49 protein-coding genes, 5 tRNA genes and 1 pseudogene (1 of these 55 running past the window's edge) are annotated in these 56854 nt (G+C 70.6%); 35 read left to right on the top strand and 20 right to left on the bottom strand.

The genetic code is table 11. From position 1 onward, the window contains the following. Positions 1-27: 27 nt before the first annotated feature. The 4 genes from ACZ48Z_RS18945 to ACZ48Z_RS18930 all read right to left on the bottom strand — a co-directional run bounded on the left by ACZ48Z_RS18945 (position 28) and on the right by ACZ48Z_RS18930 (position 5324). Positions 28-603: a GTP-binding protein gene (locus ACZ48Z_RS18945; RefSeq protein WP_328750782.1), complete on the bottom strand. Its 576-nt coding sequence runs from the start codon at positions 601-603 to the stop codon at positions 28-30. Beyond that, positions 584-982 carry a DUF742 domain-containing protein gene (locus ACZ48Z_RS18940; protein ID WP_285513623.1) on the bottom strand — a complete coding sequence of 133 codons (399 nt, stop codon included), beginning with the start codon at positions 980-982 and terminating at the stop codon, positions 584-586. The genes ACZ48Z_RS18945 and ACZ48Z_RS18940 overlap by 20 nt, the downstream gene beginning before the upstream one ends. A 109-nt stretch (positions 983-1091) precedes the next feature. Next, a complete protein-coding gene (locus tag ACZ48Z_RS18935) occupies positions 1092-1505 on the bottom strand; it encodes a roadblock/LC7 domain-containing protein (RefSeq protein ID WP_030611534.1) in 414 nt (137 codons plus the stop codon). Positions 1506-1514: 9 nt separating this feature from the next. Continuing rightward, complete coding sequence (locus ACZ48Z_RS18930) at positions 1515-5324, bottom strand: sensor histidine kinase (protein WP_468736972.1); 3810 nt, start codon at positions 5322-5324, stop codon at positions 1515-1517. A 567-nt stretch (positions 5325-5891) separates the two neighbouring features. Between ACZ48Z_RS18930 and ACZ48Z_RS18925 the strand changes: the two genes are divergently transcribed. The 9 genes from ACZ48Z_RS18925 (at position 5892) to ACZ48Z_RS18885 (ending at position 10061) form a co-directional block, all read left to right on the top strand. Then, positions 5892-6077 (top strand): hypothetical protein, encoded by a 186-nt coding sequence (locus ACZ48Z_RS18925; protein WP_468736971.1) that lies wholly within the window; start codon positions 5892-5894, stop codon positions 6075-6077. Positions 6078-6317: 240 nt separating this feature from the next. Beyond that, positions 6318-7103: a fumarylacetoacetate hydrolase family protein gene (locus ACZ48Z_RS18920; protein ID WP_468736970.1), complete on the top strand. Its 786-nt coding sequence runs from the start codon at positions 6318-6320 to the stop codon at positions 7101-7103. Beyond that, the gene (gltX, locus tag ACZ48Z_RS18915) at positions 7096-8580 is read left to right on the top strand and encodes a glutamate--tRNA ligase (protein WP_468736969.1); all 1485 of its coding nucleotides are present in this window, start codon (positions 7096-7098) and stop codon (positions 8578-8580) included. Before ACZ48Z_RS18920 ends, gltX begins: the two co-directional genes overlap by 8 nt. Positions 8581-8704: 124 nt before the next feature. Then, complete coding sequence (locus ACZ48Z_RS18910) at positions 8705-9439, top strand: HAD family hydrolase (protein ID WP_468736968.1); 735 nt, start codon at positions 8705-8707, stop codon at positions 9437-9439. Between the two features lie 91 nt (positions 9440-9530). Next, positions 9531-9602 (top strand) — tRNA-Gln (locus tag ACZ48Z_RS18905). 42 nt (positions 9603-9644) lie between these two features. After that, positions 9645-9717: transfer RNA gene (locus ACZ48Z_RS18900), tRNA-Glu, on the top strand. Between the two features lie 61 nt (positions 9718-9778). Next, positions 9779-9851 (top strand) — tRNA-Glu (locus tag ACZ48Z_RS18895). Between the two features lie 20 nt (positions 9852-9871). Continuing rightward, a tRNA-Gln gene (locus tag ACZ48Z_RS18890) sits at positions 9872-9943 on the top strand. Positions 9944-9988: 45 nt separating this feature from the next. After that, a tRNA-Glu gene (locus ACZ48Z_RS18885) sits at positions 9989-10061 on the top strand. A gap of 52 nt (positions 10062-10113) precedes the next feature. Here the strand turns inward: ACZ48Z_RS18885 and ACZ48Z_RS18880 are convergent. Further along, the gene (locus ACZ48Z_RS18880; protein ID WP_468736967.1) at positions 10114-10758 is read right to left on the bottom strand and encodes a MerR family transcriptional regulator; all 645 of its coding nucleotides are present in this window, start codon (positions 10756-10758) and stop codon (positions 10114-10116) included. A 79-nt stretch (positions 10759-10837) separates the two neighbouring features. Between ACZ48Z_RS18880 and ACZ48Z_RS18875 the strand changes: the two genes are divergently transcribed. After that, positions 10838-11344, top strand: a complete 507-nt coding sequence (locus ACZ48Z_RS18875) for a DUF4188 domain-containing protein (RefSeq protein WP_468736966.1) — start codon at positions 10838-10840, stop codon at positions 11342-11344. 241 nt (positions 11345-11585) lie between these two features. Here the strand turns inward: ACZ48Z_RS18875 and ndgR are convergent, their stop codons facing one another. Beyond that, entirely contained in the window at positions 11586-12302 is a 717-nt protein-coding gene (gene ndgR, locus ACZ48Z_RS18870) for an IclR family transcriptional regulator NdgR (protein WP_286064918.1), read from the bottom strand. A 191-nt stretch (positions 12303-12493) separates the two neighbouring features. On the opposite strand from ndgR, the gene leuC reads away from it, so the two are divergent. From leuC to ACZ48Z_RS18850, 4 genes are all read left to right on the top strand, one after another. Next, positions 12494-13918, top strand: coding sequence for a 3-isopropylmalate dehydratase large subunit (gene leuC / locus ACZ48Z_RS18865; protein WP_468736965.1), 1425 nt, complete (start codon positions 12494-12496; stop codon positions 13916-13918). A gap of 5 nt (positions 13919-13923) precedes the next feature. After that, positions 13924-14517: a 3-isopropylmalate dehydratase small subunit gene (gene leuD / locus ACZ48Z_RS18860; RefSeq protein ID WP_468736964.1), complete on the top strand. Its 594-nt coding sequence runs from the start codon at positions 13924-13926 to the stop codon at positions 14515-14517. A gap of 275 nt (positions 14518-14792) precedes the next feature. Continuing rightward, positions 14793-15023, top strand: coding sequence for an SCO5555 family protein (locus tag ACZ48Z_RS18855; RefSeq protein WP_028809826.1), 231 nt, complete (start codon positions 14793-14795; stop codon positions 15021-15023). A gap of 137 nt (positions 15024-15160) precedes the next feature. After that, the gene (locus ACZ48Z_RS18850; protein ID WP_468736963.1) at positions 15161-15817 is read left to right on the top strand and encodes an HU family DNA-binding protein; all 657 of its coding nucleotides are present in this window, start codon (positions 15161-15163) and stop codon (positions 15815-15817) included. Positions 15818-15889: 72 nt separating this feature from the next. Here ACZ48Z_RS18850 and ACZ48Z_RS18845 read toward each other — a convergent pair whose 3' ends face one another. Further along, positions 15890-16081, bottom strand: a complete 192-nt coding sequence (locus ACZ48Z_RS18845) for a hypothetical protein (protein ID WP_328750796.1) — start codon at positions 16079-16081, stop codon at positions 15890-15892. 44 nt (positions 16082-16125) lie between these two features. Beyond that, positions 16126-16785: a 2-phospho-L-lactate guanylyltransferase gene (gene cofC / locus ACZ48Z_RS18840; protein WP_468736962.1), complete on the bottom strand. Its 660-nt coding sequence runs from the start codon at positions 16783-16785 to the stop codon at positions 16126-16128. Positions 16786-16940: 155 nt separating this feature from the next. Here cofC and ACZ48Z_RS18835 point away from each other — a divergent pair, with 155 nt between their 5' ends. From ACZ48Z_RS18835 to ACZ48Z_RS18825, 3 genes are read left to right on the top strand one after another with little or no spacing between them, the layout of a single operon-like run. After that, positions 16941-17705: a lysophospholipid acyltransferase family protein gene (locus ACZ48Z_RS18835; protein ID WP_468736961.1), complete on the top strand. Its 765-nt coding sequence runs from the start codon at positions 16941-16943 to the stop codon at positions 17703-17705. Then, complete coding sequence (locus tag ACZ48Z_RS18830) at positions 17702-18712, top strand: NAD(P)H-dependent glycerol-3-phosphate dehydrogenase (protein ID WP_468736960.1); 1011 nt, start codon at positions 17702-17704, stop codon at positions 18710-18712. Before ACZ48Z_RS18835 ends, ACZ48Z_RS18830 begins: the two co-directional genes overlap by 4 nt. Before the next feature lie 58 nt (positions 18713-18770). Then, the gene (locus ACZ48Z_RS18825) at positions 18771-19928 is read left to right on the top strand and encodes a D-alanine--D-alanine ligase family protein (RefSeq protein WP_468736959.1); all 1158 of its coding nucleotides are present in this window, start codon (positions 18771-18773) and stop codon (positions 19926-19928) included. Between the two features lie 61 nt (positions 19929-19989). On the opposite strand, the gene ACZ48Z_RS18820 is transcribed toward ACZ48Z_RS18825, so the two are convergent. Together ACZ48Z_RS18820 and ACZ48Z_RS18815 are read right to left on the bottom strand one after the other, a co-directional pair. Further along, positions 19990-20481, bottom strand: coding sequence for a DUF3515 domain-containing protein (locus ACZ48Z_RS18820; RefSeq protein ID WP_468736958.1), 492 nt, complete (start codon positions 20479-20481; stop codon positions 19990-19992). A 20-nt stretch (positions 20482-20501) separates the two neighbouring features. Continuing rightward, positions 20502-20735 carry an Lrp/AsnC family transcriptional regulator gene (locus ACZ48Z_RS18815; protein ID WP_020121007.1) on the bottom strand — a complete coding sequence of 78 codons (234 nt, stop codon included), beginning with the start codon at positions 20733-20735 and terminating at the stop codon, positions 20502-20504. 206 nt (positions 20736-20941) lie between these two features. Between ACZ48Z_RS18815 and ACZ48Z_RS18810 the strand changes: the two genes are divergently transcribed. Next, complete coding sequence (locus tag ACZ48Z_RS18810) at positions 20942-21907, top strand: thiamine-phosphate kinase (protein ID WP_468736957.1); 966 nt, start codon at positions 20942-20944, stop codon at positions 21905-21907. Continuing rightward, entirely contained in the window at positions 21904-22707 is an 804-nt protein-coding gene (gene thiD / locus ACZ48Z_RS18805; RefSeq protein ID WP_468736956.1) for a bifunctional hydroxymethylpyrimidine kinase/phosphomethylpyrimidine kinase, read from the top strand. Before ACZ48Z_RS18810 ends, thiD begins: the two co-directional genes overlap by 4 nt. Here the strand turns inward: thiD and ACZ48Z_RS18800 are convergent. The 3 genes from ACZ48Z_RS18800 to rpmB all read right to left on the bottom strand — a co-directional run bounded on the left by ACZ48Z_RS18800 (position 22679) and on the right by rpmB (position 27272). Further along, positions 22679-23905, bottom strand: coding sequence for an FAD-dependent monooxygenase (locus ACZ48Z_RS18800; protein ID WP_468736955.1), 1227 nt, complete (start codon positions 23903-23905; stop codon positions 22679-22681). The genes thiD and ACZ48Z_RS18800 overlap by 29 nt on opposite strands. Positions 23906-23940: 35 nt before the next feature. Continuing rightward, complete coding sequence (locus ACZ48Z_RS18795) at positions 23941-26961, bottom strand: AfsR/SARP family transcriptional regulator (RefSeq protein ID WP_468736954.1); 3021 nt, start codon at positions 26959-26961, stop codon at positions 23941-23943. 125 nt (positions 26962-27086) lie between these two features. Then, entirely contained in the window at positions 27087-27272 is a 186-nt protein-coding gene (rpmB, locus tag ACZ48Z_RS18790; RefSeq protein WP_360525973.1) for a 50S ribosomal protein L28, read from the bottom strand. Between the two features lie 257 nt (positions 27273-27529). On the opposite strand from rpmB, the gene ACZ48Z_RS18785 reads away from it, so the two are divergent. Continuing rightward, positions 27530-29245 carry a DAK2 domain-containing protein gene (locus ACZ48Z_RS18785; RefSeq protein ID WP_468737114.1) on the top strand — a complete coding sequence of 572 codons (1716 nt, stop codon included), beginning with the start codon at positions 27530-27532 and terminating at the stop codon, positions 29243-29245. A gap of 39 nt (positions 29246-29284) precedes the next feature. Here ACZ48Z_RS18785 and ACZ48Z_RS18780 read toward each other — a convergent pair whose 3' ends face one another. Further along, positions 29285-32218 (bottom strand): tetratricopeptide repeat protein, encoded by a 2934-nt coding sequence (locus ACZ48Z_RS18780; RefSeq protein WP_468736953.1) that lies wholly within the window; start codon positions 32216-32218, stop codon positions 29285-29287. Further along, positions 32218-34053 (bottom strand): HSP90 family protein, encoded by a 1836-nt coding sequence (locus tag ACZ48Z_RS18775; protein ID WP_468736952.1) that lies wholly within the window; start codon positions 34051-34053, stop codon positions 32218-32220. Before ACZ48Z_RS18775 ends, ACZ48Z_RS18780 begins: the two co-directional genes overlap by 1 nt. 167 nt (positions 34054-34220) lie before the next feature. On the opposite strand from ACZ48Z_RS18775, the gene recG reads away from it, so the two are divergent. From recG to mutM, 8 genes and pseudogenes are all read left to right on the top strand, one after another. Then, complete coding sequence (gene recG, locus ACZ48Z_RS18770) at positions 34221-36449, top strand: ATP-dependent DNA helicase RecG (protein ID WP_468736951.1); 2229 nt, start codon at positions 34221-34223, stop codon at positions 36447-36449. Between the two features lie 100 nt (positions 36450-36549). Continuing rightward, positions 36550-37143, top strand: a pseudogene (gene rsmD / locus ACZ48Z_RS18765) (16S rRNA (guanine(966)-N(2))-methyltransferase RsmD); the annotation flags it as partial. 26 nt (positions 37144-37169) lie between these two features. Continuing rightward, complete coding sequence (coaD, locus tag ACZ48Z_RS18760; RefSeq protein ID WP_468736950.1) at positions 37170-37649, top strand: pantetheine-phosphate adenylyltransferase; 480 nt, start codon at positions 37170-37172, stop codon at positions 37647-37649. Positions 37650-37706: 57 nt separating this feature from the next. Next, positions 37707-38789, top strand: a complete 1083-nt coding sequence (locus ACZ48Z_RS18755) for a DivIVA domain-containing protein (protein WP_468736949.1) — start codon at positions 37707-37709, stop codon at positions 38787-38789. A 132-nt stretch (positions 38790-38921) separates the two neighbouring features. Next, a complete protein-coding gene (locus tag ACZ48Z_RS18750) occupies positions 38922-39566 on the top strand; it encodes a YceD family protein (protein WP_468736948.1) in 645 nt (214 codons plus the stop codon). Between the two features lie 2 nt (positions 39567-39568). Further along, entirely contained in the window at positions 39569-39742 is a 174-nt protein-coding gene (gene rpmF / locus ACZ48Z_RS18745) for a 50S ribosomal protein L32 (RefSeq protein WP_033321093.1), read from the top strand. Between the two features lie 19 nt (positions 39743-39761). After that, complete coding sequence (gene rnc / locus ACZ48Z_RS18740; protein WP_468737113.1) at positions 39762-40571, top strand: ribonuclease III; 810 nt, start codon at positions 39762-39764, stop codon at positions 40569-40571. A 105-nt stretch (positions 40572-40676) separates the two neighbouring features. Continuing rightward, the gene (mutM, locus tag ACZ48Z_RS18735) at positions 40677-41537 is read left to right on the top strand and encodes a bifunctional DNA-formamidopyrimidine glycosylase/DNA-(apurinic or apyrimidinic site) lyase (RefSeq protein ID WP_468736947.1); all 861 of its coding nucleotides are present in this window, start codon (positions 40677-40679) and stop codon (positions 41535-41537) included. Here the strand turns inward: mutM and ACZ48Z_RS18730 are convergent. Both ACZ48Z_RS18730 and ACZ48Z_RS18725 read right to left on the bottom strand, forming a co-directional pair. Continuing rightward, a complete protein-coding gene (locus ACZ48Z_RS18730; RefSeq protein WP_468736946.1) occupies positions 41510-41911 on the bottom strand; it encodes a winged helix-turn-helix transcriptional regulator in 402 nt (133 codons plus the stop codon). The two genes, mutM and ACZ48Z_RS18730, sit on opposite strands and share 28 nt — an antisense overlap. Positions 41912-41989: 78 nt before the next feature. Further along, on the bottom strand, positions 41990-43069 hold the full coding sequence (locus ACZ48Z_RS18725; RefSeq protein WP_468736945.1) for a CAP domain-containing protein: 1080 nt from the start codon (positions 43067-43069) through the stop codon (positions 41990-41992). Between the two features lie 172 nt (positions 43070-43241). Between ACZ48Z_RS18725 and ACZ48Z_RS18720 the strand changes: the two genes are divergently transcribed. From ACZ48Z_RS18720 to ACZ48Z_RS18705, 4 genes are all read left to right on the top strand, one after another. Further along, a complete protein-coding gene (locus ACZ48Z_RS18720) occupies positions 43242-43523 on the top strand; it encodes an acylphosphatase (protein WP_468736944.1) in 282 nt (93 codons plus the stop codon). A 382-nt stretch (positions 43524-43905) separates the two neighbouring features. Beyond that, entirely contained in the window at positions 43906-44109 is a 204-nt protein-coding gene (locus ACZ48Z_RS18715; RefSeq protein ID WP_007384948.1) for a hypothetical protein, read from the top strand. Positions 44110-44332: 223 nt separating this feature from the next. Next, on the top strand, positions 44333-47905 hold the full coding sequence (gene smc / locus ACZ48Z_RS18710) for a chromosome segregation protein SMC (protein ID WP_468736943.1): 3573 nt from the start codon (positions 44333-44335) through the stop codon (positions 47903-47905). A gap of 180 nt (positions 47906-48085) precedes the next feature. After that, complete coding sequence (locus ACZ48Z_RS18705) at positions 48086-49504, top strand: sugar porter family MFS transporter (protein ID WP_468736942.1); 1419 nt, start codon at positions 48086-48088, stop codon at positions 49502-49504. Positions 49505-49622: 118 nt separating this feature from the next. Here the strand turns inward: ACZ48Z_RS18705 and ACZ48Z_RS18700 are convergent, their stop codons facing one another. Both ACZ48Z_RS18700 and ACZ48Z_RS18695 read right to left on the bottom strand, forming a co-directional pair. Continuing rightward, the gene (locus ACZ48Z_RS18700; protein ID WP_468736941.1) at positions 49623-49820 is read right to left on the bottom strand and encodes a hypothetical protein; all 198 of its coding nucleotides are present in this window, start codon (positions 49818-49820) and stop codon (positions 49623-49625) included. 231 nt (positions 49821-50051) lie between these two features. Next, positions 50052-51023: an LLM class flavin-dependent oxidoreductase gene (locus tag ACZ48Z_RS18695; RefSeq protein ID WP_468736940.1), complete on the bottom strand. Its 972-nt coding sequence runs from the start codon at positions 51021-51023 to the stop codon at positions 50052-50054. 221 nt (positions 51024-51244) lie between these two features. Here ACZ48Z_RS18695 and ftsY point away from each other — a divergent pair, with 221 nt between their 5' ends. Continuing rightward, positions 51245-52435 carry a signal recognition particle-docking protein FtsY gene (ftsY, locus tag ACZ48Z_RS18690; protein ID WP_468736939.1) on the top strand — a complete coding sequence of 397 codons (1191 nt, stop codon included), beginning with the start codon at positions 51245-51247 and terminating at the stop codon, positions 52433-52435. 248 nt (positions 52436-52683) lie between these two features. Here ftsY and ACZ48Z_RS18685 read toward each other — a convergent pair whose 3' ends face one another. Continuing rightward, positions 52684-53340 carry a bifunctional DNA primase/polymerase gene (locus ACZ48Z_RS18685; protein ID WP_468736938.1) on the bottom strand — a complete coding sequence of 219 codons (657 nt, stop codon included), beginning with the start codon at positions 53338-53340 and terminating at the stop codon, positions 52684-52686. A gap of 434 nt (positions 53341-53774) precedes the next feature. On the opposite strand from ACZ48Z_RS18685, the gene nsdA reads away from it, so the two are divergent. Together nsdA and ACZ48Z_RS18675 are read left to right on the top strand one after the other, a co-directional pair. Beyond that, positions 53775-55265 (top strand): transcriptional repressor NsdA, encoded by a 1491-nt coding sequence (gene nsdA, locus ACZ48Z_RS18680; protein WP_468736937.1) that lies wholly within the window; start codon positions 53775-53777, stop codon positions 55263-55265. A 313-nt stretch (positions 55266-55578) separates the two neighbouring features. After that, positions 55579-56854, top strand: partial view of an ammonium transporter gene (locus ACZ48Z_RS18675; RefSeq protein ID WP_468736936.1) — the 5' portion only. Its footprint extends 50 nt past the window's final position; the window shows 1276 of its 1326 coding nt (coding positions 1-1276); the start codon lies at positions 55579-55581; its stop codon lies off the right edge, out of view.

Here is a 56854-nt window from a genome sequence, read left to right as displayed (position 1 = left end):
GGAGCTGGTCGACACACCTTGGGGGCGTTACCGAAGACGTGCCATCAGGGCGTGCTCGACCAGGGTGATCAGGGCACTCTTGGCGTCCGACCGATGCCGGGCGTCCGTCGTGATGATCGGCGCGTCCGGTCCGATCTGCAGGGCCTCGCGCACCTCCTCGGGAGCGTACGGCTGGTGTCCCTCGAAGCCGTTGAGCGCGACGACGAACGGCAGGCCGCTGTTCTCGAAGTAGTCGACCGCGGGGAAGCAGTCGGCGAGACGGCGGGTGTCGACCAGGACGATGGCGCCGATGGCGCCGCGTACGAGGTCGTCCCACATGAACCAGAAGCGGTCCTGGCCGGGTGTACCGAAGAGGTACAGGATCAGGTCCTGGTCCAGGGTGATGCGGCCGAAGTCCATGGCGACCGTGGTGGTCGTCTTGCCTCCGGTGTGGGTGAGGTCGTCGATGCCCGCTGACGCGGACGTCATCACGGCCTCCGTGCGCAGCGGGTTGATCTCCGAGACGGCGCCCACGAACGTGGTCTTGCCCACGCCGAAGCCACCCGCCACCACGATCTTCGCGGAGGTGGTCGCCCGCCCCGCGTCAGAGCTTGCGAAGTCCACTGAGCACCCTTTCGAGCAGCGTCACATCGGGAGCGCCGCCGTTGTTCTCGTCGCCGCCCGGCTGGTGGATGGCCACCAGGCCGGCCTCGGCGAGGTCCGCGACGAGGATCCTGGCCACACCGAGCGGCATGGCGAGCAGCGCCGAGACCTCGGCGACCGACTTCACCTCGCGGCACAGGTGGCAGATGCGCTGGTGCTCGGGGAGGAGTCCCATCAGCGCCGCCGGGTCGGCCGTGGTGCTGATCAGAGCCTCGATGGCGAGCTGGTAGCGCGGCCGGGTCCGGCCGCCGGTCATCGCGTACGGACGTACCAGCGGCTGGTCGCCCTCATCCTCGTACGGCTCCGCGTACGGATCATGAGAGGCGTTGGGCGGGGTCATGAATCCTCCGGGCGGGACAGCAAGTCGGTTGGGCAAGCCGTCTGAGAGGCCGGTGGGGGGATTGTGGCGGCCGGACGGTGTTTTCGTGAGACGGGTGGATCCGGGCTGATCAGTGGAGCAGACTGCCTTGCAGCTCGGCTCGCAGATCCGGCGTGAGCACTGCCCCCGCACGGTCGACCAGCAGTGCCATCTCGTAACCGACGAGGCCGATGTCGCAGTCCGGGTGGGCCAGCACCGCGAGCGAAGAACCGTCCGAGACGGACATGAGGAAGAGGAATCCCCGCTCCATCTCCACGACGGTCTGGGCCACGCTGCCGCCCTCGAAGATCCGCGAGGCGCCCGCCGTCAGCGAGGTGAGCCCCGACGCGACGGCCGCCAGCTGATCGGCACGGTCACGCGGGAAACCCTCGGACATCGCCAGCAGGAGGCCGTCGGCGGACACGACGACGGTGTGGGACACCCCGGGGGTGTTGTCCACGAAGTTGGTGATCAACCAGTTGAGGTTCTGTGCCGCCTGGCTCATCGGGCTCAACTAACGCTCCTGCTGGTGAGTGGGGTTCGGGAAGCTGCCCGTCTGGCCGTTACCGCCGACCTGACGACCTTGTGCGATACCCCGACGGAGATTGGTCAGCCGGCCGCGAACGTCATCAGGCGAACGCGAGACCTGCGGACCGGTTTGGTGCTGTTGCTGCTGAGCCGTACCCGGGACGAGGTTCGCCCTGGGCACCCGGCGCGGCAGACCGGAGGTGGTGACACCGCCCGCGGCCGGCTGGCGCACACGCTCCGCCTGCCGGACGAGGTCGTCATTGGGTGAGCTGCGCCAGCCCGTGGAGGCCGCGGGCCGCTGCGGAGCGGCCGCGGGGCTCAGCGGGGCCGCCGGATCCTGGCGCGGGGCCCCGGCGGGGGAGGAGCCGTTGCCGTTGGACGGCGGCTCCTGTCCCTGCGGGCCGCCGTGGAACCAGTTGGTCTCCAGGGTGTCGTACAGCGGCGTACGTCCGTCGCCCGGGCCCGAGGCCGGCGGCAGCGCCTCCGGCTCCTGGCGCACGGGTCGCTGCTGCGGCCGCGGCGGCATGGGCGGCCGCGGGGCGCCGAAGTCGCCGCCGTTGGTCTGGGGACGGTCGAACTGGCCCGTGGACGAGGGGTCCTGACGACCCGGCAGCGAGTGCTGTCCGGTGGCGGAACCGTCGTAGCCCGGCGTCGGGAACTGGCCCGTCGAGCCGCTGTCGTACGCCTGCGGGGCACTGAAGATGTCCGTACGGACGAACTGACCCGTGTTCTGCGGGGCGTTCGTGCCGGGGCGGGGGAACTCGCCCGTGTCCTGCGGACCGTTCGTGCCCGGCCGCGGGAACTGGCCGGTGTTCTGGGGACCGTTCGCACCCGGTCGCGGGTACTGGCCGGTGTTCTGCGGGGCGTTGAAGTCCGGGCGCGGGAACTCCGACGTGGCGGCCGCGTTCGCCGGACTCTGGTGCTCGTCGATCCGCGGCATGCGGGACGTGGAGGCCGGGCCCTGCTCGTCGTGACCGCGCGGCACGTCGAGGGAGGCGCGCGGCACCGGAGGCTGCGCGTTCTCGTCGCTCCAACTGGGCGTGCGGGGCTGCGGGTTGTTGCCGCCCGGCAGCTCGGCACGAGGACCGCCGCGGCCCGGCAGCTGCGGCCGACGGCGCCGGCCCTGCTCGGGAGCCTTGCCGGTGTTCGGGGACTGCGACTGCGGGGGTACGGCACCCCGGCCGCCGAACGCGTCCTGGCCACCGCCGAAAGCGTCCTGACCGCTGAAGGCGTCCTGCGTGTTGAAGGCGTCCTGTCCCGGCCCACCGGTGCCCGCGGCCTGGAGGCCCTGCGGGGCGCCCGGAGCCTGGCCGCCGAACCCGGCACCCGCTCCGGCCGGAGCAGGCCGGCCCTGCGGAGGCATACCGGGACCCTGCGGTCCGCGCGGTCCGCCCGGCGCACCGGGACGACCGCCCTGACCACCGGTGCCGGGCAGCGCTGCGCGCGGCCCCTGACCGGCGTTGAGGCGACCGCCCGAGGGGGCGCCGGCGCCGAGAGCGCCACCGCCCGCACCACCGGGCACGCCGCCGCCCTGGCCGTTGCCACGGCGGGCCCCGGCGACACCGGCCGCGGCCTGAGCCGAGGCGGGACCACCGGGGACACCCTGACCGGGCTTCGGCTGGGGCTTCTTGCCGCCCTGGGCGACATCGACGGGCAGCATGACCAGCGCGGTCGTGCCACCGGAGTCGGACGGGCGCAGCTGGATGCGGATGCCATGGCGCTGCGACAGCCGGCCGACCACGAACAGACCCATGCGGCGGGAGACGGAGACGTCCACGGTGGGCGGCGACGCGAGCCGCTCGTTGATCGCGGCGAGGTCCTCGGGGGAGAGGCCGATGCCGGTGTCGTGGATCTCGATCAGGACGCGGCCGTCGGGCAGCGCGTGACCGGTGACCTTGACCTTGGTCTGCGGGGAGGAGAACGAGGTGGCGTTCTCCAGCAGCTCGGCGAGCAGGTGCACGAGGTCGTTGACGACCCGGCCGGCGACTTCGGTGGTCGGCACGGAGGCCAGCTCGATGCGCTCGTACTGCTCCACCTCGGAGGCCGCGGCGCGCAGCACGTCGACCAGCGGGACCGGGCGGGTCCAGCGGCGGCCGGGCTCCTCACCGGCGAGGACGAGGAGGTTCTCACCGTTACGGCGCATGCGGGTCGCGAGGTGGTCGAGCTTGAACAGCGAGGACAGCTGGTCCGGGTCGGCCTCGCGCGACTCCAGCTCGGAGATCAGCGAGAGCTGACGCTGGATGAGGCCCTGGGAGCGGCGCGAGAGGTTGGTGAACATCGCGTTGACGTTGCCCCGCAGCAGGGCCTGCTCGGCGGCGAGGCGGACGGCCTCGCGGTGCACGTCGTCGAAGGCCGCGGCCACGCGGCCGATCTCGTCCCGGGAGTGCACACCGACCGACTCCACGGACGTGTCGACGTCCTGCGGGTCGGACTCGGAGAGCTGCTTGACCAGCTCGGGCAGCCGGTCCTGGGCGACCTTGGTGGCGGTCTCCTGGAGGCGGCGCAGCGAACGGATCATGGACCGGGCGACGACGAAGGCGCCGACCAGGGAGACACCCAGCACGAGCAGGATCAGCGCACCGGAGATGATCGCCTCGCGCTCGGACTCGTTGCGCAGCTCGCGAGCCTTCTGCTCCATGTCCTCGAGCAGCGTGTGCTCGATGCGGCCCATCTCCTGGATCTTGGTCGAGCTGTCGTCGACCCAGTCCTTGTAGGAGCGCTTGTCCAGGTCGGCGAGGCCGTCCGACCGGCCGAAGGCACGACCCGCGTACTGGTCGGAGGCCTCGATGTTCGAGTTGCCGTCCTCGATGGGCTGCAGGAGCTGCTCGGCGTCGTTGTCGCCGTAGATGCTGCGGAAGGTGTTGAGGTCGGACGCCTCGCTGTCGAGCGCGCCCTGGCCGTACAGCCGGTCGGTCTCGGAGAGGCTGCCCACCGTCTTGTTGGACGCGGGCAGCGCCGCCGCGAGGATCGCGCGCTGGCTGGACGCGTACTCCTTGGCGGAGGAGAAGGCCGACAGGGCACGCGTGCGCTGGATCATCTCCGGGTTGCTGGTGGCCTCGGCCATGTCCTGGGAGAGGTCCAGCAGGTGGGTGATCAGACGGTGGTACGACTCCACCGTCTGCGTGGCGTTGCCCTTGCTCTCGAAGGCGTCGCTGCGGATGCTGCTCAGCGTGTCCAGGTCGCGGACGAGCCCGACGAGGCTGTCGCGGACGCCCTGGAGGTTGCCGTCCTTGCTCGAGGTGTCGATGTCCTCGGCGGTGTTGACGAAGTTGGTCGCGGCCCGGTCCGTCTTGTTCCGGTAGCCCTTGACCGTGATGTTGCTCGCCGTGGAGTTGTGCGCCAGCGGACCTGCCGACTGGTCGCGCTCGTCCTGGAGCGCGGCGGCCAGCTCGGTGGCCTGCTTCGTCATCTCCGTCAGCAGCTTCATGTTGTCGAGCTGCTGGATGTCGTCCATGGAGTCGTTGATGCGCAGCGCGCCCAGGGAGGTGGCCGCCACCACGGGGAGCGCGAGCAGCGACACCAGGCGCGTGGAGATGCGCCAGTTGCGCAGTGCCACACGCGATCCGGGGCCGCTCTGGCCCTTGGGGGGCTTCACCGGTGGTGGAGTGGCCGGGGCTGCCGGGCCCGTGGACACCGACGAGCCGAGGCGCCCGGGGCCGGAACCGCCGTCGCCGGACGCGGTCTGGCCCGGGTTCTGGGCGTGCTGGGGGGAGGGACCGCCGGCGTTGGGGCCGGTCCCGCTGTGCCGCTCCGGCTCGGCCGAAGCGCTGCCATCCCTCTTGAAACGTCCCTGCACTAGCGTCGCAACCTCTGGACCAGGCACCCCTCCGCAGGACGGAGAAGCACGGTGTCGGCGTTGTGGGGAGCGCCCTGAATTACGCACCCCGGTGGATCGTGAGTGACCGGCGCTGGCTCCCCCTTCTCACCGCCGCTCGGCGCTTCTCTGCGCCCCTTGTGCGCCGGCTCGATCCCGCGGCGGTCCGTGGAATTCCAGCACAGTGCCGGATCTCCAACAAGGTCCGTGGGTCAGACCGTGACCTACGTGACACCTCGTGAGGGCGGTGTCACCGGGTGTGGAAAGCGTTCTCGTCGATACCGGACATAACTCCGCGAGTCTCCCCGTGGTGGCAGGTGTCCCAGTCGCCATGATCAGGAGCGGAATGATAGCTTCAGGGGGGCAATGTCCGTTTCGTTGGGGTGAGTTGAGACTTGCAATTGTCCGGTTTGCCCACAGCTCAGTGAGCAAACTCACACGCCGATCATGAGGTCTCCACGACACCGACGGGGAATGGCATGTTTAGCCTGACGCTTTACAAGAAGGCTGCATCTGTCCAACCCCCGACATCCGAGGTCGAGTACAACCGTGAAGACGACGATGATGTTCCGCAACATTGCCAACCCGCGGCGCACGACGCTGGTGCACCTCAAGGACGCCGGTGAGCTGACGGTCCCGGAGCAGCCGGAGCACTCGCTCGACCTCCCGGCCCAGACCGCCAACCCCCGGCGCACCATTCTGATGGAGATCCCGGTCTCCGCCGCCGCGGAGTAGCCGCCACGGAACGGTTGACGAGGCTCCCCGGCCACCGGGGAGCCTTTTTTCATGATCACGGCAGGCTCTCTCCGGCCGACGGGCCGGCCGAGGTGCGACGGGCGCGCGCACCCCGGACCACCGGCCCGCCGACCGATGGTCGAGGGCCGGGACCGGTTAGCCTGGAGCGTCCAGAGTCGGCTGTCGAACCCAAGGTCGGCCGACGTACGCACAGTTCTCAGTGAGGGGCGCCAGGATCCCGTGCGCATCGCCAGATTCTCCATCGACGGGAACGTCGCCTTCGGCGCGGTCGAGGGCGACAGGCCGGACGAGCTCGTCCTCGACATCATCAAGGGCATCCCGTTCGCGGACTTCCAGCTCTCCGGCACGAAGGTCCCGCTGAACAAGGTCAGGCTGCTGCCCCCGGTGCTCCCCAACAAGGTCGTGGCCTTCGGCCGCAACTACGCGGAGCACGCGCGCGAGTTGGGCAACGAGGTTCCGGACGCGCCGTTCGCCTTCTTCAAGCCCTCCACCTCGGTGATCGGCTCCGGCGACGAGATCCAGTACCCCGCCTTCTCGGCAGAGGTCCACCACGAGGCCGAACTGGCCGTCGTCATCGGGCGCATGTGCCGCGAGGTCCCGCGCGAGCGCGTCAAGGACGTGATCTTCGGCTACACCTGCGCCAACGACGTCACCGCCCGTGACGTCCAGAAGCGCGAGAAGCAGTGGGCGCGGGCGAAGGGCTTCGACACCGCCTGCCCGCTGGGCCCCTGGGTGGAGACCGGCCTGGACGTCGAAACGGCCTCCGACCTGACGATCCAGCTCACCGTCAACGGCGAGCAACGCCAGCTCGGCCGCACCAGCGAGATGATCCACTCGATCGAGGATCTGATCGTCAACATCACCGAGGCCATGACGCTGCTCCCCGGCGACGTGATCCTCACGGGCACCCCGGCAGGCGTCGGGCCGCTCACCGTCGGCGACGAGGTCGCCGTCACCATCGAAGGCATCGGCACTCTCACCAACAAGGTTGTCAAGCGTGGCTAGCGCACCCGTCCCAGCCGTCCGAGTACGGTTCTGCCCGTCGCCCACCGGTAACCCCCATGTGGGCCTGGTCCGCACCGCCCTGTTCAACTGGGCGTTCGCCCGGCACCACCAGGGCACGCTCGTCTTCCGCATCGAGGACACCGACGCGGCCCGCGACTCCGAGGAGTCGTATGAGCAGCTCCTGGACTCGATGCGCTGGCTGGGCTTCGACTGGGACGAGGGCCCCGAGGTCGGCGGCCCGCACGCCCCGTACCGCCAGTCCCAGCGGATGGACCTCTACAAGGAGGTCGCGCAGAAGCTCCAGGACGCCGGCCGCGCCTACCACTGCTACTGCTCGACCGCGGAACTGGACGCCCGCCGCGACGCCGCCCGCGCCGCAGGCAAGCCGTCCGGCTACGACGGCCACTGCCGTGACCTGACCGACGAGCAGGTCTCCGCGTATGTCGCCGAGGGCCGTACGCCGATCGTCCGCTTCCGCATGCCCGACGAGACGATCACCTTCGCGGACCTGGTCCGCGGCGAGCTGACCTTCACCGCGGAGAACGTGCCGGACTACGGGATCGTACGAGCCAACGGGGCGCCCCTCTACACGCTCGTGAACCCGGTCGACGACGCGCTGATGGAGATCACGCACGTCCTGCGCGGCGAGGACCTGCTCTCCTCCACCCCCCGCCAGATCGCCCTGTACAAGGCGCTGATCGAGCTGGGCGTCGCGAAGTCGGTGCCCGCGTTCGGTCACCTGCCCTACGTCATGGGCGAGGGCAACAAGAAGCTCTCCAAGCGAGACCCGGAGTCCTCGCTCAACCTCTACCGTGAGCGCGGCTTCCTCCCCGAGGGCCTGCTCAACTACCTCTCCCTCCTCGGCTGGTCGCTCTCCGCCGACCAGGACATCTTCACGATGGACGAGATGGTCGCGGCCTTCGACATCTCCGACGTGAACCCCAACCCGGCACGCTTCGACCTGAAGAAGTGCGAGGCGATCAACGCCGACCACATCCGTCTCCTGGACGTGAAGGACTTCACGGAGCGCTGCGCCCCCTGGCTGCGGGCCCCCTTCGCCCCGTGGGCGCCGGAGGACTTCGACGAGTCGAAGTGGCAGGCCATCGCCCCGCACGCCCAGACCCGGCTCAAGGTTCTGTCGGAGATCACGGACAACGTCGACTTCCTCTTCCTCGACCGGCCGGTCTCCGACGAGGCGTCCTGGACGAAGGCGATGAAGGAGGGCTCCGACGCCCTGCTCCGCACGGCCCGCGAGAAGCTGGAGGCGGCCGACTGGACCTCCGCGGAGTCCCTGAAGGAGGCCGTCCTCGCCGCCGGTGAGATCCACGGCCTCAAGCTCGGCAAGGCCCAGGCCCCGGTCCGCGTCGCCGTCACCGGGCGCACGGTCGGCCTGCCCCTCTTCGAGTCCCTGGAGATCCTGGGCAAGGAGACGACGCTGGCCCGGATCGACGCCGCGCTGGAGAAGCTGGCCGCATAAGGCACACGCGTGTGAGGGGCGGCACCGGACCACCGGGGCCGCCCCTCCGGCGTTCCCAGGGGGCCGGTCGGTGACAACGGCCGACCGGCTGACGCGGCCCCGGCCTCGGAGCTACCGTCGGATCATGAGCATTCGGGCCGTGGTGTGGGACGTCGACGACACGCTCTTCGACTACTCGGGGGCCGACCGCATCGGCATGCGCCTGCACCTGACGGCCGAGGGACTCCTTGCGGCGTACGACACCGTCGAGCAGGCCATCGTCCGCTGGCGCGCGATCACCGACGCCCAGTGGGCCCGGTTCTCGGCGGGTGAGGTCGACTTCCAGGGGCAGCGGCGGGACCGCGTGCGGGTGTTCCTCGGCCAGGAGCTGACCGACGCGGAGGCGGACGCCTGGTTCCAGCGGTACATCGCGCACTACGAGACCGCCTGGGCCCTCTTCCCGGACGTCCTGCCCGTCCTCGACGCCCTCGCCGCGAGCCACCGGCACGCGGTGCTGTCCAACTCCAGCATCCGCGTCCAGGACCACAAACTGCGCGTGCTCGGCGTCTACGACCGCTTCGAGGTCATCCTGTGCGCCGCCGAACTGGGCGTCTCCAAACCCGAGGCCGGCGCCTTCCTCGCGGCCTGCGACGCCCTGGAGCTGGCCCCGCACGAGGTGGCGTACGTCGGCGACCACCCGGAGATCGACGGCCGGGGCGCCGCCGAGGCCGGGCTGCTGTCCGTCTGGATCGACCGGTACGGCGGTGTGCACACGGAAGCCACCGCGCCCAGCGGCCCGAAGCGGATCGCATCGCTGGCCGAACTCCCCGCGATCCTCGGCGCGGATACCCGTTTTGGAGCCCCGTCCACCTTCGGGTAATGTTCTTCCTGCGCCGCCGGGGAGCGGGCCGAAAGGCCGGAAGCCGGGGGAGCACACTAGAACAAGATCCCTTCAGGGGCTTGAGTTCCAGTGGCCTATGGTGTAATTGGCAGCACGACGGTTTCTGGTTCCGTTAGTCTTGGTTCGAGTCCAGGTAGGCCAGCTCGCAGAGCTCATCTGCACAAGCGGAGACCAGCTCCGCGAAGCCCCCGTTGTGTAGCGGCCTAGCACGCTGCCCTCTCACGGCAGTAGCGCCGGTTCGAATCCGGTCGGGGGTACAGATCCTTCCCGGAGGGTCAGCAGGGTCGCACCCGCTGATGCTCATGCAGGATCGCTAGGGCCCCCGTTGTGTAGCGGCCTAGCACGCCGCCCTCTCAAGGCGGTAGCGCCGGTTCGAATCCGGTCGGGGGTACGCATTTCGTTCAATCGCATTGGTCTATGGTGTAATTGGCAACACTACGGTTTCTGGTACCGTCATTCTTGGTTCGAGTCCAGGTAGACCAGCTTGGACCTGCGGCGTTGTAATTCAAACGCGTGCAGGTCGCTAGGGCCCCCGTTGTGTAGCGGCCTAGCACGCCGCCCTCTCAAGGCGGTAGCGCCGGTTCGAATCCGGTCGGGGGTACGTCGAGGAAGGCCCTCCACTTCGGTGGGGGGCCTTTTCCGTTCCCGCAGCCCTACTCGAAGCCGTACCGCCGCGTCGACTCCTCCTCCTGGGCCAGCCGGTGCAGCGCCTGCAGCAGCGGCTCGTTCAGGATCGCCCCCAGGATCGCGAACTCGATCCGCTCCGGCTCCGACGGATACGTCTCCAGGTTGTCCAGGTCGAGAACAGCCGTCCGGCGCATCAACTCGGCGTACGGCGCGAGCTGTTCGGCCCCCCAGTCGTAGCCGAGCCGGCGGAACGCGGCCACCGCCACCACCAGCGAACGGTACGCGGGGGAGATGGTCGTGAGCCGTTTGGTGTTCTCCCAGCCGAGGCGGTCCAGGAGGGCGCCGACCTCCTGGTGAGCGGCCCGGACGTACTCGTCGTCCTCGCCCGGCTCCGGCACCTGCGGCAGCGCCCACAGCGCGGCGCCGAGGCGGATCGAGCGGCCCAGGGAGTCGTCGTCCACATGTCCGAGCACCTCGCGCACCTTCGCCACCGGAATCCGGCCCACCTGGATCATCGCGCGCACCAGCCGCAGCCGGCGCAGATGCTCCTCGTCGTACTCGGAGGTCGTCGCGTTGATCTGGCGGCCCGGGGCCAACAGGCCTTCGCGCAGGTAGTACTTGATCGTCGCGGTGGACACCCCGCTGCGTTCGCTGAGTTCGGCCAGTCGCACCTCTTGCCCCACCTCTCGGATACCGGCACTATCCAAGCATGCGCACTCGGATAGTGCCGCTCACCAATCAGGGGGTCCCATGTTCGGGAAGAAGGTCACCGCAGGCCGCACCACCGCGTCCGTGGACGGGGACGCGGTGGTTCTGCTGATCGGTATGCGCATCAACCACTTCTGGGCCGTGCACCACTGGTTCCCGGTCCTGTCGGCGATGCCGCGCATGCTGCGGGAACTGTCGCGGGCGCCCGAACGGGGGCTGCTCGGCCATGTCCTGCTGACGGCGTCACCGCGGACGTACTACGTGGTCCAGTACTGGGAGTCGAAGGAGAAGCTGTACGCGTACGCGCACGCCCCGGACATGTTCCACCGCCGGGCCTGGGCGATCATCAACCGCAAGGAGAAAGCGGGAAAGGCTCGGCAGCACGTGGGGCTGTGGCACGAGACGTATGTGGTGCCCGAGGGCTCGCACGAGTCGATCTACGCCGACATGCCCGCCTTCGGGCTGGCGGCCGCGCATGGGCAGGTGGCGGTCGCTGCGCGCGGGCGGTATGCGAAGGAGAGGTTTGCCTATCGGGCCGGGAGCATGTGACCTGCTCAGGGGCGCGGGGAACTGCGCGACCAGCCACGATGGTGGGTCGGACGGCGTGCTGCCGGTGGTGGCGGATTCTGCGCCGTGGGGGCCCGGGTGCGGGGTGGGTGCACGCTCGCCGTGGGTTGCTCGCGCCCACGCGGCGGAGCCGCAGATCGATACAGCCCCGCGCCCCCAGGTGGGGCATCTGGACGTCGGTTCAAGACCTGCCGCGGCGTTGGGGCGGGTCTCCTCCCGACGGTCAGCCCGTGCGGCGCAGCGCCTCGGAGAGGCGGGCGGCGGCGTCGATGACCGCCTGGGCGTGCATACGGCCCGGGTGGCGCGACAGGCGCTCGATGGGGCCGGAGACCGATACGGCGGCCACCACACGGTTGGACGGGCCGCGCACGGGCGCCGAGACGGAGGCGACGCCCGGCTCGCGCTCGCCGATGGACTGGGCCCAGCCGCGGCGCCGTACGCCCGACAGGGCCGTCGCCGTGAAGCGGGCGCCCTGCAGGCCCCGGTGCAGACGCTCGGGCTCCTCCCAGGCCATCAGGATCTGGGCCGAGGAGCCCGCCTTCATGGTGAGCGTCGAACCGACCGGGACGGTGTCCCTGAGGCCGGACAGACGCTCCGCCGCGGCCACGCAGATACGCATGTCGCCCTGGCGGCGGTAGAGCTGGGCGCTCTCACCCGTGATGTCACGGAGGTGGGTGAGCACCGGCCCCGCCGTGGCGAGGAGGCGGTCCTCGCCGGCGGCCGCGGCCAGCTCGGCGAGGCGCGGGCCCAGAATGAAACGGCCCTGCATGTCGCGTGCCACCATGCGGTGGTGTTCCAGAGCCACGGCCAGCCGGTGGGCCGTGGGTCGTGCCAGTCCGGTCGCCGCGACCAAGCCCGCGAGGGTGGCCGGACCGGACTCCAGAGCGCTGAGGACAAGGGCTGCCTTGTCCAGAACGCCGACGCCGCTACTGTTGTCCATGAAACGATACTCACGTCTCACTCTGTGAAACGCAAGTTCCTTTTTTCGTGAGACGCGCAACCCTTGTAGGCACAGCGGCCCGCAGACCAACGGGCCTGGCGGCGGGTGCCCGGGAACAGGGGCCGTGGGCGTCGCCTCCACAAGAGCTTCTAGTTGGGTCGGCGCAGCTCTGGCCGACCGGAGGGAAAGCGATGGGTAGGACACTCGCGGAGAAGGTCTGGGACGACCACGTCGTCCGGCGCGCCGAGGGCGAGCCCGACCTCCTCTTCATCGATCTGCACCTGCTGCACGAGGTGACCAGCCCGCAGGCCTTCGACGGACTGCGCAAGAGCGGTCGCCAGGTGCGGCGTCTCGACCTGACCATCGCGACCGAGGACCACAACACCCCGACCGTCGACATCGACAAGCCCATCGCCGACCCGGTCTCCCGGGTCCAGCTGGAGACGCTGCGCAAGAACTGCGCCGACTTCGGGGTGCGGCTGCACCCGCTGGGCGACGTCGAGCAGGGTGTCGTGCACGTCGTCGGCCCGCAGCTGGGTCTGACCCAGCCGGGCATGACGGTGGTCTGCGGTGACTCCCACACCTCCACGCACGGCGCCTTCGGCGGTCTGGCGTTCGGCATCGGCACCTCCCAGGTGGAGCATGTGCTGGCCACCCAGACGCTGCCGCTGGTCCGTCCGAAGACCATGGCCATCACGGTCGACGGCGACCTGCCCGACGGCGTCACCGCCAAGGACCTGATCCTCGCGATCATCGCCAGGATCGGCACCGGCGGCGGCCAGGGCTACGTCCTGGAGTACCGCGGCTCCGCCATCGAGAAGCTCTCGATGGAGGCCCGGATGACCATCTGCAACATGTCGATCGAGGCCGGTGCCCGCGCGGGCATGATCGCCCCCGACCAGACCACGTTCGACTACCTCGAGGGCCGTCCGCACGCCCCCAAGGGCGAGGACTGGGACGCGGCCGTCGCATACTGGAAGACCCTGAAGACGGACGAGGACGCCGAGTTCGACGCCGAGGTCGTCATCAAGGCCGACGAGCTGTCGCCGTTCGTCACCTGGGGCACCAACCCGGGCCAGGGCGCGCCGCTTTCGGCGGACGTCCCCGACCCTGCTTCGTACGAAGACGCTTCGGAGCGCTTCGCCGCCGAAAAGGCCCTGGAATACATGGGGTTGGAGGCCGGACAGCCGCTGCGCTCCATCAAGGTGGACACCGTCTTCGTAGGTTCGTGCACCAACGGCCGTATCGAGGACCTGCGCGCCGCCGCCGAGCTCGTCAAGGGCCGCAAAGTCGCCGACGGCGTACGGATGCTGGTCGTGCCCGGCTCCGCGCGGGTCGGTCTGCAGGCCGTTTCCGAGGGCCTGGACGTCGTCTTCAAGGAGGCCGGCGCCGAATGGCGGCACGCGGGCTGCTCGATGTGTCTGGGCATGAACCCGGACCAGCTGGCCCCCGGTGAGCGCTCCGCGTCCACCTCCAACCGCAACTTCGAGGGCCGACAGGGCAAGGGCGGTCGTACGCACCTGGTGTCGCCGCAGGTGGCGGCCGCGACCGCCGTACTCGGCCACCTGGCCTCGCCCGCCGACCTGTCCGACGCCCCTGTCGCCGCTGGAGTCTGAGAGTCATGGAAGCATTCACCACGCACACCGGCCGGGCCGTCCCGCTGCGCCGTTCCAACGTCGACACCGACCAGATCATCCCTGCTCACTGGCTCAAGAAGGTGACGCGGGACGGGTTCGAGGACGGACTGTTCGAGGCCTGGCGCAAGGACGGGAAATTCATCCTCAACCAGCCCGAGCGCAAGGGTGCGACCGTTCTGGTCGCAGGCCCCGACTTCGGCACCGGCTCCTCCCGTGAGCACGCCGTGTGGGCGCTGCAGAACTACGGCTTCAAGGCCGTCATCTCCTCCCGCTTCGCGGACATCTTCCGCGGCAACTCGCTCAAGAACGGCCTGCTCACGGTGGTTCTGGAGCAGAAGACCGTGGACGCGCTCCAGGAGCTCTCGGAGAACGACCCCGAGGCCGAGATCACGGTCGACCTGGAGAACCGCCAGGTCCGCGCCGAGGGCATCACCGCGAGCTTCGAGCTGGACGAGAACTCCCGCTGGCGGCTGCTGAACGGGCTGGACGACATCTCCATCACCCTCAAGAACGAGGCCGACATCGCCGCGTACGAGGCCAAGCGCCCCTCGTACAAGCCGCGCACGCTGCAGGCGTGACGGCGCCCCTCCTTCGGAGCAACTGAACAGGTCGAGTTTCGGCCACCCAACACCCCGCCGTACCCCCGATCAGCCCGATCGGGGGTACGGCCGTGTCTGCACCCGTACGGCCCCGCGCGGCGCGACACGCCCGCTCAACTTCCCACGTTAAGAAGGGTGTTGTCGGGGTACGCGTGCCTTGTAGCCGTGGCTTCCGCATGTGCCCGGAAGGCCGTTTGAGGCAGCAGTTGCACCCCTAGCAGGCGACAACTCGCCCCAGATGGCACAATCTGTGCATGGAACACGACGGCCAACTCGAGCTCTATGCGGCAGTCGCGGACCAACTCAAGGAAGCGCACGCAAGAGTGCGCGCACTGCAAGTCCCGGAGGGCGTACGGATGGCGCTGACCCGGAAGCTGCTGGTCATTACGGCCGCGGCCAAGCACGACGTCGTCGAAGCGACAAGGCGTCTGGAGCGGTTCACCGCTGACCTCGACGCGGGGCGAATCCCGGAAGAGGAACGCTGAACAAGTCCAGAGCAGCCGAGTTCGTTGCGGCACAAGGGTGATAAGCCCGTTTCGTGTTTGATTTGCGGTATATATCTGCCTAACGTGCGAAAAAGCTTGAACACTTTCGTTCTGGCAATGTCTCCGAAGGGGAAGACGTGAACAAGGCGCAGCTCGTAGAAGCGATTGCCGACAAGGTCGGCGGCCGCCAGCAGGCCGCCGACGCGGTCGACGCGGTCCTGGACGCCATCGTCCGCGCGACGGTGGCGGGCGACCGGGTCTCGGTCACCGGCTTCGGTTCGTTCGAGAAGGTCGACCGCCCCGCCCGTTACGCCCGCAACCCCCAGACGGGCGAGCGGGTGCGGGTCAAGAAGACCTCCGTTCCGCGCTTCCGTGCGGGCCAGGGCTTCAAGGACCTGGTGAGCGGCACGAAGAAGCTCCCCAAGAACGACGTCGCGGTCAAGAAGGCGCCCAAGGGCAGCCTGACCGGCGGGGCTTCGGCCACGGTCAAGAAGGCCGCCGCGAAGAAGGCCACGGCCACCAAGGCGGCAGCGGCCAGGAAGACCACGGCCACCGCGAAGAAGGCGACGGCCAAGAAGACCACGGCCACCGCGAAGAAGACGACGGCCAAGAAGGCGCCCGCCAAGAAGACGACCACGGGCACCGCCAAGACCGCCGCCGCGAAGAAGACGACGGCCAAGAGCGCCACCGCCAAGAAGGCCCCGGCGAAGAAGGCGACCGCCACGAAGGCGCCCGCCAAGAAGTCGGCGGCTCGCACCACCACCGCCAAGAAGGCCACCGCCCGCAAGAGGTAAGGGCACAGGGGCACTCACGCGCCGGGCCGGACTCCGTGACGGAGTCCGGCCCGCGGCGTGTGAACGGGGGTGTCAGAAGGTCTGCAGGGTCACCAGGGTGATCGTGGAGTCCTCGACCTCGATGCGCACCCGCTGGCCCGGGCGCAGGAGCCTGAGTTCCCCCGCGTCGAAGGCGGGAGCACCGAAGGGCATCGGGGTGCCGTCGTCCAGGAGCACCTGGCCGCTGCGGGTCTCTGGGTCGTAGGTGAACGCGGTTGCCTGCATGGCGGTCAGCGTAGTGTCCGCTGATCCGTCGTGGGAGGCCGCGCTCACGTGGCGGAGCCGCGTGCCCCCGGCCGGGTTTCCAGCAGTCCTTCCGACGCGGCAGCCGTGTACCGGCCGACCCCCAGCGCCAGCGCCGCCCGCAGGTCCTCGCCGGTGTCCACGTCCTGGCGCACCGAGTCCACGTCGGAAAGGCGCAGTTCCACGGCGCCCGACGTGCGGTGGCGGAAGCGGGAATCGACACCGAACGCGGGCCGCAATTCCCTGCCCTCCGCGGCGGCCAGCAAGGTGGTCCCCACGCCCGCCGCGTCCGCGAGGAAAGCGCGGGGGAATTCCGCGGCCGCGTCAAGTACATGGGCCAATTCCCGGGGGCGCAGAGCCGGCAGATCGGCGTTCAGGGCCGCGAGGGCCCTTTCGGGGTGCAAAGACCGCATGACGGCCGCCGCGTGCGCCAGGGCCGCGTTCAGGCCGCCCGTGGGCTCGTCGGGGACGATGCGGGCGCCCAGCGCCGCCAGTTCGCGGCCGGCCAGGGCGTCGTCCGTGACGACCGCCACATCCCGCACTGCCGGGCAGGCCAGCGCCGCTGCCACGGTGTCCTGGGCGAAGGCGAGGGCCAGACCCGGGCGCACCCCGTCGGAGGCGGTGTCCGAGAGCCTGCTCTTGGCCCGCTCCAAGGGTTTCACCGGGATGACCAACGTCCACTGCACGCGCGTTCCGTCCTTCTCTTGTCGCGGCCATTGTCACTCAGTCGTCACGCGCCCCATCTGGCGGTGTCAGTGGCGGGGCGTACGGTGTTCTCGACAGACCGGCGGCCTGGGGCGACACTTGTGCGGCCCCCCAGGCCCAAGAGGAAGGTGTCCGCGTGCCCCGCCGCCGAATCGGCTTCTGGTACCGCCTCGCAGCGGTGATCGCCAAACCACCGCTCGTGCTTCTGATCAAGCGGGACTGGCGTGGAATGGAGCACATTCCGGCAGACGGCGGATTTATCACCGTGGTGAACCACAATTCGCACATCGATCCCTTCGCGTACGCGCACTTTCAGTACAACACCGGCCGCGTTCCGCGATTCCTCGCGAAGAGCGGTCTTTTCAACAAGGGATTCGTCGGCGTCATGATGCGCGGCACCGGTCAGATCCCGGTCTACCGCGAGACCACCGACGCGCTGAGCGCTTTCCGGGCCGCGATCGAGGCCGTGGAGCGGGGCGAATGCGTCGCGTTCTACCCCGAGGGCACCATCACCCGGGACCCCGGCCAGTGGCCGATGACCGGCAAGACCGGCGCCGCGCGCGTGGCCCTGCAGACCAAGTGCCCGGTCATCCCGGTCGCGCAGTGGGGCGCCAACGAACTGCTGCCGCCGTACGCCAAGAAGTTGCACGTCCTGCCCCGCAAGACCTCGCGCGTCCTCGCGGGCCCGCCCGTGGACCTGTCGCCCTTCTACGACCAGGAGATGACCCCGGACCTGCTGCGGGAGGCCACCGTGGTCATCATGGCCGCCGTCACCGCCCAGCTGGAGCTGATCCGCGGCGAGAAGGCACCCGACCTGGCGTACGACCCGCGCCGTGAGCGGATCGAGCAGCGCCGCCGGACCCAGGCCCAGAACGGCCACGAGGGGGAGAAGAGCAAGTGAGCAAGCCCGTCAAGGCGGCCGTCTTCGGCACCGGTTCATGGGGTACCGCCTTCGGCATGGTGCTCGCCGACGCGGGGTGCGAGGTCACCCTGTGGGCGAGGCGCGCCGACCTCGCGGAAGCGGTCAACTCCACGCGTACGAACCCGGACTACCTCCCCGGCGTCGAACTCCCGGAGAACCTGAGGGCGACGGCGGACGCCGCTGAGGCCGCGCGCGACGCCGACCTCACCGTCCTCGCGATCCCCTCGCAGACACTGCGCGCCAACCTCGCCGACTGGACCCCGCTGCTCGCGCCGGACACCGTCCTCGTCTCCCTCATGAAGGGTGTCGAACTCGGCTCCGCCATGCGGATGAGCGAGGTCGTCGGGGACGTCGCCAAGGTCGGTGCCGACCGTATCGCCGTGGTCACCGGACCCAACCTCGCGCGGGAGATCGCCGCGCGGATGCCGGCCGCCGCTGTGGTCGCCTGCACCGACGAGGCGGTGGCCCAGCGGCTCCAGGCCGCCTGCCACACGCCGTACTTCCGCCCCTACACCAATACGGACGTGGTGGGTTGCGAACTCGGCGGTGCCGTGAAGAACGTCATCGGGCTCGCCGTCGGCATCGCGGACGGCATGGGTCTCGGCGACAACGCGAAGGGTTCGCTCATCACGCGCGGTCTCGCCGAGACGACCCGGCTCGGACTCGCCATGGGCGCCGATCCGCTGACGTTCTCCGGACTCGCCGGTCTCGGCGACCTGGTGGCGACCTGTTCCTCGCCGCTGTCGCGCAACCACACCTTCGGCACCAACCTCGGCAAGGGCATGACCCTGCAGGAGACCATCGCGGTCACCAAGCAGACCGCCGAGGGCGTCAAGTCCTGTGAGTCCGTGCTGGATCTGGCCCGCAGGCACGGCGTCGACATGCCCATCACCGAGACCGTCGTCGGCATCGTGCACGAGGGCAAGTCCCCGGTGGTCGCCGTCAAGGAGCTGATGTCGCGCAGCGCGAAGCCCGAACGACGCTGAGCGACCCGGCTCGGGCGCGCTGTATCAGGGCACTACCACCGGGTACGCTCAACGCGATATGAGCACCGAGAACCTCCCCCAGAGCCCTGAGCAGCCGTCCCGCAAGCCGCGCGTGGCCGTCGTGTTCGGCGGGCGCAGCTCCGAACACGGGATCTCCGTGGTCACCGCCGGCGCCGTACTGCGGGCCATCGACCGGACGAAGTACGACGTCCTGCCGATCGGCATCACGCGGGAGGGCCGCTGGTACCTCACCGCCGACGCCCCGGAGCGGATGGCGATCACCGACCGCCGTACCCCGGACGTCGAGGAGTTGGCCGAGTCGAGGGACGGCGGCGTGGTGCTCCCCGTCGACCCCGCGAACCGCGAAGTCGTCTACAGCGAGCCCGGATCGGTGCCCAAGGCGCTCGGTGAGGTCGACGTCGTCTTCCCCGTCCTGCACGGCCCCTACGGCGAGGACGGCACCCTCCAGGGCCTCCTGGAGCTCTCCGGTGTCCCGTACGTCGGCTCGGGTGTGCTCGCCTCGGCCGTCGGCCAGGACAAGGAGTACATGAAGCGGGTGTTCACCTCCTTCGGGCTCAAGGTCGGCCCGTACGTGGTGATCCGGCCGCGCGAGTGGGAGCGGGACGAGTCCGCCGCCCGCAAGAAGATCGTCGACTTCGCGGGCGAGCACGGCTGGCCGCTCTTCGTGAAGCCCGCGCGCGCGGGTTCGTCGATCGGCATCACCAAGGTCGACGACCTCTCCGGCCTGGACGAGGCGATCGCGGAGGCGCAGCGCCACGACCCGAAGATCCTGGTCGAGGCGGCGCTGCGGGGCCGTGAGATCGAGTGCGGCGTCCTGGAGTTCGAGGACGGTCCGCGCGCGTCGGTCCCCGCGGAGATCCCGCCGCCGCAGGAGCACGCGTACTACGACTTCGAGGCGAAGTACATCGACTCGACCCCGGGCATCGTGCCGGCGCCGCTCACGCCCGAGGAGACGGCCGAGGTCCAGAGGCTCGCGGTCGACGCCTTCGACGCGGCCTCCTGCGAGGGCCTGGTCCGCGCGGACTTCTTCCTCACCGAGGACGGCGAGTTCGTGATCAACGAGATCAACACGCTGCCGGGCTTCACCCCGATCTCGATGTACCCGCAGATGTGGGAGAAGAGCGGTATCGCCTACCCGGAGCTGGTCAGCAGGCTGATCGACGCGGCGCTGCGCAGGCCGACGGGCTTGCGTTGACCCACCCAGGGGCACGGGGAACCGCGCGACCAGCCCCCATGGTCCGCAGGCGAACGACGGCCTAGTCGGCGATCCCCTCGGGCACGGCTTTCCTGATGGCAGGCGCCAAGTCCACCAACGGCGCCATGCCATCCTCCGTGCGCGCCTTGGGGATGGACACCTCGACGTACGCCTTCCTCAAGGTGGTCGTGAACCGGAACGACCCGTCGTCCCGCTTCTCCAGCAACCACCCCACCCCGTCGACCTCGACCCCGTCGGCCTCCGGGTCGTCCATCTTCGAGGGCCGCACGACACCGCACCGCAGTATGATCGCCGGGTCACCCCAGCCCGCGGTCAGCGTGGATACGGGCTCGGGATCCCGACGGTCCTGGCCGTCGGCCTTGGACGGCAGTACCCGGTCCAGCTCTCGGCACAGCTTCGCGACGCCCGCCCCGGGCGAGGGAACCACCACCGACGCGTTGTCGTCTGCGGAGGAGCAGCCCGCGACCGTGATCAGCAGTGCGAGCGCGGGCAGCCCGAGGACAGTGCGGCGCCGGTGACGGAAGAATTTCACCGGCCAAGGGTAGACGGGGGCTACAGATGGACGACCGGGCAGGTCAGGGTGCGGGTGATGCCGTCCACCTGCTGGACCTTCGCGACCACCAACCGGCCCAGGTCGTCTACGGTGTCGGCTTGTGCGCGGACGATCACGTCATACGGTCCTGTCACGTCCTCGGCCTGGATGACCCCAGGAATCTTGCTGATCGTCTCGGCGACGGTCGACGCTTTGCCGACCTCCGTCTGGATCAGGATGTACGCCTGTACCACGGAACCTCCAGGGCGGCCACGAGGATCATGTGGGGAAAAGGAACGCCACGGTATCGCGTCGTCGCTCGTCGCGGGGAGACCCGCGGGGGCGTGGACGCCCGCGCCGGGGTGCGGACACGACAGAAGTTCACGGTCCCCTCGACCGTATCGAGGACACTGATGACGCGCGACCGGGCACGGCACGGCACAGAAGGGGCGTAAGGGCCATGAAGGGCACTGTTGGTGAGCTCGGTGAGTTCGGGCTCATCAGGGAGCTCACCTCCCGTCTCACCACCACCCCGGCGGTCCGGGTGGGTCCCGGCGACGACGCCGCGGTGGTCGCCGCACCCGACCGCAGGGTCGTGGCGAGCACCGACATCCTTCTGGAGGGCCGGCACTTCCGCCGCGACTGGTCCACGGCCTACGACGTGGGCCGCAAGGCCGCCGCGCAGAACCTCGCGGACATCGCCGCCATGGGCGCCGTACCGACCGCCCTGCTGCTCGGCCTGGTCGTGCCCGCCGAACTCCCCGTGACCTGGCCCTCGGAGCTCATGGACGGCCTGCGCGACGAGTGCCAGGTCGCCGGTGCGTCGGTGGTGGGCGGAGACGTCGTACGCGGGGACACGATCATGGTCTCCATCACCGCCCTCGGCGATCTGCGGGGCCAGGAGCCCGTCACCCGGGGCGGAGCGCAGCCCGGCGACCTCGTCGCGGTGACGGGCTGGCTGGGCTGGTCCGCGGCCGGGTACGCGGTGCTCGCCCGCGGCTTCCGCTCGCCCCGCGCGTTCGTGGAGGCGCACCGGCGCCCGGAGCCGCCGTACCACGCGGGACCGGCCGCCGCGGCGCTCGGCGCGACCGCCATGTGCGACGTGAGCGACGGGCTGATCGCCGACCTCGGGCACATCGCCGAGGCCAGCAAGGTCCGTATCGACGTCCGTTCCGGCGCGATCGACATCCCGACCCAGATGAACGACATCGGGCAGGCCGTCGGCGTGGACCCCATGCAGTGGGTGCTGACCGGGGGAGAGGACCACGCGATCGTGGCGACCTTCCCGCCGGACGTGAAACTCCCGGCCCGCTGGAAGGTGATCGGCGAGGTCCTCAACCCGTCGGCGCTGCCCCAGATCACCGTCGACGGGGCGCCCTGGACCAGCAAGGGCGGCTGGGACCACTTCGGGGACATCGAGTCGTGAGGCCGTCGGTGCTCACGGTGGCCGGATCCGACTCCGGTGGCGGCGCCGGCATCCAGGCGGACCTGAAGACCATGCTCGCGCTCGGCGTGCACGGCATGAGTGTCGTCACAGCGGTCACCGCGCAGAACTCCCTCGGCGTGCAGGGGATTTGGGAGCTGCCGGTGGAGGCCGTGCGGGCCCAGTACCGCAGTGTCGTGGACGACATCGGTGTCCGGGCAGTGAAGACCGGGATGCTCGCCTCCGCCGAACTCGTCGAGACAGTCGCAGAGTTGATCGGCGGCACGGACGTCCCGGCCGTGATCGACCCGGTCGGCGTCTCCAAGCACGGGGACTCCCTGCTGGCTCCGCAGGCGCTGGACTCGGTACGCCAGCGGCTGCTCCCGGTCGCCACCGTCGCCACCCCGAACCTCGACGAGGTCGCCCAACTCACCGGCGTCAGGGTCGAGTCGGAGTCCCACCTGAAGGAGGCCGCCGAGGCGGTCCTCGCGTACGGACCGCGGTGGGTGCTCATCAAGGGCGGCCATCTCGCAGGCGACGCCGTGGACCTGCTCACCGACGGCACCGAGGAGCACTGGCTGCGCGCACCGCGCCACGACAACCGGCACACCCACGGCACGGGCTGCACCCTCGCGTCCGCGATCGCCTCGCAGCTCGCGAAGGGGCAGCCGGTGCCGGAGGCGGTGGCGGCCGCCAAGGAGTACGTCACCGGGGCGATCGCCGCCGGCTTCGCGCTCGGCGGCGGGATCGGCCCCGTGGACCACGGCTGGGCTCTCACGCGGCCGGGTACTCCGGCAGCTTGATGTTCGTCGCCGACTTCTCGGTGAGCCGCTTGAAGAAGGCCGCCAGGGGGCGGGAGGCGAGCAGCCGGTACATCCGGTCCCGGCTGCGGATCCGCCGCTCGGTGGCCGGCGCGAAGAACGGGCCCGCGTTGCCCGAGGTCTTCTGGCAGCCCTTGGCGAAGTCCGAGATCCGCGCCTCGTAGGCCGCGAACGCCTTGCGGTGGTCCCCGCCGGCCAGGGCGAGTTCACCGGCCAGGACATACGCGCCGACGATCGCCACCCCGGTGCCCATCCCGCCCATCGTGGCCCCGTATCCCGCGTCGCCCAGCAGCGCCACCCGTCCCTCCGTGAGCCGGTCGACGTGGATCTGGGCGATCGCGTCGAAGTACAGGTCCTCGGCCGCCTCCAGGGCCTTGAGGACCTGCGGCCCCTCCCACCCCGTCCCCGCGAACCGTTCGGCGAGGATCCTCTTCTGCGCGGCTAGGTCCCGGCGGTCGTACGACAGCCGCTCGGACCGGAAGACCAGCAGTGCGCCCGCGCGGTCCGGGTCGCCGTCGTAGTTGCCGAGGGCGATCGCGCGGCCGGGCTCGCTGTAGACCCGGCCGGTGCGGTCCAGGCCCAGGTCGTTGGGGACCTCGAAGCCGGCCACGTAGTGGTCGAAGAACCGCAGGTAGCGGGACTCGTCGCCGAAGACGAGCGACCGGGTGTGCGAGTGCAGGCCGTCCGCGCCGACCACCAGGTCGAAGCGGCGGGGCTCGCCGCGGTCGAAGGTGACGTCGACGCCGTGCGGGGTGTCGGTGAGCGTGGCGACGGAGTCACCGAAGACGTACTCGACGTGGTCCCTGGTGCGTTCGTACATGAGGTGCGCAAGCTCACCGCGGAAGATCTCCACGTCGCCGCTCATCATGTCCGACGGCAGGTCCACCTTCGGGGCGCCGTCCGCGTCGACGACGATCTGGCGGCCCATGCGGGTCTGACGGGCGTGGATCTCGTCCCAGATGCCCATCTCGGTGAGCACCCTGCGGTGGACGTGCCCCCGGAAGTCGACGGCGAAGCCGCCGCGGCGCAGCTCCGGCGTCTTCTCGACGACGGTGACGCGGGCGCCGTACCGCAGGAGGTTCAGCGCGAGCGCGGGCCCGGCGACGCTGGCGCCGGAGATCAGGACGGTCAGGTGACTGAGGTCGTGCGTCGTGTTCGTCATGTGCGTCGTGTTCGTCATGCACGGCAGCCTCGCCGGGAGCGCTGACCGTCCTCCTACCGTTCGCTGACCGCCGCTGACCGAAGGGCGCGTCCCCGCTCGAACGCCCTGTCATAATCCTCGGCCGACAGACTGCGCCGTACGTCCTTCTTCGTCCGTACGACATCGGGGACGCCGTCGGCCGACGCGCCCCGCAGGCCCTCGGCGGCGCCCAGGAGTTCGGCCGCCCGCTCGGGACGTGGGGCGACGGAGGCCAGGGCCTCGGCGACGGCCGCGAGGGCGTTGACATCAGGGGTGTCCAGGGTGTGGGTGCGGGCCTGCTCGAACCAGTCGCGGGCCTCGTCGAGGTCGCCCTCGGCGGCGGCCGTGCGGCCGAGCCCGATGAGGATCAGGACGGTCTCGCCGACGCTGAACCAGTTCGCCGCGCAGGCCTCCAGGGCGCTTTCGTAGCGCACGCGCGCGTGAGCGGTGTTCCCGCTCGGGGACGAGTGCCCTGAGAGCCGGGCCGCGTCGCCGAGACCGCGCCGGGCGGCCGCCACCTTGTCCGGGGCACCGGCCGCGCGGGCCAGGTCGGCGGCGCGCGTGAAGTGCGCCACCGCCTCCTCGGTGTCGCCGCGGTACAGCAGTGCGGTGGCCCGGGAGCGCAGCAGGTCGGACGTCTCCTCGGGTGCGTCCAGTTCCCGGACGTACTCCAGGCCTTCGTCGAACAGTTCCAGGGCACGGTCGTACGCGCCGCGCCGGACCGCGAAACCGCCCAGCGGGTCAAGGCAGTTGGCCATGCCCCAGCGGTCGCCGGTCGTACGGAAGCCGGCCAGGGAGCGTTCGAAGGCGGCCTCGGAGGCCTCGGGATCGCCCATGAACTGCCTCTGGTAGGCGAGCCCCAGGTCCAGCAGCGCGCGGCCCCACGGCTCGTCGCCGACCTGGACGGCGCGCAGGCCGTCGGCCACCGCGTACTGCGGGCCGCTCGTCAGCGACCACAGCACCATGGTGAACGGCAGCCGCAGCGGCTCGTCCAGGGCGTGCATGAGGACGGACACGCGCGTGATGCGGTCGGGTTCGCCGGGGTCGTCGCCGCGGCCCGTGACGGTGTTCATCAGGCACAGGGCGTACTCCTCGGCCAGCCCCGGGGGAGGGGCGTCACCGACCGCGGCGAGCAGGGCGCGGGCCAGGGGCACCTGCTCGCCGTGCGGGGCGCGCAGCCGCCAGAACCAGGACAGGGCGGCCATCAGCCGCAGGCCGTCCTCGGGTGCCGTGGCGACGAGGTGGCGCAGGGCCGCGTCCAGGTAGTCCCGTTCGGCGTCCAGCCGGGCCAGCCAGGGGAGTTGTCCGCCGCCGCGCAGCGCCGGTTCGGCACGCTCGGCCAGCCCGAGGAAGTACATGGCGTGGGCGTCCCGCAGGGGCCGCTCCCGGGAACGCCGCTCGGCGGCGAAGGCGCGGATCGTCTCCAGCATCCGGTAGCGGCCCTCGGTCACCTCCAGGAACGACTTCTCCACCAGTGAGGCCAGCAGATCCTCCGGACGCGGTGTGGCGCACACCGCCTCGACGGCCTCCAGACCCGCCCCGCCGGGGAAGACCGTCAACCGGGTCGCGAGTTCCCGTTCCTCGTCGTCCAGGAGGTCCCAGCTCCACTCCACGACGCCACGCAGGGTGCGGTGCCGGGGCGCCTTGGAGCGGTCCCCGCGCGACAGCAGCCGGAACCGGTCGTCGAGGCGGTCCGCCAGCTCGTCCGGGGTGAGGGTGCGCAGCCGGGCCGCCGCGAGCTCGATCGCCAGGGGCAGCCCGTCCAGGGCCGCGCAGATGTCGGCCACACGAGTGTGGCCCTCGAAGCCCGGACGGACGGCCCGGGCGCGGTCCAGGAAGAGCCGGACCGCGGGCTCCTGCGGCAGCGGCGGCACGGGCAGCACGGCCTCGCCGGTGAGGCCGAGGGACTCCCGGCTGGTGGCGAGCACGCGCACACCCGGACAGGACGCGAGGAGCCGCGCGGTGAGCAGGGCGGCCTCCTCGACGAGGTGCTCGCAGTTGTCGAGCACGAGGAGCGGCTCGCGATCCTCCAGCGCGGCGAGCAGCCGGTCCGTGCCGTCGGTCGCCGGGGTGCGGAACCCGTCGCGGACCCCGAGGGCGGTCAGGACGGCGTACGGGATCTGGGTGCCGTCGGTGAGCGGCGCGAGTTCGACGAAGCACACGTCCGCGTGGGCCCGCGTGGCCTCGATCACCAGCCGGGTCTTGCCCGCGCCGCCGGGTCCGGTGAGCGTGACCAGCCGGGACTCGGACAGGGCCCGGTCGATCCGGCCGAGTTCGCTCTCGCGGCCGACGAAACGGGTGAGCTGAGCGGGGACGCCTTTCCGGCGCTCGGAACGCCGTCCCTGCAACAGCTCCAGATGCAGCGCCGACAGCTCGGCCGAGGGGTCGGCGCCCAGTTCGTCGGCGAGGATTCGCCGGGCCTCCTCGAACACCGTGAGCGCCTCCGCCGGCCGCCCGTCCGCGTGCAGGGCCCGCATCAACTGCCCGTACAGCCGCTCGCTCAACGGCCGGTCCGACAGCAGCGCCCGCAGCTCCGGTACGAGTTCCGGGCCGCCCCCGAGCGCCAGATCCGCGTCGATCCGGTCCTGCACGGCGGCGAGCCGGAGCTCCGCCAGCCGGGTCCGTTCGGCGTGCGCGTCCGGGAGGTCGGGGAGGGCGGGGCCGCGCCACAGGGCGAGCGCGTCCCGCAGGGCGGCCGCGGCCTGCCGGTGTTCTCCGGCGGCGAGAGCGGCACGGCCGATCGCGGACAGCTGTTCGAAGTGGTGAACGTCGACCCGGTCGGGCGGGACGGCGAGCCGGTAGCCGGCCGGTGTCGCCTCGATCACCGTGTGCGGGGCCAGGCGCCTGCGGAGGCGGGAGATCTGGGACGGGAGGGCGTTGGCGGCTCCGGCGGGCGGCTCGGCGCCGTAGAGACCGTCGGTGAGGCGCTCGGCGGAGACCGTGCGGCCCGCGTCGAGGAGCAGGAGCGTGAGCAGGGCGCGGGGGCGGGGACCGCCGGGGTCGACGGAGGCGTCTCCGGTGCGTACCTCCAGGGGACCCAGGATGCCGAAGCGCATGGCGGCGATTGTCGCAGGCCGCCGGGCGCCCCGGGTTTCCTTCGGGCACAACAGAATGCCGGCCCACCCTCGGGTGGACCGGCTCTGTAGCGAAACCAGCAGAGACCGCGCGCTTCAGCTGTGCGTCAGCGCGAGACCTTGCCGGCCTTGATGCACGAGGTGCAAGCGTTCAGGCGCTTCGGCGTCCCGCCGACCACGGTACGGACGCGCTGGATGTTCGGGTTCCAGCGACGGGACGTACGGCGGTGCGAAAACGAGATGCTGTTGCCGAAGCCCGGCCCCTTGCCACAGACGTCGCAGTTGGCAGCCACGGGTCACTCCAAAGACTTCAGATGCACTTACGGTGGGATCCCGGCGGGCCGGGATCGAGATCGTAGGATCAGAGATCTGAGTGGCGCTGCCAGGGGGATTGGCCCGATCTGCATCGGGCAACCGGAGCAGCATACAACGACTGCGCCAGTAGAACGAAACTACCATGGCTGATCAGGCACTCACTCCCGGCCCTCTTCCGGCGGACACCCGCCCGAGGTCTACGCTGCGTCCAGTCCAGCAGCCCGAGGAGGCGCAGGTGGCACAGGTGCCGCAGACATTCTTCGATGCTCTCGCGGTACGCACCTGGTGCGGCCTCGCACTGCGGGCCCTGGGGCTGGCGCGCGAGGAGATCGACGCGATCAACGTCTACCCCGTCGCCGACGGGGACACCGGCACCAACCTCTATCTGACGGCGGAATCGGCGGCCGCGGCCGTGGAGGCCGTGTTCGAGGCGCACGACACCCATGACTCGGGCGAACCGACTCTCGCCGACGCCGTGCGCGCGATGGCCCACGGGGCCCTCATAGGCGCCCGCGGCAACTCGGGCACGATCCTCGCCCAGCTGCTGCGGGGCATGTCCCAGGTACTGGCCGCCGACAGTGGGACGCCTCACACGGACGGCGACGGGCTCCGGCTCGCACTGCGGCACGCGGCCGACTCCGCCCGCCAGGCCGTCGCCCACCCCGTCGAGGGCACGGTCCTCACCGTCGCCTCGGCCGCCGCCGACGCGGCCGACGGAGCGGAGGGGGACTGCGGGACGGTCGCCCGGGCCGCCTACGACGGGGCGCGCGCCGCCCTCGCCGCGACACCCGGCCAGCTGGCCGTCCTGGAGCGCGCCGGAGTGGTGGACGCCGGCGGACGGGGACTGGTGGCGGTGCTGGGGGCACTGGTGGAGACGTTCACGGGGGAGGCGCCCAGGGCGGTCCCGGTGGTGGCGGCCGTGACCTCCCCGCAGGCACTCACGCTCTCCGCCGAAGCCGCCGCGACCTCGACCTCGACCTCGACCTCGACCTCGGCCGAGGAGTGCGCCGACGCTCCCGGGACCGGTGGCCCCGCCTTCGAGGTGATCTACCTCCTGGAGGCCGACGACACTGCCGTGGCACGGCTGCGGGACCGGCTCGACGGCCTCGGTGACTCGCTCGTGGTGGTCGGCGGCGACGGGCTGTGGAACGTCCATGTGCACGTCGACGACGCGGGCGCCGCCGTGGAGGCGGGCGTCGAGGCCGGACGGCCGTACCGGATCCGGATCACGCACTTCGCCCTCGGCGACGTGCACACCACCGGTGCCGAACGGCCGCCCCGCGAGCGCGCCCAGCGCGCTGTCGTCGCCGTCGTGCCCGGCGAGGGCCTGGCCGGGCTGTACGCCGAGGCAGGCGCCACCACCGTGCTCGCGCGCCCCGGGGAGCCGCCCGCGAGCGGGGAGCTCGTGGAAGCCGTACGACGGGCCCACGCGCGCGAGGTCGTGCTGCTGCCCAACGACGCCGACCTGCGCCACACCGCGGCCGCCGCTGCCGAGCAGGCCCGCGCGGAGGGCATCCGGGTCGCACTGATCCCGACGCGCTCCGCGGTCCAGGGCATCGCGGCACTCGCCGTGCACGAGCCGGAACGCCGGTTCGACGAGGACGTCGTCCAGATGACCTCGGCGGCCGGCGCGACCCGCTATGCCGAGGTCGCGATGGCGGAACGCCAGTCCTGGACCATGGCCGGCATCTGCCAGGCCGGTGACGTCCTCGGCCTCATCGACGGGGACGTGGCCGTGATCGGCTCCGATGTCATCGCCGCCGCCGAGACGGTCCTTGACCGCATGCTCTCGGCGGGCGGCGAACTGGTCACCCTCGTCCTCGGCGACGAGGCCCCCGAGTCCGTCGCCGACCACCTGGAGGCGCGGGTGCGGGAGTCGTACCTCGCCGTGGACACGGTGGTGTACCGGGGCGGACGGCAAGGGGCCGTACTGCTCATCGGGGTCGAGTAGGTCGGGGTCGAGCAGGTCCCCCGCCCCCGGCTCGGGCCCTCAGCCCTCCTGCTCCGCCATGAGCCCGAGCATCTGTTCGGCCTCGGCCCGCCGGGCCTGTGCCGTCCCGTCGTCACGGACGTCTCCGCGGTCGTAGGCCGCCAGCACCGCACGCGCGCGTGCCGCCGCCTCCGCCGGGCGGCTCAGGTCGGCCGCCAGCCAGCCCGCCGCGAGTTCGGCGCCGGTGCGGGCGTCCAGGGCGTCGTCACCGGTCGAGGCGAACACCACGACGGCCTCCACCACCTGCGCCAGTGCCTCCTCCAGCACCGCCCGGATCGCGTCGTCCTCGGCGTCCTCGGCCACGGAACGGGCCAGCAGGTCCCCGAACTGCCGGTGGGTGTGCCCGAGTTCGGTGACGAGCCGCTGCCGCTCCTCCTCGTCGGCCCGCTCGTCGGCGAGCGCGGCCTCGCACTCCCGGACCGCGTCCGCCATCCGCTCCCGTGCCGTGTCCGCCCCATCCTCGGAGCGCAGCGCGAGCCACGCGCGTGCGCGCAGGGAGCGGATGAGGCCGTGGACGTTGCCGAGGTCGCGCCACAGATCACCGGCGCGCGCGTACGCGCTGTCCGCCTCGGCGGGCAGACCCGCGGCACCCAGCGACTCGGCCGCGAGATGGGCGAGGGTCGCGTGGTCGTGCTGCTCGGGCCAGTGCCGGGCGATCTCGGCGGCCTGAAGACGCCGCTCGGCCGACTCCCGGTGCTCGCCCAGCTCGCCCAGACAGTCGCCGAGCCACCACAGCGTCTGGACGACGGCCCCGTCGCCGTGCGTCTCGGCGTTCAGGTCCGGCAGTGCCGACTCCAGCACCTCCGCGGCCTCGGCCCACCGGCCCAGCCGCAGCAGGGACCCGCCCAGCTGCTGCCGGGCCCAGGCGCCCAGCATCGGGCCCTCGCCGGCCTCGTCGGCCCAGTGAGCGGCCTCCAGGGCGTGCTCGGCGGCCTCCTCGGCCAGTCCCCGGCCGCCGACGACCTCGGCGAGCTGGAGGTGCAGCTGGGCCCGCCCGATCGCCTCCAGGTGCGGCCCGCCGTGCTCCAGGGCCGCCCGCAGTGCCCGCTCGGTCCCGGCCGGGTCGCCCAGGTGGTGCCTGAGCCCGGCCAGCCGCGCCTCGTACTCCACCGCGAACCACGGCAGACCCGCCTCGACGAACCCGGTCGCGGCACCCGCGAACAGCTCCGCGGCCACCTCCACGTCCCCGGCCCGCGCGGCCAGCTCCGCCAGCATCGCCTGCGCCTCGGCGACCCGCGCGGCCAGCCGCACATCGTCCCCGGTGCGCCCCTCGACGAGGGCCAGCACCTCCCGTACGGCCTGCTCCGCCTCGGGCAGGACCCCCTCGTCCTCCGTCTCGTGCACCTGCCGCAGCAGGATCCGCGCGCGGGACATCAGCACCGAGGCGGTCTGCCCCACGCCCGTGTCGTCCGCGGCGTACAGGGCGAGGATCTCGTCGTACGGTCCTGCGATCGCCGTGAGCGCCTCGTCCACCTCACCGGCCAGCGCGCGTACGTACGCCGCACGCGCGCGTGCCGCCAGTGCCTCGCCAGGGTCGCCCGCCTGCGCGTACAACTCTGCGGCCTGCTCGAACAGTTCGACGCCCTCGGGGCCACGGTCCATCGCCTCGTGGTCGGCGATCTCCGCCCGGTCGCGCGGATCCAGGTCCGCCTCCCTGCCCTGCGCGGCCCGCGCAACCGCCGCCCAGGCCTCCACGGCGTTCGGCTGGAGGGTGTCCGACAGCCGCCGCGCCTCAGTGACCAGCTCGGGCAGACCGGGCTCCTGGGCAGCAGCCGGGACCGGTGGCACGACCACGGGTGCGGGCGCTGTGCGGACCGCCCGCACCCCCAGCGGCAGCCGTTCCACCAGCGGCCCCTGAGCCATGCGCGCGCGTGCCCGCTCGCTGACGTGGGCCGTGCCGTTGCGCTCGTCGAAGCGGGCGGCCAGCGCGAGAGCCTCCCCGCGTGCGTGGACGGCGAGTTCGGCCGCGGTCCAGGAACGGCCCGAGGGGCCCGGCACCGGCCGGTCGCCCAGGCCCAGTCCGGTGAGCCGGTCCATCAGCAGGGCCGCCACCGCCATGAAGTCCAGCCTGCTGCGCGGATGACCGTCGTCCGTGAAGTACGCGGGACGCTCCGCGAGCAGTTCGAGACCGCGGGCCTCGTTGCCGCTCAGCGCGCAGAACTCCACATGGTCCGCGTACGCGCCGCGCATGCTCTCCATGGACCGCACGAGCCGGAAGCCCCGCAGATGGTTGGCGCGCGCCTCGTCGAGCCGCCCCAGCCGCAGCAGCGGCATCAGCGAGGACGCCAGGGCCGCGTGCGGCTCGTGGGCGCAGGTGAACTCGCCCTCCAGGACGGGCCCCCACAGCTCGAGCGCCTCGGCGTCCCGGCCGCGCTGCGCCTGCCACCAGCCCTGTTCGTGCAGTTCACAGGCGTGGCAGTCGGCCATCGTGTCCCGGTCGGCGGCCAGCCATGCGGTGTACGCCCGCTCGGCCCGCGCCAGGTCCCCGACGTGCGCGGCCACGCTGTACTCGGCGCTGCGCACGGCCCGTTCGGAGTGCCCGGCCAGCCGGTAGCGGTACTCCATCTCGCCGAGCCACTTCTCCATGGCGGCCAGCGGGACGTGCGGCTGGTCGAGCATGCCGGTCGTCATCCACTTGAAGACCCAGTGCAGCGCGTGCGTCTCGTACTCGTCGAAGTCCTCGGGGTGTTCGTCCCACATGCGCAGCAGACGCGCGAAGGGGACGAACATCTTGGCCTTCTCGGAGCTGTAGTTGTAGACCTTCAGCTGGTGGCCGAGCGCCTCGATCACCGCGAGCGGGATGTTCAGCTTCTCGGCCTCGGCGAGCAGCTGCTCCGCGCGCGCGTTGCGGGCGGGACCCTCCGGCTCCTCGGAGTTCTCCGCCATGGCCCGGCGCAGCGCGTCGAAGCCCGGACTCGCGTCGGGTCCGCTCATCAGGGGGCCTCCTCGCCGTTCGTGGCCCACTCCAGGAGGCCTATGAAGGCCCGGTTCAGCAGCGCGGAGTCCGCGGGCCTGAGCGGGCGCTGGGCCATCAGCAGCGCCTGCCCGTACAGGGACTCGGTGGCGGTGCCGATCAGTTCCGGATCTCCGAGCGAACCGATCCGCCGTACGAGCGGGTTGAGCTGGTTCAGCACGAGACGCGCGCGTGGAGCGCTCCCGCGCAGCGAGCCGAGGATGCCGGCCCACAGGTCGTCGGCCTCCCCCTCGGCCTCCGCCCGCGCCTGCTCGTGCCGGGCGTCCCGGTCGTCCAGGTGCAGCGCGGGCACGGACAGCGGCCGGAAGGCACGCAGGACGACGTCACAGCCCAGCGGATCGAGTCTGGCCCGCGCGGCCGCCAGGAAGCCGGACAGCGCCAGCTCCTCGGTCGGATCGACCAGGTTCAGATGGGCGGTCACGGTCTCCGCGTCGAGCTCGGCGACGACGGTGCCCGGCCGCACCGAGGGCAGCGCCTGGACCAGGTCGCTGTCGTACGTGTAACCGCCGTTGACCACCCCGACGCCCTGCGCCGACGCGATCGGCGCGACCTGCCGGTACTCCTCCACGGTCCGCGTGAAGTGCACCACCGCGTGCCGCTGCGCGAACTCCTCCAGGGACAGCCGCCCGTCGGTCGTCTCGAACGGCAGCCACGGCAGCATCGTGCGCAGCATCTCCCGGTCGTGCCGCGCGAGCGACTTCACACCGAGGTGGTGCACGGACAGGAAGGCCGCGAGCCGTTCGGGATCACCGGCGGCCAGCCCCGTCAGCCAGGACCGGATCCGCTCCCCGAGCGCCTCCCGTACGGCGGCCAGCGTCTCGTCCTCGTACAGAGACTCGCGCGAGGCCGTGGGCCGCAGGCTGTCCGTGTCCAGGACGCACCGCACGAAGAACGCCCAGTCCGGCAGCAGCTGATCGGCCCGCTCGGTGAGCAGCATGCCCTTGAGGTGCACGCGGTGGGTCGCCCGCTGGGCGGGACTGACCGCCGTGGGAAGGACGTACGCCATGCCCCGGATGCCGGCCAGCGGCACGTTCAGCTCGATCGAGTCCAGCGGTGTGAAGCCGAACAGGTCGTGACAGTGCCGGGCCAGGGCCACCCTGCGGGTGGCGGGGGAGGGGTACGGCCGGTCCCAGGGCGCCGGCAGATCGGTGACCGCCTCGTCGCCGACCCGGACGTCGTACGGCAGCAGCGAACCGAAGTCCCGCGCGAGCTGCAGGACCCGCGCCGGCGCCAGCCACTCGGCGGCGCCCGCCCGCGCGACCAGATGCACCGTGGTCCCCGGTTCCGGACGGGCGTCGTGGGGCAGCGTCCGCACGCGGTACGAACCGTCGTCGCTCGCCGTCCACTCCACCGGCGGCGCGTCGGGCGTACGGGCGCTGCGGCTGACCACCCGGATCCGCTCGGCGACCACGAAGCACGCGAGCAGACCGATGCCGAACTGCCCGAGGAAGTCGGAGCGCACCTCCTGAAGTCCCTCGGCCCGCTTGGAGCTGCGTCCGATGGTGGCCAGCAGGTTGTGCACATCCGCCTCGGTGAGGCCCACCCCGGAGTCCTCGACCCGGAGCGCGCCCTCCTCGGCGTACAACCGCACCCGGGCCGGGGCGTCGGGCTGCTCGGCCCGCCGTGCCGTGATCGCGTCCACCGCGTTCTGGAGCAGCTCGCGGAGATAGACCTTGGGGCTGGAGTAGAGGTGATGGGAGAGGAGGTCCACCAGACCGCGCAGGTCGACCTGGAACGTATGAGGTTGCTGAGGTACCTGGGGTGTCTGTGATGACTGTGAGGTCTGGGAATCCATCGTCGCAGCGCCGGTGGGGGGACGTTCGCACAGCGCGGGGTCGGGCGGTCCCGGGTGGGGCGGTGACCGCGGGGGATGGCCGGAGCGCGCCATCCTAAGTCCCCAACCAGCCGTCTGACCAGGGGTTTCCCAGGATGTATACGGCAATGTCAGTGGCGTGGTGTGCAATGGATCTCGTGCCCGCACTGGAAGAACCGCTGAAACAGCCACTGAAGTCAGTGCTCGGCCCAGCCACCGCGAAGGTGATGGCCGAGCACCTCGGCCTGCACACCGTCGGCGACCTCCTGCACCACTACCCGCGCAGATACGAGGAGCGGGGGCAGCTGACCCACCTCGCCGACCTGCCCATGGACGAGCACGTCACCGTGGTCGCCCAGGTCGCCGACGCCCGCCTGCACACCTTCGCCTCCGCCAAGGCGCCGCGCGGCAAGGGCCAGCGACTGGAGGTCACCATCACGGACGGCAGCGGCCGCCTCCAACTGGTCTTCTTCGGCAGCGGCGTTCACAAGCCCCACAAGGAACTCCTGCCGGGCACCCGTGCGATGTTCGCCGGCAAGGTCTCCCTCTTCAACCGCCGCCTCCAACTGGCCCATCCGGCATACGAGTTGCTGCGCTCGGACGCGGAGGAGGCGGTCGAGACCTGGGCGGGCGCCCTGATCCCCCTCTACCCCGCCACCGCCAAACTGGAGTCCTGGAAGATCGGCAAGGCGATCCAGACTGTCCTGCCCACCGCCCAGGAGGCGATCGACCCCCTCCCGGAGTCCCTTCGCGAGGGCCGCGGGCTGGTCACCCTCCCCGAAGCCCTCCTCAAGATCCACCGCCCGCACACCAAGGCCGACATCGCCGACGCCCACGCCCGCCTCAAGTGGGACGAGGCCTTCGTCCTCCAGGTCGCCCTCGCCCGTCGCCGCCACGCGGACGCCCAACTCCCGGCGGTCCCGCGCGAACCGTCCCCCGACGGCCTCCTGAGCGCCTTCGACGACCGCCTCCCCTTCACCCTCACCGACGGCCAGCAGAAGGTCTCCAAGGAGATCTTCGACGACCTGGCAACCGACCATCCGATGCACCGACTGCTCCAGGGGGAGGTTGGATCGGGAAAAACGATGGTGGCCCTGCGCGCCATGCTCGCCGTCGTCGACGCCGGCGGACAGGCCGCCATGCTGGCGCCCACCGAGGTGCTGGCCCAGCAGCACCACCGTTCGATCGTGGAGATGATGGGCGACCTGGCCGAGGGCGGCATGCTCGGCGGTACCGAGCACGCCACCAAGGTCGTCCTGCTCACCGGTTCGATGGGGACGGCCGCGCGCCGGCAGGCCATGCTCGATCTGGTCACCGGTGAGGCCGGGATCGTGATCGGCACGCACGCGCTGATCGAGGACAAGGTGCAGTTCCACGACCTGGGCCTGGTCGTGGTCGACGAACAGCACCGCTTCGGCGTGGAGCAGCGGGACGCCCTGCGCGGCAAGGGAAAGCAACCGCCCCACCTCCTCGTCATGACGGCCACCCCCATCCCGCGCACGGTCGCGATGACGGTCTTCGGCGACCTGGAGACCTCCGTCCTGGACCAGCTCCCGGCCGGCCGCTCCCCGATCGCCAGCCATGTGGTCCCCGCCGCCGACAAGCCCCACTTCCTCGCCCGCGCCTGGGAGCGGGTCCGCGAGGAGGTGGAGAACGGCCACCAGGCCTACGTCGTCTGCCCCCGCATCGGCGACGACATCGACGAACCCGCCGACCCCAAGAAGTCCGCCAAGAAGAGGTCTGCCGAGGACGAGGCCGAGAAGCGCCCGCCGCTCGCCGTCCTGGACATCGCCGACCAGCTCACCAAGGGCCCGCTGAGCGGCCTCCGCGTCGAGGTCCTGCACGGCCGCATGCACCCCGACGACAAGGACGCGGTCATGCGCCGCTTCGCCGCCGGCGAGACCCACGTCCTGGTCGCCACGACGGTCATCGAGGTCGGCGTCAACGTCCCGAACGCCACGGCGATGGTCATCATGGACGCCGACCGCTTCGGCGTCTCGCAGCTCCACCAGCTGCGCGGCCGAGTCGGACGTGGCTCGGCGGCGGGCTTGTGCCTCCTGGTCTCGGAGATGCCCGAGGCGAGCCCGGCCCGCCAGCGCCTGAACGCGGTCGCGTCGACCCTGGACGGCTTCGAGCTCTCCCGCATCGACCTGGAGCAGCGCCGGGAGGGCGACGTCCTCGGCCAGGCCCAGTCGGGCGCCAGGACCTCACTGAAGGTCCTCGCCGTGATCGAGGACGAGGAGATCATCGCGGAGGCGAGGGAGGAGGCGACAGCGGTGGTGGAGGCAGACCCGGAGCTGACACGACTCCCCGGCCTGCGCACAGCCCTGGACGCGCTCCTGGACGAGGAGCGAGAGCAGTACCTGGACAAGGGCTGAGGGAGGGCTCCCCGGGGACGCGGGGCCGCGTCGGACACGCGGCTACCACCGGGCGAGCGCGACCGGCCACAATGAACCTGAAGCCCCCCACGACCAAGGATCCGAGATGACCCGCGTGATCGCCGGCAAAGCCGGCGGACGCCGCCTGGCAGTCCCGCCGGGCAACGGCACCCGCCCCACCTCCGACCGCGCACGCGAAGGCCTCTTCTCCACCTGGCAGTCCCTGCTCGGCGGCCCGCTCCGGGGCGAACGCGTCCTGGACCTGTACGCCGGTTCCGGAGCTGTCGGCCTGGAAGCCCTGTCCCGGGGCGCCGGCCACACCCTCCTCGTCGAGGCCGACGCCAGAGCGGCCCGCACCATCCGTGAGAACGTCAAGAACCTGGGCCTCCCCGGCGCCGAGGTCCGCGCAGGCAAAGCCGAACAGATCATCCGGACGCCGGCGCCGACCGAGCCGTACGACCTCGTCTTCCTCGACCCCCCGTACGCCGTCACCGACGACGATCTTCGGGAGATTCTCCTCACACTCCGCACCGAACACTGGCTCGCGCCGGACGCACTGGTCACCGTGGAGCGCAGCACCAGAGGCGGTGAATTCGCCTGGCCGGCCGGTTTCGACGCGGTCAAGGCCCGTCGCTACGGCGAGGGAACGTTTTGGTACGGTCGCGCCGCCGCTACGTGCGAAGACGCACGATGACCGGACCGGAGAGCGAGGGATCTCAAGTGCGCCGCGCCGTCTGTCCCGGGTCGTTCGACCCGATCACCAACGGACACCTCGACATCATCTCCCGCGCCTCCAGACTGTATGACGAGGTCTACGTCGCGGTGATGATCAACAAGTCCAAGAAGGGCCTCTTCGAGATCGACGAGCGGATCGAGCTGATCCGCGAGGTCACCGCCGAGTACGGCAACGTGATCGTGGAGGCCTTCCACGGCCTCCTCGTCGACTACTGCAAGGAGCGCGACATCCCCGCCATCGTCAAGGGGCTGCGCGCGGTCAGCGACTTCGACTACGAGCTCCAGATGGCCCAGATGAACAACGGCCTCTCGGGCGTCGAGACCCTTTTCGTCCCGACCAACCCCACCTACAGCTTCCTGTCCTCCTCGCTCGTCAAGGAGGTCGCGACCTGGGGCGGAGACGTCTCCCACCTGGTGCCGCCGCTGGTCCTCGAAGCTCTGAACGAACGCCTCCGCAAAGGCTGATGGGGCTACAGTCGTCCCGTCCGTCTCCAACACAGCTGTAGAGAGTGGCGAGCACAGGTGGACGTGCAGAAGAAGCTCGACGAGATCGTGGCCTCGGTCTCCGGTGCACGGTCGATGCCGATGTCGGCCTCGTGCGTGGTCAACCGCGCCGAACTGCTCGCGCTGCTGGCGGAGGTGCGCGAAGCCCTGCCCGGTTCCCTCGCGCAGGCCCAGGAGCTGATCGGCGGCCGTGAGCAGATGGTCGAGCAGGCCCGCCAGGAGGCCGACCGGATCATCTCCACGGCGCACGCCGAGCGCGGCTCCCTGATCTCCGACACGGAGATCGCCCGCCGCTCCCAGGCCGAGGCCGACCGGATCGTGAACGAGGCCCGCCAGGAGGCCGAGGAGGTCCGCGCGGAGGCCGACGACTACGTCGACTCCAAGCTCGCCAACTTCGAGGTCGTGCTCACCAAGACCCTCGGCTCGGTGGGCCGCGGCCGCGAGAAGCTCCTCGGCACCGGTCCCGGCACCGACGAGAACGGCTACGAGGACGAGGACGCCCCCGAGCGCAGCCACGACCCCGAGACCCTGCGCCGCGACGCCGACGCCTACGTCGACTCCAAGCTCGGCGCCTTCGAAGCGGTGCTCGCCAAGACCCTGGAGGCCGTCGGCCGCGGCCGCCAGAAGCTGCACGGCCGGATCGCCACGGACGACCTCGGCGCCCTCGCCGACGACACCTCCACCGTCCAGCACTCCAGCGACGCCGACTACCTGGCCGATCTCACCGCCCTCGCCGAGCAGGACAACCGGGCCGCGGCCCGGGTCCCGGCCGAGCAGCAGGAGTACGCCCAGCAGCCGGCGTACGGCTACCAGCAGCAGACCGACGCCTACGCCGGCTACCAGCAGCAGCACGATCCCTACGCCCAGCAGGACCAGTACGGCTACCAGCAGGCCGATCCGTACTCCCCCACCTCCGGCTACGCTCCGGCGGGAGATGCCCCCTACCAGGGCTATGAGCAGCAGGCCGCCTACGACCCGAACCAGGCGCAGCAGCCTCAGCAGGCCCAGCAGAGCTACGCCCTCGACGAGACCAGCCTCTTCGACACCGGCATGATCACGCCGGAGCAGCTGAGGGCGTACGAGCAGGGTCGCGGCCAGTAAGGGACCACCGGATTGGGCCGTGAGCGAAAGGTCCAGTATCCTGGCTCTTCGGTCGCGCGTACGTCCGCGATCAATGCTGCCCGGTAGCACCGACGGGCAGCATCCCTCTGAGCTCGAAGATCGAAAGCAGGAATGGCCCTGAACGCCCGCCTCGACCACCGCAACCCTCTCGTGTTCGACACACACGAGCTGGGTCGGCGTCCTGGCGCGCTCCAGCGCCTGACCCGTGAGATCGACGCCCCCAAGGATTTCGGCATCCAGGGAGTGATCGGAGTGCCGGAAGGCGCCCCGGTCGAGCTCGGACTCCGCCTGGAGTCGGTCATGGAAGGGGTGCTTGTCACAGGCACCGCCCGTGCACAGGCCAAGGGGGAGTGCGTAAGGTGTCTGGAGCCGCTGGAGCTGGAGCTCGAAGCGGACTTCCAGGAGATGTTCTCGTACCCTGACGCCGACGACCGTGGCCGTGTGAAAACGGAACCGGTCGACGACGCCGAGGAAGACGAGGACAGGCTCTTCATCGAGGACGGTCTTTTCGACCTCGAACCCGTGCTGCGTGATGCGGTGGTGCTCGCACTGCCGATGCAGCCGGTGTGCCAGGACGACTGCCCCGGCCTGTGCTCCCAGTGCGGAGCCCGGCTGGCGGACGCCCCGGACCACCACCACGATGCCGTCGACATCCGTTGGGCGGCACTGCAGGGACTCGCCGGTTCACTCGAAGATGGCGAGAAGGACGAGATCAGCGGCGCTGAAGCAGGCGCCGACGAGAAGCAGGAGAAGTAGCCGTGGCTGTTCCGAAGCGGAAGATGTCGCGCAGCAACACGCGCCACCGCCGGTCGCAGTGGAAGGCTGCGGTCCCCAACCTGGTTGCGTGCGAGCGCTGCCACGAGCCCAAGCTGCAGCACATCGCGTGCCCCGCTTGTGGCACCTACAACAAGCGCCAGGTCCTCGAGGTCTGAGCGGCTGGTGAGAGGCACTGTGTCCACGCCGAAGAAGAACTCGGGCGACAACCAGGCCTCGTCCCACACGCTGTTGGAAGGGCGGCTCGGGTACACACTCGAGTCCGCCCTTCTGGTGCGTGCGCTGACCCACCGTTCGTACGCATACGAGAACGGCGGTCTGCCGACCAACGAACGGCTGGAGTTCCTCGGGGACTCCGTGCTGGGCCTCGTGGTCACGGACACGCTGTACACCACCCACCCCGACCTGCCCGAAGGCCAGCTGGCCAAGTTGCGGGCCGCGGTGGTCAACTCGCGTGCACTGGCGGAGGTCGGCCGCGGGCTCGACCTGGGCTCCTTCATCCGGCTCGGCCGTGGTGAAGAGGGCACGGGCGGCCGGGACAAGGCGTCCATCCTCGCCGACACCCTGGAAGCGGTGATCGGTGCGGTCTATCTCGATCAGGGCCTCGAAGCGGCCTCCGAACTGGTGCACCGCCTGTTCGACCCGCTGATCGAGAAGTCCTCCAACCTCGGTGCCGGCCTGGACTGGAAGACCAGTCTCCAGGAGCTCACCGCGACCGAAAGTCTCGGCGTGCCCGAGTACCTGGTCACGGAGACCGGCCCCGACCACGAGAAGACCTTCACTGCTGCCGCCCGCGTCGGAGGCGTCTCGTACGGCACCGGCACCGGCCGCAGCAAGAAGGAGGCGGAGCAGCAGGCCGCGGAGTCCGCCTGGAGGTCCATCCGGGCCGCCGCGGACGAGCGCGCCAAAGCGGCGGCAGAGAAGGCTGTTGAAGTCATCGAAGCCGCCGAGGACGACGAAGAAGGTCCGTCGTCCGTCTCCGCCTGACGCCCTGAAGCACGGGGCGTCCGAAGAGCAGCGCAGCCGAGCGCCTGTCCCTGAACACCGGGGCGGGCGCTCGGTTCATACACCGGTCCGTGACGGGGGAGCCCCATGCCCGAGTTGCCCGAGGTCGAGGTCGTACGGCGGGGTCTTGCGCGGTGGGTCGCCCACCGGACGGTCGCCGAGGCCGAGGTGCTGCACCCGCGCGCGGTCCGGCGTCACCTCGCCGGCGCCGACGACTTCGCGCACCGGCTCAAGGGCCATCGCGTCGGCACCCCGAGCCGTCGCGGAAAGTACCTCTGGCTGCCCCTGGAGGACACCGGCCAGTCGGTCCTGGCGCATCTGGGGATGAGCGGCCAGCTGCTGGTCCAGCCGCACGCCGCGCCCGACGAGAAGCACCTCAGGATCCGGGTGAGGTTCGCGGACGAGGTCGACACCGAGCTGCGCTTCGTCGACCAACGCACCTTCGGCGGGCTGTCGTTGCACGACAACACCCCCGACGGACTGCCCGACGTCATCGCACACATCGCGCGCGACCCCCTCGACCCGCTCTTCGACGACGAGGCCTTCCACCAGGCCCTGCGCCGCAAGCGCAGCACCGTCAAACGGGCCCTGCTGGACCAGTCGTTGATCAGCGGAGTCGGCAACATCTACGCGGACGAGGCCCTTTGGCGTTCCCGCATCCACTACGAGCGCCCCACCGCGAGCTTCACCCGCCCGCGTACGGCCGAACTCCTGGGCCACGTCCGGGACGTGATGAACGCGGCCCTCGCGGTCGGCGGCACCAGCTTCGACAGCCTGTACGTCAACGTGAACGGGGAGTCCGGGTACTTCGACCGGTCCCTGGACGCGTACGGCCGTGAGGGGCTGCCGTGCAAGCGGTGCGGTACGCCGATGCGCCGGCGGCCCTGGATGAACCGGTCCAGCTACTTCTGCCCGAGGTGTCAGCGGGCGCCGCGCGTCACGTCGTAGCGCTCGCGGGCGGCCAGGACGTCGCCCATGCTGCCCTCCAGGAAGTGGATGAGGCCCAGCAGCCGCTCGGCGATCCCGCGGCCCAGCGGGGTCAGTTCGTAGTCGACCCGGGGCGGGTTGGTGGGCTGGGCCTCGCGGTGCACCAGGCCGTCGCGCTCCAGTCCCTGGAGCGTCTGGGAGAGCATCTTCTCGCTGACGCCGTCGACCCGGCGGCGCAGCTCGTTGAAGCGCAGCGAGCCCTCGTGCAGGGCGCCGAGCGTGAGGGCGCCCCAGCGGCCCGTCACGTGCTCCAGCGTGCCGCGCGAGGGGCATGCCTTGGCGAACACGTCGAACGGGAGGTCCGGCGCCTCCAGGGGCTGCTGCGTGGTGTCCATATCACGAGCGTACTGGAAGAGAGTACTAACCGACAGGTTGCACTAACCAGAAGTTAGCGCAACCGTCGTCGGTGTCTGCTAGTAGCCGAAGTCCTGCGTCCACCACGGGCCACCGGACCCGAACTGCACACCCACGCCCAGCGTCGTGAAGTCGCAGTTAAGGATGTTGGCCTTGTGGCCGGGGCTGTTCATCCAGGCTTCCATGACCGCGGCCGGGTCGGCCTGGCCCCGGGCGATGTTCTCGCCGCCGAGGCTGGTGATCCCGGCCTTCGCGGCGCGGTCCCACGGCGTCGCGCCGCTCGGGTCGGTGTGGTCGAAGAAGCCCTCGTCGGCCATGGCCTTGCTGAAGGCGGTGGCCAGGTCGGCCAGCGCGCTGTTGGCGGCGACCGGGCTGCACCCGACCTTCGCCCGCTCGACGTTGACGAGCCGGAGCACCTCGGCCTCGGCGGCGGCCTCCGTGGAGACCTCCACCGGCGCGGTGGTCTCCTGCTTCGCCGGCTCCCTCTCCTTCTGCGAAGGAGTCGCCTCGGGCTTCTTGCTCGGCGTGGCCGCCGGCTTCTTCGTCGGCTTCTCGGTCGGCGTGGCCGTCGAGGTCGAGGGGGACGGCGCGGGCGAGGCGGACCGGTCGGCGTCGCGGCTCGTCGAACTGCCGTCCTCGCGCCTGTCGGCGCTGCCGGAGGTGCCGCCCTGCTCGGCCGGGGAGTTCGTCGGCGAGCCCGCCGCCTGCACGTCGCCGCCGGTGCTGCTGCTGTTGCCGCCGCCGAGCTTGTAGTTGTCCAGGCCGGGCACCACGCCCGTGGCCACCGCGACCGTGCCGATCGCGACGGCCGCCGAAACCCCGAGCAGACCGGTCTTGACCGGCGTCACGAGGTTCCGCTTGCGCCTGCGGTGCGAGCCGCCGCGCCGGGAGCCGTCGGCCGGCGTGTAGCCGTCGCCCCGGAAGAGCGCGTACTCCTCCTCCGACGCGAACAGGTAGGCATCACTGCGCGCGTAGGGGTCGGAGTCGGTGTGGGCCGGGCGGGGCGTGGTGACCGCCGAGGCGAAGTTGTACGAGTCCTGTGGGTCGAATGCGCTCCCGTGGGAGCCGTGCATATCCGTGACCCCCGTGGCGCGGCCCGTGGCGGCGCGGCCGGCGGCGGAGCGTCGGTGGCGTCCCATGTCCTTGCCTTCCTCGTCTGTTCTTGAGGTCGACGCGTCCCCCCGGTCGCCCAAAGTCACGAAACCCACACGATCGAGTGAGTTTCGTATGAGATTCATTGGCAGCGGACAGTACCGCATGGCGCCAGAGGAAGGAGTGCCCAGAGAGACTTTGGCCCGTTAGGTTGCACCCATGAGCGAGGATGTACGACTGGTCGCCTGGGTGCGAGGACGCGTCCAAGGTGTGGGTTTTCGCTGGTTCACGCGGGCCAAGGCCCTCGAGATCGGCGGCCTGAGTGGTTTTGCTCTCAATCTGGACGACGGACGCGTCCAGGTGGTCGCGGAGGGACCGCGGAAGGGATGCCAGGGACTCCTCGACTGGCTCCTGGGAGACGACACGCCCGGCAGCGTGGACGGCGTCACCGAGATCTGGGACACACCCCGCGGGGGTTACGACAGCTTCGCCATCCGATGAGCCGTTTCTGTAAAACGGCCCAGGCGGAAGCGGAGGGACTTGCCACCGGCACCTGCCCGAAGCAGAAAAACGCTGGTGGTTGCCAAGAAGCATGCTCCGTGGCAGGCTCCGCCCCTAAGAATGATCGCCGCCCCTCCAGGGCCCCGCGAGAACCGCAGCGCCGCCGTTCCGGGCCGCGCCGGTCAGGGTTGCCCGCCAATACGGGGCGTGATCGTGTTGACCGTCAAACTTTTTGGTGAGACGCTGAAAACACCCCGCGCACCTTAGCTGTTTGGCATGGATGAACGGCAGCAAGAACTAAAGAGTGTCAAGCATCGCGGGTGCGAATCCCTCACGACCCACACCGCTTCGGTCGGTCACTCATTGTGGAGGACCATCCATCATGGCAAAGGCGCTTCTCGGTTACGTCGGCGGCTCCGACCCTCGACTCCTCGCCGAGATGCGACGGCTCCAGCAGCGCGTCCAGGACCTGGAATCCGAGCTCGTACGGATCCAGGCCGAGAACGACGAGCTCGCGGCTGCCGCTTCTCACGACAGGATCATGGAGAGCATCGACGCACACCAGGCGGAGCCCGCGCTCACCTGATCACTGCATCGCTCCACGACAGCTCACGCAGTGGTTGGGCAGCCTGTATCAACCGCTTAGTTGTCAGAGTTTGCAAGGGACGCTTCGGCGTCCCTTCTTTCTTGCCCCCGTGCACCCTTTCACTCTTCTTAACGTTGGATGTGCCCTGCACGTTCAACGGTGAAACCGCGGGCAACAGCGCGTTCATGGAGTGAGACACCCCCGGAAGGTAGAGTCCAGCGGCGTGCACCTCAAGGCCCTGACCCTCCGGGGGTTCAAGTCGTTCGCCTCGGCGACCACGCTCCGGTTCGAACCGGGAATCACGTGCGTCGTCGGCCCCAACGGCTCGGGCAAGTCCAACGTCGTCGACGCCCTCAGCTGGGTCATGGGCGAGCAGGGCGCCAAGTCGCTGCGCGGCGGCAAGATGGAGGACGTCATCTTCGCCGGCACCACCGGCCGCCCGCCCCTGGGCCGCGCCGAGGTGTCCCTGACCATCGACAACTCCGACGGGGCCCTGCCCATCGAGTACGCCGAGGTCACCATCACGCGGATCATGTTCCGCAACGGCGGCAGCGAGTACCAGATCAACGGCGACACCTGCCGTCTCCTCGACATCCAGGACCTGCTGTCCGACTCCGGCATCGGCCGCGAGATGCACGTCATCGTCGGCCAGGGCCAGCTCGACTCCGTCCTGCACGCCGACCCGATGGGCCGCCGTGCCTTCATCGAGGAAGCGGCCGGCGTCCTCAAGCACCGCAAGCGCAAGGAGAAGGCGCTCCGCAAGCTGGACGCGATGCAGGCCAACCTCGCGCGCGTGCAGGACCTGACCGACGAACTCCGGCGCCAGCTCAAGCCACTGGGCCGCCAGGCCGCGGTCGCCCGCCGCGCCGCCGTCATCCAGGCCGACCTCCGCGACGCCCGTCTGCGGCTGCTCGCCGACGATCTCGTACGACTGCGGCAGGCGCTGCAGACCGAGGTCGCGGACGAGGCCGCGCTGAAGGAGCGCAAGGAGTCGGCCGAGCAGGAACTCAAGAAGGCCCTCCAGCGCGAGGCGCTGCTGGAGGACGAGGTCCGTCGCCTGACGCCCCGGCTCCAGCGGGCCCAGCAGACCTGGTACGAACTCTCCCAGCTCGCCGAGCGGGTGCGCGGCACGATCTCGCTGGCCGACGCGCGCGTGAAGAGCGCCACGTCGGCGCCGCCCGAGGAGCGCCGGGGACGGGACCCCGAGGACATGGAGCGCGAGGCCGCCCGTATCCGTGAGCAGGAGGCCGAGCTCGAAGCGGCCCTGGAGGCGGCCGAGCACGCCCTGGAGGACACGGTCGCGCATCGCGCCGAGCTGGAACGCGCGCTCACGCAGGAGGAACGGCGTCTGAAGGACGTCGCCCGGGCCATCGCCGACCGCCGTGAGGGGCTGGCCCGGCTCAATGGGCAGGTCAACGCGGCCCGTTCCCGCGCCGCCTCGGCCCAGGCCGAGATCGACCGCCTCGCCGCGGCGCGGGACGAGGCCCAGGAGCGGGCGTTCGCCGCGCAGGGGGAGTACGAGGAGCTCAAGGCCGAGGTCGACGGCCTGGACGCGGGGGACGCGGAGCTGGCGGAACAGCACGAGGCGGCCAAGCGGCAGCTCGCGGAGGCGGAGTCCGCGCTGACGGCCGCCCGCGAGGCGACCACGGCGGTGGAACGCAGGCGCGCGGCGACGCAGGCCCGGCATGAGGCGCTGGCGCTGGGCCTGCGCCGCAAGGACGGCACGGGGGCCCTGCTCGGGGCGAAGGACCGCCTGACGGGGCTGCTGGGTCCGGCGGCGGAACTGCTGACGGTGACCCCGGGCCACGAGGTGGCACTGGCGGCGGCGTTCGGCGTGGCGGCGGACGCGCTGGCGGTGACGTCCCCTTCGGCGGCGGCGGAGGCGATCCGGCTGTTGCGCAAGCAGGACGCGGGCCGGGCGGCACTGCTGTTGGCGGGAGGCCCCGACACCACCGGGAACGGCGCGAACGGCCACGACGAACCCGCACCCGCCGGACACCGACGCGCGGCGGACCTCGTCCGCGGCCCCTCCGACCTCATGGCGGCCGTCGGTCGCCTCCTCCGCGGCATCGTCGTGGTCGGCACCCTCGAAGACGCCGAAGACCTCGTCTACGCCAACCCCCACCTCACCGCCGTCACCGCCGAGGGCGACCTCCTCGGCGCCCACTTCGCGCACGGCGGCTCCGCGGGCGCCCCCAGCCTCCTCGAAGTACAGGCGTCCGTGGACGAGGCCGCCGCCGAACTGGAGGAACTGGCCGTCCGGTGCGAGGAACTCACCGAGGCCCAGCACACCGCCGTCGAGCACCGCACGCAATACGCCGCCCGAGTCGAGGAACTGGGGGAGCGGCGCCGGGCCGCCGACCGGGAGAAGTCGGCCGTGGCCCAGCAGCTCGGCCGGCTGTCCGGGCAGGCGAAGGGCGCCGCCGGTGAGGCCGAGCGGTCCACCGCTGCGGCCGCGCGGGCACAGGACGCGTTGGAGAAGGCGCTCGAAGAGGTCGAGGAACTGGCCGAACGGCTCGCCGTGGCCGAGGAGATGCCGGTCGAGGAGGAGCCCGACACATCGGTACGGGACCGTCTCGCCGCCGACGGGGCCAACGCGCGGCAGACCGAGATGGAGGCCCGCCTCCAGGTCCGTACGCACGAAGAGCGGGTCAAGGGGCTCGCCGGCCGCGCGGACTCCCTCGACCGCGCCGCCCGCGCGGAGCGGGACGCACGCGCGCGTGCCGAACAGCGGCGGGCACGGCTGCGGCACGAGGCCGCCGTGGCCGAAGCCGTCGCCTCGGGGACGCGGCAGCTGCTCGCTCACGTCGAGGTGTCGCTCGCACGCGCGGACGAGGAGCGCACCGCCGCCGACGCCGCCAAGGCCCTACGGGAACGGGAGTTGACCGCCGCCCGGACCACCGGCCGCGATCTCAAGGCCGAACTCGACAAGCTGACCGACTCCGTCCACCGCGGTGAGGTGCTCGGAGCCGAGAAGCGGATGCGGATCGAGCAGCTGGAGACCAAGGCCCTGGAGGAGCTGGGCGTCGAACCGGCGGGTCTCGTCGACGAGTACGGCCCGCACCAGCTCGTCCCGCCCTCCCCGCCCGCCGAGGGCGAGGAGCTGCCGGAGGATCCGGAGCACCCGCGCAACCAGCCCAAGCCGTTCCACCGGGCCGAGCAGGAGAGGCGGCTCAAGGCCACCGAGCGGGCGTACCAGCAGCTCGGCAAGGTCAACCCGCTCGCCCTGGAGGAGTTCGCGGCGCTGGAGGAGCGGCACAAGTTCCTCAGCGAGCAGCTGGAGGACCTGAAGAAGACCCGCACCGACCTGCTCCAAGTGGTGAAGGAGGTCGACGAGCGCGTCGAGCAGGTCTTCACCGAGGCCTACCGGGACACGGCGAGGCAGTTCGAGGGCGTCTTCAGCCGGCTTTTCCCGGGCGGCGAGGGCCAGTTGATCCTGACAGACCCCGACAACATGCTCACCACGGGCGTGGACGTCGAGGCGCGTCCGCCCGGCAAGAAGGTCAAGCGGCTCTCCCTGCTGTCCGGCGGCGAGCGGTCGCTGACGGCCGTGGCGCTGCTGGTGTCCATCTTCAAGGCGCGGCCCAGCCCGTTCTACGTCATGGACGAGGTCGAGGCGGCCCTCGACGACACCAACCTCCAGCGGCTGATCCGCATCATGCAGGAGCTGCAGGAGGCCTCGCAGCTCATCGTGATCACGCACCAGAAGCGGACCATGGAGGTCGCCGACGCGCTGTACGGCGTCTCGATGCAGGGCGACGGGGTTTCGAAGGTCATCAGCCAACGACTGCGCTGACCTCGCATGACTTCAAGAAGTGAACGTTTGTAGCGTTCACCTGTCTAAGTTCTCACAATTCGCCACGTTTGAATTTGAGACTTGAAGGCATAAGGTCAGCAGCGTTGGATTTACCTTCAGGTACCACCTACCTGGGGGCTGACCACACCGACAGCGTTGCCGGTGGCCCGAGGAGTAAACGTGACCAGCACAGCGAAGGCATCCGAACCAGGAGCCCAGGTGGCTCATCCCGATCATCTCGGGCACGTCATCTTCATCGCGGCGGCGGCCGCGATGGGCGGTTTCCTCTTCGGCTACGACAGCTCCGTGATCAACGGTGCCGTCGAGGCCATCCGGGGCCGCTACGACGTCGGCTCCGCGGCCCTGGCGCAGGTCATCGCCATCGCCCTGATCGGCTGTGCCATCGGCGCGGCGACCGCCGGGCGCATCGCCGACCGCATCGGCCGTATCCGCTGCATGCAGATCTCGGCGGTCCTCTTCACGGTCAGCGCCGTCGGCTCGGCACTGCCCTTCGCGCTGTACGACCTCGCCTTCTGGCGGGTCGTCGGCGGCTTCGCCATCGGCATGGCCTCGGTCATCGGCCCCGCCTACATCGCCGAGGTCGCCCCGCCGGCCTACCGCGGCCGGCTCGGTTCCTTCCAGCAGGCCGCCATCGTCATCGGCATCGCGATCTCGCAGCTGGTCAACTGGGGTCTGCTCAACGCCGCCGGCGGTGACCAGCGCGGCAAGCTGATGGGCCTGGAGGCCTGGCAGGTCATGCTCGGCGTCATGGTGATCCCGGCCGTCCTGTACGGCCTGCTCTCCTTCGCCATCCCCGAATCCCCGCGGTTCCTCATCTCCGTCGGCAAGCGTGAGCGTGCCAAGCAGATCCTCGAGGAGGTCGAGGGCGACAGGATCGACCTCGACGCGCGTGTGGTCGAGATCGAGAACGCCATGAAGAGCGAGCACAAGTCGACCTTCAAGGACCTGCTCGGCGGCTCCTTCTTCTTCAAGCCGATCGTCTGGGTCGGCATCGGCCTGTCGGTGTTCCAGCAGTTCGTCGGCATCAACGTCGCGTTCTACTACTCCTCGACGCTGTGGCAGTCGGTCGGTGTCGACCCGACGGACTCGTTCTTCTACTCCTTCACGACGTCGATCATCAACATCGTCGGCACCGTGATCGCGATGATCTTCGTGGACCGTGTCGGCCGCCGGCCGCTCGCCCTGATCGGTTCGGTCGGCATGGTGATCGGTCTCGCACTGGAGGCCTGGGCGTTCTCCTTCGACCTGGTCGACGGCAAGCTGCCGGCCGCGCAGGGCTGGACCGCCCTGATCGCCGCCCACGTCTTCGTCCTCTTCTTCGCCCTGTCCTGGGGTGTGGTCGTCTGGGTCTTCCTCGGCGAGATGTTCCCGAACCGGCTCCGCGCCGCCGCGCTCGGTGTGGCCGCCTCCGCGCAGTGGATCGCCAACTGGGCCATCACCGCGAGCTTCCCGTCGCTGGCCGACTGGAACCTCTCCTTCACCTACGTGATCTACACGGTCTTCGCCGCCCTCTCCATCCCGTTCGTCCTCAAGTACGTCAAGGAGACGAAGGGCAAGACCCTGGAGGAGATGGGCTGACCGCCCTCCCGTGATCCCGGGGGGATGGGCCAAGACCCCGCTGCCCCTCTCCCCGTACCGTCCGCCGCCCCCGGCCCGGCAACCGCCTGGACCGGGGGCGGCGGTGCGCTGTGCGGGGTCACCGGACGAGGAGGCCGCCGCCGATCTCCGGGGCCTTGCGGATGCTTTCCTCGATGATCCGCAGCAGGGTCTCGATGTTCTCCCGATGCTCCTCGACGGGCTGCGGCCGCTGTATGCGGTGGGCGACCTTGCCGAGCCCGGAGCGCGACAGCGCCACCTCGCGCCGGAACTCCGGGTACGTCCTCGGCCTCGGCATGGAGGTCGCCGGCGGCCGGCACCGGCAGGAGGCGCGCACCGGGCGAGCTCGCGAACTCCGATCCCCACACCGCCGTACGCCAGGATGCGACCCGCCCGCCCGGTACCCGCCTTGCGGTGCGTCGAGTATCCGCATCCCGCCGTTCGGCTCCCGGGGAACACGTCGACCAGCAGGCTCACGGGACCAGTGGATCACCGTCGAATCCGCCCCGGCCACCGGATATCACCCGGCTCAGCCGCCCAGCCCCGGAAGCACCTGCTCCGCGAACAGCCGCAGACTCCGCCACCCCTCCGCCACCGGCATCCCGCCCGCCAGCGGGTGCAGGACGAGGTTGTCGAGCCCCTGCTCCACGCACTCCTGCGGCGTCAGGATCCGGTACACGCCCTCCGCGCGCAGTTCGTCCACGGTCGTCGCGGCGGACCGCACCGCCGACGTGATGTCACCGGACTGCCAGGAGGCGTACGTCCGGGCCTCGTGCAGGAAGTGCCGACCGTGCCGGGCCCACGCCTCGTCCGGGTCCTCGGCGATGTGCAGCAACGGGGTCTCCGCGGTCGGCATCATGGTCCAGCCCTCGGTGCCGTACTCGACGAGCCGCTCCTTGTAGTACGCCTCCAGCTCCGGCAGATGCGCGCTGGGGAAGAACGGGAGCCCCAGACGGGCGGCCCGGCGGGCGGCCGCCTTGGACGAGCCGCCGACCAGGAGGAGGGGGTGCGGGTCGGTGAAGGGGCGCGGGGTGACCCGTACCGTACGGCCCCGGTACTCGAACTCCTCGCCTGTCCACGCCTTCAGCAGGGTCTCCAGGACCTCGTCCTGGATGCGGCCCCGCCGCCGCCACTCCACGTCGAACAGCGCGTACTCCTCGGGGCGGTACCCGATCCCGGCGACCGTCACCAGCCGGCCGCCGCTCAGCAGGTCCAGTACGGCGATCTCCTCGGCCAGGCGGAGCGGGTCGTGCAGGGGGCCGATGACGGCGGAGACGGTGACGGCGATCCTCCGCGTCGCGCCGAACACCGCGCCCGCGAAGGCGAACGGCGAGGGCAGCCAGTTGTTGTCGACGCCGTGGTGCTCCTCGGTCTGCACGGTGGTGATCCCGTGCTCGTCGGCGTACGCGGCCATGTCCAGGGCGGCCCGGTAGCGGGCGCTGAGGGAGGCGGGCGTCGCGTCGGGCTCGACGAGGTTGAAACGGACGACCGTGACGGGCATGGGAGGTCCCCCTTCACACGGTGACGGTGGAGGGGGACGGTAGCTGACGGTGCGTCAGATCGCCATGGCGCGGAACCGTCGAATGCGGCTGCGGCCGCCGCCGCCCCGGTACGGCGCGGTCTTCGGACGGCGGGCCGGTCTGCCTACATGCGGGGCTCGGTCGGTGAAGGAGGCGGCTGCGCACCCTCCCCCGAGGGGCAGGGATGGATACTGGACGGGTTATGGAAACCGTCATCCTTGCTGTAGTCATCGCCGTGGTCGTGCTCGGTGTGCTCGGCGGTCTCGTCGTCGGCAGCCGGCGCACGAAGCCGCTGCCCCCGCCGCCTCCCGCCGCGCCCGACATCACCGCCCCTCCGGCCGAGCCGCACGTCGGCGACGAGGCCGAGACCCCGCGCGACGAACCGCGCCGGACCATAGAGGAGGTGGACCTCCCGGACGGCTCGGCGCCGCCCGTCACAGAGCTCCCGCCGACCGAGATCGACGTCCCGGAACCCACCGCCGGACGCCTGATCCGGCTGCGGGCCCGGCTCTCCCGCTCCCAGAACGCGCTCGGCCAGGGGCTGCTCACGCTCCTGTCGCGCGAGCATCTCGACGACGACACCTGGGAGGAGATCGAGGAGACCCTGCTCACCGCCGACGTCGGCGTGGCCCCCACCCAGGAACTGGTCGACGGCCTGCGTGAGCGCGTGAAGGTGCTCGGCACCCGCACCCCCGACGAACTGCGGGGGCTGCTGCGCGAGGAGCTGCTCAAGCTCATCGGCACCGACGTCGACCGCACGGTGAGGACCGAGCCCGAGGAGCGCAAGCCGGGCATCGTGATGGTCGTCGGCGTCAACGGCACCGGCAAGACCACCACCACCGGCAAGCTCGCGCGCGTGCTCGTCGCCGACGGGCGGACCGTCGTCCTCGGCGCCGCCGACACCTTCCGTGCCGCCGCCGCCGAGCAGCTCCAGACCTGGGGCGAGCGGGTGGGCGCCCACACCGTGCGCGGGCCCGAGGGCGGCGACCCCGCCTCCGTCGCCTTCGACGCGGTGAAGGAGGGCAAGGAGATGGGGGTCGACGTGGTCCTCATCGACACCGCGGGCCGGCTGCACACCAAGACCGGTCTCATGGACGAACTCGGCAAGGTCAAGCGGGTCGTGGAGAAGCACGCCCCGCTCGACGAGGTGCTGCTGGTCCTGGACGCCACCACGGGCCAGAACGGCCTGGTGCAGGCCCGCGTCTTCGCCGAGGTCGTCGACATCACCGGCATCGTCCTGACCAAGCTCGACGGCACGGCCAAGGGCGGCATCGTGGTCGCGGTCCAGCGGGAGCTGGGAGTGCCGGTCAAGCTGATCGGGCTGGGCGAGGGTGCCGACGACCTGGCGCCGTTCGAGCCGGAGGCGTTCGTGGACGCGCTCATCGGCGAGTGAGCACCTCCCCGGGTCGGTACCCGCTCGGGTACCCGCATCGGTTCCGTGCGAGGAGACGCCCGCCCCCGAGGTTCCCTGGGGAGCGGGCGTCTCCTTGAGCCCGAATCGGCGGCGCTCCCGCGGACGTGGTTGCCCGTCGCCGTGGTGCCTGGTCCGGCGGTCGCGCCCGCCGCGACGGGAAGAAGGGCCCCGCCTCATGGTGCAGATGAGGCAGGACCCTTCGCTGTGTACGTCGTACGCCCTGGGTACTAGGCGCGTGACCGATGCGCCACGTAGGCCAGCGTCCCCAGCAGGAGCCTCGCCGCCGGTGGCTTCGTCGCCGAGTCCAGGGACGGTGGCCGCAGCCACTGCACCGGCCCCAGGCCGCCCCGGTCCGACGGCGGAGCCGTGATGTACGCGCCGGGGCCCAGACCGCGCAGGTCCAGGGAGGCCGCGTCGTCCCAGCCCATGCGGTAGAGGAGTTCGGTCAGGTCGGCCGCGGCGCCTGGGGCGACGAAGAACTGGGCGCGGCCCTCGGGGGTCGCCGTCACGGGGCCGAGGGGAAGACCCATGCGCTCCAGGCGGACCAGGGCGCGGCGGCCGGCGGGCTCGGCGACCTCGATGACGTCGAAGGCGCGACCGACGGGCAGCATCACCGAGGCGCCGGGGAACTCAGCCCAGGCCTTGGTCGCGTCGTCGAGAGTGGCCCCGGCCGGCACCCGGGGTGCGAAGTCGAGCGGGTGGGCGCCGGGTCGGCGGCAGTCCGCGCGGCCGCAGGAGCAGACGCCTGCCGCGGCCCGCGCGCCCGGGACCACGTCCCAGCCCCAGAGTCCAGTGAACTCGGCGACGGCGGTGCACTCCGAGGAGCGGCCGCGCCTGCGTGTACCGGAACGGATCTCCCGAATGCCGCCGATCGTGAAGCCCATGCCCCCTCCAACGGGTCCACCGCGCCGGTGGTTACGAGACGAACGGGGTCCGTCACTCTCCGTTTCCTCTTCCGGGCGGTGGTGGCGCCAAGAAGTGCCCTGGGTGGTGCGCCGAGTCGTGTGCGCCCCTGAGTGCACCGCTCCGCCCACCCCCACTCGGTCTATGTCAAGTGAATCGTGCGGAGGCGACCGTGAGTTCATTCGAAGGGGTGGCGAATGGTGGCGTTTCCGGGATCGCCATGGCTGGACGCGTGATCGTAGGATTACGTTGAGTGCACAAGTCCTGGGGGCACATGCACTTGTGGGTATGCCGGAGGCAAGTCGGTTCCGCGTTCGAAGGCTGACAACTGCCGGACAGAGGGCCCTATTTACCGGCATTCTGATAAGGCTTGGCGCACTCGGCGACAAGTGGGTTCAGGAATGGGGGCGTTCCAGTGGGCGGCAACAGCGGAAGCGGAACGGGCGCCGGAAGCGGTGCGCAGTCCGACAAGCGCCCCAATGAGCTGCTCACCTCCTGGTTCGTGCGCAGCGGCTGGTCGAAGGGCGAGCTCGCCCGCCAGGTCAACCGCAGGGCCCGCCAGTTGGGGGCCAACCACATCTCCACCGACACCTCGCGGGTGCGCCGCTGGCTGGACGGCGAGAACCCCCGCGAACCCATCCCCAGGATCCTGTCCGAGCTGTTCTCCGAGCGGTTCGGATGTGTCGTCTCCGTCGAGGACCTCGGACTGCGCGCCGCCCGCCCGTCGCCGTCCGCGACCGGAGTCGACCTGCCCTGGACGGGTCCGCAGACCGTGGCCCTGCTCAGCGAGTTCTCGCGCAGCGACCTGATGCTGGCGCGGCGCGGCTTCCTCGGGACCTCGCTGGCCCTGTCCGCGGGCCCGTCCCTCATCGAGCCCATGCAGCGCTGGCTCGTCCCCGGGTCCGTCACCCCGCACCGGGAGCCCGAGCCGGACTCGTCCCGTCGCGTCGGCCGGCTGTCCCGGCCCGAGCTGGACCTCCTCGAGTCGACGACCGTGATGTTCCGCAAGTGGGACGCCCAGTGCGGCGGCGGCCTGCGCCGCAAGGCGGTCGTCGGCCAGCTGCACGAGGTGACCGACCTCCTCCAGGAGCCCCAGCCCGAGACCACCACCCGCAAGCTGTTCAAGGTCGCCGCCGAACTGGCGGAGCTCGCCGGCTGGATGTCGTACGACGTGGGGCTGCAGCCCACCGCGCAGAAGTACTTCGTCCTCGCCGTGCACGCGGCCAAGGAGGCCGGCGACAAGCCGCTCGGTTCCTACGTCCTGTCCAGCATGAGCCGCCAGATGATCCACCTCGGGCGGCCCGAGGACGCCCTGGAACTGATCCACCTCGCGCAGTACGGCAGCCGGGACTGCGCGAGCCCGCGCACCCAGTCCATGCTGTATGCGATGGAGGCCCGCGCCTACGCCAACATGGGCCAGCCCGGCAAGTGCAAGCGGGCGGTCCGGATGGCCGAGGACACCTTCGCCGACGCCGACGACTGGGACGAGCCGGACCCCGACTGGATCCGCTTCTTCTCCGAGGCCGAACTGCACGGCGAGAACTCCCACTCCTACCGCGACCTGGCCTACGTGGCAGGCCGCAGCCCGACCTACGCCTCGCTGGCCGAGCCCGTCATGCAGCGGGCCGTGGAGCTGTTCTCCGAGGACGACGAGCACCAGCGGTCGTACGCACTCAACCTCATCGGCATGGCCACCGTGCACCTGCTGCGGCGTGAGCCCGAGCAGAGCACGGTACTGGCGGAACAAGCCATGCAGATCGCCAAGAAGGTGCGCTCAGAGCGCGTCAACACTCGTATTCGAAAGACGGTCTACACGGCCGTACGCGATTTCGGTGATCTCGCCGAGGTCGTGGATCTCACCGACAAGCTCGCCGTGGAGCTTCCGGAGACCGCCGAAGCGGTCTGAATCCCTTGAACCCCGGCCGCGGCCGGCCCTCCCGAACAGCCCGACTCGGCTCCCCCATGCCAGGTCATCGGAAGGCCGACCGCGGCCGGTTTTGTCACGTCCCCCGAAGGTTGCGCCACGATAACGATCGACGCGGCCGGTATCTGCCAGTTCATCGATGCGTAACACGCACGGCATCTTCGTCACGGCGGCGAAACAACGAGGGGCTTCCACCGAAACCGCGCTGCGCGAATCTCATGGCGCATAACCGGCCCACCCCTCATATCCGCTCTGGCTTCCCGCACGGGGCCGTACCTACGACGAGGAGACGCCGATGGCACCAGCCATCACGCTCGCCGCAGACAAACTGTCTGTGGCGAACACAGGCTTCATGTTGATCTGTTCCGCCCTGGTGCTGATCATGACCCCGGGTCTTGCCTTCTTCTACGGAGGCATGGTCCGCGTCAAGAGCACCCTGAACATGCTGATGATGAGCTTCATCAGCATGGGTATCGTCACCATCCTGTGGGTGCTCTACGGCTTCTCCATGGCGTTCGGCACGGACCACGGCTCGCTCGTCGGCTGGGAGAACGACTTCTTCGGCTGGACCGGCATCGACAAGGGCGACATCTGGTCCGGGTACACGATCCCGGTCTTCGCCTTCGCGGTCTTCCAGATGATGTTCGCCATCATCACGCCCGCCCTGATAAGCGGTGCCCTCGCCGACCGCGTGAAGTTCAGCGCCTGGTCGCTGTTCGTCGTCCTGTGGGCGACGGTCGTCTACTTCCCGGTCGCCCACTGGGTCTGGGGCACCGGAGGCTGGGCCTTCGAACTCGGTGTGATCGACTTCGCCGGTGGTACGGCGGTCCACATCAACGCGGGTGCCGCGGCACTCGGCGTGATCCTGGTCATCGGCAAGCGCGTCGGCTTCAAGCGGGACCCGATGCGCCCGCACAGCCTCCCGCTGGTCATGCTCGGCGCCGGTCTCCTGTGGTTCGGCTGGTTCGGCTTCAACGCCGGCTCGTGGCTCGGCAACGACGACGGCGTCGGCTCGCTGATGTTCGTCAACACGCAGATCGCCACCGCCGCCGCCATGCTCGCCTGGCTCGTCTACGAGAAGATCCGCCACGGCGCGTTCACCACCCTCGGTGCCGCCTCCGGCGCGGTCGCCGGTCTCGTCGCCATCACCCCGTCCGGTGGTGCGATCACCCCGATCGGCGCGATCTGCATCGGCGCCATCGCCGGTGTCGCCTGCGCCGCGGCCGTCGGCCTGAAGTACCGCTTCAACTACGACGACTCCCTGGACGTCGTCGGTGTCCACATGGTCGGCGGTGTCATCGGCTCCCTGCTGATCGGCTTCTTCGCCAGCGGCAAGGGCCAGTCCGACGTCAAGGGCCTCTTCTACGGCGGCGGCCTGGACCAGTTCTGGAAGCAGTGCGCCGGTGTCTTCGCGGTCCTCGCCTACTCCCTGATCGCCTCCGCGATCCTCGCCTTCCTGCTCGACAAGACGATCGGTATGCGGGTCGACGAGGACGAGGAGATCTCGGGTATCGACCAGGCCGAGCATGCCGAGACCGCATACGACTTCAGTGGCGCTGGTGGCGGTGCCG

The organism is Streptomyces sp. NPDC031225, from assembly GCF_055570355.1.
This window is presented reverse-complemented; position numbering and strand designations above follow the sequence as displayed.

Excerpts from the sequence above, each read along its gene's own strand:
- ACZ48Z_RS18700 (WP_468736941.1), bottom strand. The coding sequence starts at position 49,820 with ATGCCGAGGCCGAGGACGTACCCGGAGTTCCGGCGCGAGGTGGCGCTG.
- ACZ48Z_RS18775 (WP_468736952.1), bottom strand. The coding sequence starts at position 34,053 with ATGGATTCCCAGACCTCACAGTCATCACAGACACCCCAGGTACCTCAG.
- ACZ48Z_RS18845 (WP_328750796.1), bottom strand. The coding sequence starts at position 16,081 with ATGCAGGCAACCGCGTTCACCTACGACCCAGAGACCCGCAGCGGCCAG.
- leuC (WP_468736965.1), top strand. The coding sequence starts at position 12,494 with ATGGGTAGGACACTCGCGGAGAAGGTCTGGGACGACCACGTCGTCCGG.
- ndgR (WP_286064918.1), bottom strand. The coding sequence starts at position 12,302 with ATGGACAACAGTAGCGGCGTCGGCGTTCTGGACAAGGCAGCCCTTGTC.
- ACZ48Z_RS18935 (WP_030611534.1), bottom strand. The coding sequence starts at position 1,505 with ATGAGCCAGGCGGCACAGAACCTCAACTGGTTGATCACCAACTTCGTG.
- ACZ48Z_RS18750 (WP_468736948.1), top strand. The coding sequence starts at position 38,922 with ATGGCCCTGAACGCCCGCCTCGACCACCGCAACCCTCTCGTGTTCGAC.
- ACZ48Z_RS18940 (WP_285513623.1), bottom strand. The coding sequence starts at position 982 with ATGACCCCGCCCAACGCCTCTCATGATCCGTACGCGGAGCCGTACGAG.
- ACZ48Z_RS18730 (WP_468736946.1), bottom strand. The coding sequence starts at position 41,911 with ATGGACACCACGCAGCAGCCCCTGGAGGCGCCGGACCTCCCGTTCGAC.
- ACZ48Z_RS18780 (WP_468736953.1), bottom strand. The coding sequence starts at position 32,218 with ATGAGCGGACCCGACGCGAGTCCGGGCTTCGACGCGCTGCGCCGGGCC.
- leuD (WP_468736964.1), top strand. The coding sequence starts at position 13,924 with ATGGAAGCATTCACCACGCACACCGGCCGGGCCGTCCCGCTGCGCCGT.
- ACZ48Z_RS18910 (WP_468736968.1), top strand. The coding sequence starts at position 8,705 with ATGAGCATTCGGGCCGTGGTGTGGGACGTCGACGACACGCTCTTCGAC.
- ACZ48Z_RS18720 (WP_468736944.1), top strand. The coding sequence starts at position 43,242 with ATGAGCGAGGATGTACGACTGGTCGCCTGGGTGCGAGGACGCGTCCAA.
- ACZ48Z_RS18855 (WP_028809826.1), top strand. The coding sequence starts at position 14,793 with ATGGAACACGACGGCCAACTCGAGCTCTATGCGGCAGTCGCGGACCAA.
- mutM (WP_468736947.1), top strand. The coding sequence starts at position 40,677 with ATGCCCGAGTTGCCCGAGGTCGAGGTCGTACGGCGGGGTCTTGCGCGG.
- ACZ48Z_RS18800 (WP_468736955.1), bottom strand. The coding sequence starts at position 23,905 with ATGACGAACACGACGCACATGACGAACACGACGCACGACCTCAGTCAC.
- ACZ48Z_RS18810 (WP_468736957.1), top strand. The coding sequence starts at position 20,942 with ATGAAGGGCACTGTTGGTGAGCTCGGTGAGTTCGGGCTCATCAGGGAG.
- ACZ48Z_RS18875 (WP_468736966.1), top strand. The coding sequence starts at position 10,838 with ATGTTCGGGAAGAAGGTCACCGCAGGCCGCACCACCGCGTCCGTGGAC.
- ACZ48Z_RS18685 (WP_468736938.1), bottom strand. The coding sequence starts at position 53,340 with ATGGGCTTCACGATCGGCGGCATTCGGGAGATCCGTTCCGGTACACGC.
- recG (WP_468736951.1), top strand. The coding sequence starts at position 34,221 with ATGGATCTCGTGCCCGCACTGGAAGAACCGCTGAAACAGCCACTGAAG.
- ACZ48Z_RS18695 (WP_468736940.1), bottom strand. The coding sequence starts at position 51,023 with ATGCCCGTCACGGTCGTCCGTTTCAACCTCGTCGAGCCCGACGCGACG.
- ACZ48Z_RS18825 (WP_468736959.1), top strand. The coding sequence starts at position 18,771 with ATGAGCACCGAGAACCTCCCCCAGAGCCCTGAGCAGCCGTCCCGCAAG.
- ACZ48Z_RS18795 (WP_468736954.1), bottom strand. The coding sequence starts at position 26,961 with ATGCGCTTCGGCATCCTGGGTCCCCTGGAGGTACGCACCGGAGACGCC.
- ftsY (WP_468736939.1), top strand. The coding sequence starts at position 51,245 with ATGGAAACCGTCATCCTTGCTGTAGTCATCGCCGTGGTCGTGCTCGGT.
- ACZ48Z_RS18725 (WP_468736945.1), bottom strand. The coding sequence starts at position 43,069 with ATGGGACGCCACCGACGCTCCGCCGCCGGCCGCGCCGCCACGGGCCGC.
- ACZ48Z_RS18715 (WP_007384948.1), top strand. The coding sequence starts at position 43,906 with ATGGCAAAGGCGCTTCTCGGTTACGTCGGCGGCTCCGACCCTCGACTC.